Below are 55,248 nucleotides of genomic sequence, written 5' to 3' on the forward strand. Positions count from 1 at the left end.
GATGGATCCGCGAGCCTCGTCGAAATGGCAGGGTTTAGCATCCCCGCAAGGGGCAGCGCGCCTCGGTTCTGCCGACCGTGCGGAAAGGATAGCGCCGCCCCGCTGCCCAGGCAAGCGCCTAGCGCAGGCTGGCCAGCAGACCCTCGGCGCAGTCCTCGATCAGGGCCAGGGTGCCGTCGAAGTCGCGGGTGTAATAGGGATCGGGCACCTCGCAGGTCCCGGCGAAGGCGCTGCCCGCCGGCAGGTAATCGGTGAACAGCTTCACCGGCGTCACGCTGCCCCGGGGCCGCTGTGCCTCGATATCCGCCAGGTTCTGCGGATCCATGGCAAGGATCAGGTCGAAGTCGTTGAAATCCTGACTGCGGATCTGGCGCGCGCGCAGCGCTGACATGTCGTAGCCCCGCCCCCGCGCGGCCTGCTGCATGGGGCCGTAGGGCGGCTCTCCCACGTGCCAGTCGCCGGTGCCTGCGCTGTCCAGCACGAGGCCCGGCGCCCGGTCCCGCATCACCGCCTCCGCCGAGGGAGAGCGGCAGATGTTGCCGAGGCAGACGAAAAGGATCGAGGTGGTCATGGGCGCGCTCCTGCGGCAAGGTCCGCAGGCAGGCTATGGGGCCGGGCCGGAAAGTGGAAGGCCAGACGGAAAGGCCGGACCGAAGGGCCAGAAGGAAGGGCAGATGGAGAAGATCGTCATACTGACCGGCGCCGGGATCTCGGCCGAGAGCGGGCTTGGCACCTTCCGTGATTCGGGCGGGCTCTGGGAACGGCACCGGATCGAGGACGTTGCCTCTCCCCAGGGATTCGCCCGCGACCCTGGACTGGTGCAACGATTCTACAACGCCCGCCGCGCCGCGAGCGCCGAGGCCGTGCCGAATCCCGCCCATCTCGCCCTGGCCAGGCTGCAGCGGGATTTTCCCGGCGAGGTGGTGCTGGTGACGCAGAACGTCGACGCGTTGCACGAGGCAGGCGGCGCGACCGGGGTGCTGCACATGCACGGCGAACTGGCCAGCGCGCTCTGTGCTGCCTGCGGCCACCGCTGGACAGCCCCCGCCGAGATGCGCGTCGCTGAGCCCTGCCCCGCCTGCTCTGCCCCCGCCGGCCGTCCCGACATCGTCTGGTTCGGCGAGATGCCCTACCACATGGACGAGATCCTGGCCCATCTCGAGACCTGCACCTGCTTCGCCGCCATCGGCACCTCGGGCAATGTCTACCCCGCCGCCGGATTCGTGCAGATCGCCGACGCCGCAGGCGCCCATTGCGTCGAGCTGAACCTAGAGGCTTCCTCGGTGCGCAGCGACTTCGCAGAGGCGCGCGAAGGCAGGGCCTCGGAGATCGTGCCGCTCTGGGTCGACGAGATGCTGGCGGAGGGCTGAGCGCCCTGCCCCGGCGTCGCTCGGGCTGAGCCGGGGGCCTCCGGCGGCAGTATTTTCAGCCATCGGATAGGGGAAAGAGCCCCTTGTTCCCATCCGATGGCCAGAAATACTGCGGGGGAATCTCCGGCACGGAGATGGGGGCAGAGCCCCCTCTTCCACCGCCCCCCAAAAGCAAACAGCCCCGCCGGATGGCAGGGCTGTCAAAATTTCAAGGGATCGAAAGGATCAGGCCGAGGCCTGGACCTTGGCGATCTCTTTCTTGACCTTCAGGGCGGTGTCGGACAGCTCTGCGTCCTTCGCCTTCTCCAGGAACTTGTCGAGGCCACCGCGGTGGTCGACCGAGCGCAGGGCCGAAGCCGAGATGCGCAGCTTGATGTTACGGCCCAGGGCTTCCGAACGCAGCGAAACGTCGTTCAGGTTGGGCAGGAAACGGCGGCGGGTCTTGTTGTTGGCGTGGCTGACGTTGTTGCCAGTCATCGGGCCTTTACCGGTCAGTTCGCAGCGGCGCGACATAGGTCTATCCTCGTCTGGTCAGAAGGGCAGTTCGCGCCCCGTACAATACAAACGGGCACCGCAATGGGCGGCGCCCTGAATCTCGTTGCGCGTCATTACGCGCTGCCGGGAGGGAGGTCAAGTGTTTCGCAACGATGACAGTCCCACCGCGACAGAGGGGCATCTGCGGCCGCGCCATTCTGCTGCAGAACCGCGTGGCCCTCATGGCCTTCGCTTCACGCGCGCGGATCCGTGATCATTGTCTTCGCTTGACGCGAAGGGTCGGATCCGCTTCGCGCGGATCCTCGGGCCAGGGGTGCTTCGGGTAGCGGCCGCGCATGTCCTTGCGCACATCGGGGTAGGAATTCGTCCAGAATCCCGGGATGTCGCGGGTTACCTGCACCGGACGCCCTGCCGGAGAGAGCAGCGTCACCACCAGCGGACGGCCCGCCACGGTGGGATGGCGGGTCTGGCCGAACATCTCCTGCAGCCGCAGCGCAATGCCAGGAGCCTCGCCGGCGTAGTCGATGGCGATCTTGCGACCGAGCGGCGTGGTGAACTGCGCCGGGACCTCCCGGTCCAGCCTCTGCCCCTGATCCCAGTCAAGGCGCGCGCGCAGTGCGGGCAGCAGATCGAATCGCTTCCACTCCTCGACGCTGCGCACACCGGTCAGATGCGGCAGCAGCCAGTCCCCGAGGCTGTCCATCAGGGCGGCCTCGGAAAAGTCCGGGAAGTCGCCGCCCATCATCCGCGCCCGGGCAAGGAACAGCTCTGCCGCTTTCGAGGGGAACAGCCCCAGCTCGCGCACCCCGTCCAGCATGGCTTCGGCCTGCATCTGCGGATCGACATCCTTCCAGGCGCGGTCACTGAGCGCGATGGCCCCCAGCCGCTCCTGCTCGCGCGCCAACACGCGGCGGTCGCGGCGGGACCATTCGCACAGATGCACCGTCTCGATCCGCTCGGGGAAGAGCGTACGCAGCGCGGCCTCGTCGATCTGCACCGCCTGCCGGATCTTGGCCTCGCGCGGATCCCCATCCAGGTCGGTGGCCACGATCAGCCGCGCGCCTGCCAGCGGATCCTCAGGGGGCAGCACCGCCCCCTTGCCGCCCGACAGAAGGTAGCGCGGCGCCTCGCCCGGCCGACGCAGGCCGATGCGGTCGGGATAGGCCAGCGCGGCCATTTCGGCGGGCGCGAGATGCGCCTCCGGTCCGGCCTGACGGGCCAGGCGTTTGGCCTCGGTGCGGATGCGGGAGAGCGCTCCGGGATCAGCGCGGCTGTCACGCTCCCCGGCCAGGGCCTTCAGGCGCAGGGTCAGGTCCACCGGCGCGCCACGGTTCATCGGATCGCGGTCGGCCAGCAGCGCGGCCAGCGGCGCGGCAGAAGGTCCGGCCAGCGCCAGCATATGCGCCAGGCGCGGGTGCAGCGGCAGCCCGGCCAGTGTGCGACCATGTTCGGTAATGCCATGGGCATCCAGCGCACCGAGAAGACGCAGCAGCGCCTGCGCCTCGCCATAGGCGCCTTCGGGTGGCTGCGTCAGGAAGGCCAGCTGGTCCGGCGCCGCGCCCCAGAGCGCCAGCTCCAGCACGAGGCCCGCAAGGTCCGCCGCCTCGATCTCGGCCGGGGGATAGGCGGGCAGCGCGCCCTCCTCGCCCTTTGTCCAGGCGCGGTAGCAGCGGCCCGGCGCGACACGTCCGGCGCGACCGGCGCGCTGATCGGCTTCGGCACGAGAGACCTTCTCGGTCACCAGCCGCGACATGCCTGCACCGGGATCGAAGCGGGCGCGGCGCGACAGCCCGGCGTCGACCACCGCCCGCACGTCCGGAATGGTCAGGGAGGTCTCGGCGATCGAGGTCGCCAGCACGATATTCCGCCCCTCGGCAGCAGGCTCCAGCGCAGCGCGCTGCTCGGCGAATTTCATTGCGCCGTAGAGCGGACGGATCTGGCAGGTCTTCGGAACGCGGCCCTCCAGCAGCCCGGCAAGGCGGTTGATCTCTCCGGCACCGGGCAGGAAGACCAGCACCCCGGCCTCGGTTTCCTCGACCGCGTGCAGGACGAGGGCGGCGAGGTCGGGCCAGAGGTCGCGCCCCTTGCGCAGGGGCTTGCCGGCATGGACCAGCTCGACCGGGAAGGCCCGGCCCTCGGAGGTGACGACAGGCGCGCCGCCCATCAACTCGGCGACCGGCGCGGCATCCAGCGTGGCGGACATGGCGACGAGAATCAGGTCGTCGCGCAGCGCGCCCGCGATCTCGAGGCAGAGCGCCAGCCCGAGGTCGGCATTCAGCGAGCGTTCGTGGAATTCATCGAAGATCACCGCGCCCACACCGGAAAGCTCGGGGTCGGACTGGATCATCCGGGTCAGGATGCCCTCGGTGACGACTTCGATACGGGTCGCCTTGCCGACCTTCGCCTCGCCCCGTACCCGGTAGCCGACCGTTTCACCGGCGCGTTCGCCGAGGCTCTGGGCCATCCGCTCGGCGGCGGCACGGGCCGCGAGGCGGCGGGGCTCCAGCATCAGGATACGGCCGCCGGTCAGAGCGGCGTCGAGCATCGCCAGCGGCACCCGCGTCGTCTTGCCCGCGCCGGGTGGCGCCTGCAGCACGGCGCGCCCCTTGGCGCGCAGCGCCGCGACCAGCTCTGGCAGGACATCGTCGATGGGCAGGCGGAAATCGGAAGAGCTCATGACGCCATATGCGCTGGTGGTGCGGGCAAGGTCCACCTCCTGCCTGTCTCCGTGTGCCAAATTGAGACGCGGAGGGACCACCGCCCACTTCATGCCCCCGCAGGTCCGCAAAGGCACGCCGCCGCCACTGGACGCGACGCCCCCGCAGCCGCTAGACCCGATGCAAACGGAGGGCCGCATGGACATCACCCAGCTTGCAGAGCAGATCCGCCAAGGCGACCGCCGCGCGCTGGCGCGGGGCATCACGCTGGTCGAGAGCGGACGCGCCGATCACCGGGCGCAGGCGGCCCAGCTGCTGCAGGCCCTCTCGGCCTCTGGCAGGCAGGCGCTGCGCATCGGGCTGTCGGGCACGCCCGGCGTCGGCAAGTCGACCTTCATCGAGAGCTTCGGGATGATGTTGACGGAACGGGGCCTGAAGGTCGCCGTTCTGGCCGTCGATCCCTCGTCGGCCCGCACCGGAGGATCGATCCTGGGCGACAAGACCCGGATGCCGCGCCTGGCCCGCGCACCGGGCGCATATATCCGCCCCTCGCCCAGCCAGACCCACCTCGGCGGCATCGCGCGGCGCTCGCGCGAGGCGGTGGCGTTGTGTGAGGCGGCGGGCTTTGACGTGGTGCTGATCGAGACGGTGGGCGTGGGGCAGTCGGAAACCGTGGTGGCCGAGATCAGCGATCTCTTCCTGCTGCTGCTGGCGCCGGCGGGCGGGGACGAGCTGCAGGGCGTGAAGCGCGGCATCATGGAGATGGCCGACATCATCCTGGTCAACAAGGCGGACGGCGACCTGAAGGCCACCGCCACCCGCACCTGCGCCGACTACGCCGGTGCCCTGCGCCTGCTGCGCAAACGGCCGCAGGACCCCGAGGGCTTCCCCAAGGCGATGATGGTCTCGGCACTGGAGGAGCAGGGGCTGGAACGCGCCTGGGAAGAGATGTGCTCGCTTGCCGACTGGCGCCGCACCGAGGGTCATCTCGCCCGCGCCCGCGCGGCACAAGCCCGCTACTGGTTCGCCGAAGAGGTCCGCCAGGCCCTGCTGGCGGAACTGGACCGCGGCACGGCGAAAGAGCAGATGGCGGAACTGGCCGGGAAGGTGGCGGCGGGCGCGCTGACGCCTTCGCTGGCGGCGGCGCGGATGCTGGAAACCCTGCGCGCGCGGTAAGCGGGCAAGGGGGCGCTGCCCCCTCTTGAGCCCTTACGGTCTCAATTCACCCCCGGAGTACTTTCAGCCTGGTGATGATGCGGGACAGGGCCCGGAAAGGCGGCCTCCTTCTGCCATTTTGAGGGTCCGAGCCCTTCATTGAGAAGGGCGGGCGCCAGTTCGGGTGCGACCTGTTCCATTCTGAGGCCGGAAATGCTCCCGCCGGAGGCGGTGCAACCGCGCCACGCGCGGCGCGCCGCAATCCAGGACGCAGCATTTCCGCTGGGAAAGCCCCGCCGCCTGGGCTAAGCATCGCCCCATGATCGCACGTATCGCAGATATTCTTCGACGCCGAAGCCTCTGAGACCCGCCTCCCGCAGGGAGCGCGGCTGCTGCTGATCCTGCGCCTGCTTCAACAAGGCGCGCCTTTCCCACCCTCGAAAACTTGACTTGGCCCGAGAGCACGTGCTCATTCAGGGCCTCCCGTACCTGAAGGACTTCAGATGATCCCTCCTGTTCTGCCGACCTACAATCGTGCGCCGCTTCATTTCGTGAAGGGCGAAGGCTCGTGGCTGATCGAGGAGGACGGGCGCCGATTCCTCGACATGGGGGCGGGCATTGCCGTCAATGCGCTCGGCCATGGCGACCCCGACCTGGTGGCGGCGCTGACCGAGCAGGGCCAGAAGCTCTGGCACCTCAGCAACCTCTACGAGATCCCGCAGCAGGAAGAGCTGGCCCGGCGGCTGGTCGAGGCGACCTTCGCCGATACGGTCTTCTTCACCAACTCGGGCACCGAGGCCATGGAGCTGGCGGTGAAGATGGCGCGGAAATACTGGTACGAGAGCGGCAAGCCCGAAAAGGTCGAGATCATCGCCTTCGACGGGGCTTTCCATGGCCGCTCTTCCGCCGCCATCGCCGCGGTGAACACCGAGAAGATGGTCAAGGGCTTCGGACCGCTGCTGCCCGGCTTCAAGCAGGCCAAATGGGGTGACTGGGAGGCGCTGGCCGCCCTGATCACCGACGAGACCGCCGCCGTGATCATCGAGCCGGTGCAGGGCGAGGGCGGCATCCGGCCGCTGGATCCCGCCGACCTGAAGGCCCTGCGGGCGCTCTGCGACGAAAAGGGCTGCCTGCTGATCCTCGACGAGGTGCAATGTGGCGTCGGCCGGACCGGAAAGCTGTTTGCCTACCAGTGGTCCTCGATCACCCCCGATATCATGATGGTCGCCAAGGGCATCGGCGGCGGCTTCCCGCTGGGCGCCGTGCTGGCGACCGAGGAGGCCGCCAAGGGCATGGTGGCGGGCACCCACGGCTCGACCTACGGCGGCAACCCGCTGGGTTGCGCCATCGGCAACGCGGTGATCCGCAAGGTGGCCGATGCGGCTTTCCTCGAAGAGGTCTCCCGCAAGGGCGCGCTGCTGCGGCAGAAGCTTGAGGGCCTCGTGGCCGAGAACCCCGAGGTCTTCGAGGCGGTGCGCGGCCAGGGCCTGATGATCGGGCTGAAGTGCAAGCTGCCCTGCGGCGAGGTCGTGCAGGCCGGTTACGGGGTCGAGCTGATCACCGTGCCCGCCGCCGACAACGTGGTGCGCCTGCTGCCGCCGCTGACCATCAGCGACGACGAGATCGGCGAGGCCGTCTCGCGGCTGGACCGGGCCGCCAAGGCCGCCCTTGAAACGACGAAAGCCGGCTGAGCCTGCGCCAATCAGAGGGCGGGTCGCCGGGTGCGGCCCGCGAGAGACGAGATGAAACACTTCCTGGATATCCACACAACCGACCCGGACGACCTGCGCTCGATGCTGGATCAGGCGCGGGCGATGAAGGTCGCGCGCGAGGGCCAGCCCAAGGGCATGCCCGACGAAATCCAGCCGCTGGCCGGTCGCATGGTGGCCCTGATCTTCGAGAAGCCCTCGACCCGGACCCGTGTCAGCTTCGACGTCGGCGTCCGCCAGATGGGCGGCCAGACCATGGTGCTGTCGGGCGGCGAGATGCAGCTGGGTCACGGCGAAAGCATCGCCGATACCGCCCGCGTGCTCAGCCGCTACGTGGACATGATCATGATCCGGACCAACGAGGAATCGATCCTGCACGAGCTGGCCGAACATGCCTCGGTGCCGGTGATCAACGGGCTGACCAACGAAAGCCACCCCTGCCAGATCATGGCCGACGTGATGACCTATGAAGAGCATCGCGGCCCGATCAGGGGCAAGAAGGTGGTCTGGGTCGGCGATGGCAACAACGTCTGCGCCTCGATGCTGCACGCGGCGGGCCAGCTGGGGTTCGACGTGACATTCTCGGGGCCCATGCAGCTGGATCCCGATCCCAAGGCCATCGGCTTTGCCCGCGACCAGGGCAGCAACGTGGTGATCGAGCGCGATCCGTTCCGCGCCGTCGAGGGGGCCGACATCATCGTCGCCGATACCTGGGTGTCGATGCATGACGCGCAAAGCACCCGCGAGCGGCGCCACAACATGCTGCGCCCCTACCAGGTCAACACGCCCCTGATGCAGGCCGCCGGCGACCAGGCCGTCTTCATGCACTGCCTGCCCGCGCATCGCGGCGAGGAAGTGACCTCCGAGGTGATGGACGGGCCGCAGTCGGTGATCTTCGACGAGGCCGAGAACCGCCTGCACGCCCAGAAGGCCGTGATGCGCTGGTGCCTCGGGCTTTAGGTCCCGGCACGTCATGCGCCGAGGCGGGGTCTGCAGGGCAATGATACCTTGTAACTCCGCGCCCCGTGACTAGTATAGGGGACTGAATTCAGGGCGGGGCCCCTGCCGAAAGGCGGGCGGCCCCGCCCCCCGTGACCGCGGGCCGCGGCCGGAACAAGGATTGGAGAGCGGAATGTCCTGGACCGACGAACGCGTCGAGCTCTTGAAGAAGATGTGGTCGGAAGGCCAGTCGGCGAGCCAGATCGCCAAGGAACTGGGCGGGGTGACCCGCAATGCGGTGATCGGCAAGGTGCATCGCCTCGGCCTGTCCAACCGCTCGGGCGGAGGCGCGCCGCAACCGGCGGCCGCCGCGCCCAAGGCGGAAGCCAAGGCCAAGCCCGCGCCCAAGCGCGAGGCCTCGCCGGCGCCCGAGCCGAAGCCCGAACCCGCGCCCCAGGCCGCGGCCCCGGCCCCGAGCCCGGCGCGCAAGGCGATCATCCCCGCCGGCCAGCCGCTGCCGCCGCAGCCCTCGGCCAACGAGATCAGCCCCGAGGCCCTCGCCAAGGTCAACGAGATCGAGAAGAAGTCCAAGAAGCTGACGCTGATGGAACTGACCGAGCGGACCTGCAAATGGCCCGTCGGCGATCCGGCCACCGACGACTTCTGGTTCTGCGGCCTGCCTACCCAGCAGGGCAAACCCTATTGCGATGCCCATGTCGGCGTCGCCTTCCAGCCGATGTCCTCGCGCCGCGACCGCAAACGCTGAGCTGATCGGTTATCGAGATGAGAAGAGCCCCCGCCGGGGCTCTTTTTCGTTAGTGGGCTGCGGGGCTCTGCCCCGTCCGCCCGAGGCGGACTCCCCCGGAGTGTTTCCAGCCTATTTCCGGCCGTCGGATAGATGGAAGGGGCCCCTGCATCCGTTCGATGGCTGGAAATACTCCGCCGGAGGCGTCCTGCATCTGACCTTGGCGCAGGTGCCGAATCGAGGGCGACGGGGCATGAGACCTCGGAGGGTCTGCCTGGCCGCCGGCGACACTTGCCCGGATCGCTTCCCGGACATCTGGGCTCCGCCCGTTCGCGACTGAAACGGTCCCCCGGACCGTTTCCGGGACGTCGCTCACTTGAAAAGATTTTGCAGTTCGTTCTTCAGCTTGTCCTCAAGGCCGCGGCGGATCGCGTCCTCGCCGCTTTCGCCCTCTTCCCGCGAGACACCGAGCCGCTCCTGCAGTTCCGACTGCACACGATCCTTGGCGCGCTGCTCGACTTCTTCGCGGTCGATGTCGGCGTTGAGCTGGAGAGCGCGTTCGAGGTCCGGCAGGATCTGCGGGCTGGCCCAGGGGCCGCGGATGCGCACCGGGATCGCCAGGCCGCGCCCCTGGTCATCCTTCAGCGCCACCGGGGTGAAGAGATAGTTCAGGCTCTGCGCGCCGAGGTTCACCTGCCCTTCGCCGGTCGCGGTGATCGAGGCCAGCTGCATGCGCAGGTCGTCGTTGCGCAGCACCCCGTCGGAGATCGTGAAACTGGCCGTGGTGGCGTCGAAGATCGTCGTGCCGCCCGAAACATCGCCGGAGCGGAACAGCCGGTCGAGGTCGATGCCGGTGATCGTGCCGCGCCCGGTCTCGAGGCTGCCCGAGCCGGAAAGCGAGCTCATCCAGGCGGCAACGGACTGGCCGGAGGCGAGGAAGTTCAGCCGCGCGCCGGCGCTGCCGGTGAACCGGTCGATCCCGGCCAGCTCCCCCAGAAGGCGATTGAGGTCGACCCCATCGGCCGTGAGATCGCCCCCGATCGACAGCCCGGCGCGGTTGTTCGCCACCAGCTGCCCGGTAACCGAGCCCCCGAAGACCGACAGCCGCCGGATCTGCGCCACGGCACGGGCACGCTCGATGCTGATGGTTGTCTGCAGGTCCTGCAATTGCGTCACGCCAAGCGCGACCGAGCCCGCGCTCAGGGCGATATCGCCCTCGATCAACCCGAGGGCCGAGGCGTCGATGGGCGCCCGGGACCAGCCCGTTGCGGCGCTGCCACCGCCGCCCGATCCGCCGCCGGTGAAGGGCGCCAGGTCAAGGCTTTGCGCCGTGATGCGGGCGGTGACCTGGGTCACCGCGCCGGGCAGAAGGTCGGCTTCGATGGCCGCCTGGTTGCCCGCGCCGCGCAGGGCGCCCTCGCGCAGGGCGACGCGGCCATCGGGCGTCAGTGTCACCTGCCCGTCGAAGCCGAGGTCGCGCGACAAGGCGCCGGGCAAGTCCGCCGCCTCGCCCAGCACCGCCAGCAGCTTGCCCGCATCGCTGACCGAGAGCGACAGACGCCCCGTGGCCTCGGGCGCGATCCCCGCGCGCCCCTCGAAAGAGGCGGTGCCGCCCGGCGCCTCGAAGCGCACCGACAGCGGTGAGACCTCGCCATCGAGGAAGCGGGCCGCCTGGGCCACCTGCCCCTCGCCGGTGATCGTGCCACCGGGCAGCGCCAGCTTCAGCGTCATGTCGGCGGGGCCGGTGGCCTCGGGCAGCGACAGGGTAAGCTCAAGTCCCGAAAGGCGCTGATCACTGCCGGCGCGGGCATCGACATAGCGGATCTGGGCGTTGCGCACGAAGAGGGTTTCCAGCACCAGCGCATTGGTCTGGGCCCCCGTTTCAACCGAGGTCTGGGGGGCGGTCCCGCCGGAGGGCGTGGCGAACTGCCAGTTGACCTCGCCTTGCGCATTGCGTTCCAGCAGGATCTGCGGCGCCTCGGCGTCAAGCTCGGTGATGCGGATGTCACCGCCGAGCAGCGCCATCAGGTCGACGCCGATGGTCAGCGCCTCGGCCCGGAACATCGGCCCCTTGTCGGACCAGGGGGCGTTGGACAGGCTGACCGGGCCGGTCTGCACCCCAAGCGTGGGGTAGTAGCTGATACGGGTCTCGCCCGAGATTTCCAGCTGCCGGCCGGTACGGGCGGTCAGCTGGTCGGCGGCAAGCCGGGCAATCTTTTCGCCCGGCAGGGCGAACAGCGCCGCGACCAGCAGCAGGACGGCGACGACCAGCGCCCCGATTATCCTCATGATCCAACGCATTGCCTGCCTCCCTCTGTCTTCTGCGGCAAGGATAGCAGCCCCGCCCGGCGCGGCAAGCGCAGGCTGCGCGACAGGCACCTGCTGCGCGGGGGCTTCCCCTGCCCCGGGGCCTGCATTATATGCCGCCCATGCAGAATCCGCCCGATCTTCGCCCCGATCTAGCCCCTGCCGCCCGCCTGGGCGACGGTCCCGCACGCCCCGGCCAGCCCTCGCTGGGCATGGTCTCTCTCGGCTGCCCGAAGGCGCTGGTGGACAGCGAGCGGATCCTGACCCGGCTGCGCGCCGAGGGCTATGCGATCAGCCCGGACTACACCGGCGCCGATGCGGTGATCGTCAACACCTGCGGGTTTCTCGACAGCGCCAAGGCGGAAAGCCTCGAGGCCATCGGCGAGGCGCTGAAGGAAAACGGCCGGGTGATCGTCACCGGCTGCCTCGGCGCGGAGCCCGAGTACATCACAGGCGTGCACCCCAAGGTGCTGGCCGTCACCGGCCCGCATCAGTACGAGCAGGTGCTGGATGCCGTCCATGCCGCCGTGCCGCCCGATCCCGATCCCTTCGTCGATCTGCTGCCCGCTTCGGGGGTCAGCCTGACGCCGCGCCACTACAGCTACCTGAAGATCTCGGAGGGCTGTAACCACAAGTGCAAGTTCTGCATCATCCCGGACATGCGCGGCAAGCTGGTCTCCCGGCCCGCCCATGCGGTGCTGCGCGAGGCCGAGAAGCTGGTCGAGGCAGGGGTGAAGGAGCTGCTGGTGATCAGCCAGGACACCTCGGCCTATGGGGTGGACCGCAAGCATGACCTGCACCCCTGGAAGGGCGAGGAGGTCAAGAGCCACATCCTGGATCTGAGCCGCGAGATGGCCCAGCTTGGCGCCTGGGTGCGGCTGCATTACGTCTACCCCTATCCCCATGTGCGCAACCTGATCCCGCTGATGGCGGATCCCGCGAACGGTCTGCTGCCCTACCTGGACATCCCCTTCCAGCACGGCCACCCGGACGTGCTGAAGCGCATGGCCCGCCCTGCCGCCAGCGCCAGGACCCTGGACGAGATCGCCGCCTGGCGCGCCGATTGCCCCGACATCACCCTGCGCTCGACCTTCATCGTCGGCTATCCGGGTGAGACCGAGGCCGAGTTCCAGTACCTGCTGGACTGGCTGGACGAGGCGCAGCTGGATCGCGTCGGCTGCTTCCAGTACGAGAATGTCGCCGGGGCGCGCTCGGCCGATCTGCCCGACCATGTGCCGGACGAGGTGAAGCAGGACCGCTGGAACCGCTTCATGGAGAAGGCCCAGGCGATCTCCGAGGCGAAGCTTGAGGCCAAGGTGGGCAAGCGGTTGCAGGTCATCGTGGATGAGCTGGACGGCGACGGCGCCACCTGCCGCACCTGGGCCGATGCGCCCGAGATCGACGGCAATCTCTTCATCGACGAGGATTTCGAGGATCTGAAGCCCGGCGACATCCTTGAGGTCGAGGTGGACGAGGCCAGCGAATACGACCTCTGGGGCAAGCGCCTGCGCAACTGAGCGCGGGTGCAGAACGGACGCGGCAGCGCGGACGGGCCGGGCTCGATGCCCGGGCCGGGCGCACGCCGGTCGATCCGGGCAAGGGGGGCGCTGCCCCCCGTCTCCGTACCGGAGACTCCCCCCGCAGTATTTTCAGCCATCGGATAGGGGCAAGGGGTGCCCCTGGCCGCCGTCATGCGTTTCGTCAGACCGGATCGCCGGCGGAGAGGCGGGTGAGGAAGCGTTCGGCCTCGGACAGGATCGTGGCGCGTCTGTCTTCGGCCATGCGGTCCCAGGTGCTGTAGATCCGGCCCATCCGGTGATTCTGCTCGAACCTCTCGCGGTGACGGGTCAGGAAGTGCCAGTAGAGCAGGTTGAAGGGACAGGCGCCCTCGCCGGTCTTCCGGGTCGCCGAATAGGCGCAACCCTGGCAGTAGTCGGACATCTTCGCGATGTAGTTGGCGCTGGAGACATAGGGTTTGGAGGCGATGACGCCGCCGTCTGCGAACTGGCTCATGCCTACCGTGTTCGGGGCCTCGACCCATTCGAAGGCGTCGACATAGACCGAGAGATACCATTCGTGCACCTCGGCCGGGTTGATCCCCGCCAGCAGGGCGAAGTTGCCCGTCACCATCAGGCGCTGGATGTGATGCGCATAGCCCAGGCGTTGCGTCTGGCCGATGGCCGCCGACAGGCAGGCCATCTGGGTCGGCGCGCCCCAGTAGAGTGGCGGCAAAGCGCGCTGGTGGTTCAGCGCGTTGCGGCGCGGATAGTCCGGTCCTTCGAGGAAGTAGATCCCGCGCACGTATTCGCGCCAGCCTATGACCTGGCGAATGAAGCCCTCGGCCGAATTCAGCGGCACTTCACCGGCTTCCCAGGCGGCCTGCACCGCGTCACAGACCTCTCGCGCATCGAGAAGGCCGAGGTTGAGGGCGGGCGAGATCAGCGCGTGGTTCAGATAGGCATCGTCGCTGAGCATGGCGTCCTGGTAGCGGCCGAACCCGGCCAGCCGGGTCGAGACGAAATGGCTCAGCGCGCGGCGTGCCTGGGTCCGTGTGACCGGCAGATCGAAGGGATGCAGGTCGCCGAAGTTTTCGCCGAAGCGGTCGCCGACGAGGTCCAGCACCTCTTCGGTGATCGCATCGGGCGTGAAGGACATGGGGCCTGCGCGGAACAGGTCCGCGCCGCCCTTCGGGGGGCCCGCGCGGTTGTCGTGATCGAAGTTCCACTGATCCCCGGCGGGGCTGTCGCCCTGCATCAGATAGCCCGTCTCGCGGCGCATCTCGCGGTAGAAATACTCCATCCGCAGCGACTTGCGGCCCTCGGCCCAGCTCTCGAAACGGGCGTGGGAAGCGAGGAAACGGTCGTCTTCCTGCATATCAATGTCCAGCGGCAGGTCGCGAAGGGCCTCGATCAGGCGCCATTCGCCGGGCTCTGTGGCCAGCACCCGGGTGGTGCCTGCCTCTTCGGCGCGGCGCAGCAGTTCGGCGGGGATCGAGCCGGCGTTGTCCGGATCATCGAGGCGGGTATAGGCGACCTCCCAACCGGCCGTGCGCAGCTCTTCGGCAAAGTGGCGCATGGCCGAGAGCACCAGGGCGATCTTCTTCGGGTGATGCGGCACATAGCCGGTCTCGGAGGCGACCTCGGCCATCACCACCCTGTCGCGGGCGGGATCGGCGGCGCGCAGGGCCGCGAGGTCGGGCGAGAGCTGATCGCCGAGGACCAGGACGAGGCAGGCGGGTGTGCGGGCGGTCATGTGGGCACTACGTGGCGGCGGGCCGGGCGGTTCACTCTGGCGCGCACATCGTCGGGCCCCAAGGCCAGTCGCGGGCCTGCCAGGGCCTGCCGGGGGCGGAAACGAGAGCACCGGCACGGGATCTCTCCCGCGCCGGTGCCTGCGCCATCCGGGCCGGTCGCCATGACCCTGTCCGACCGCGCCCTCCTGCGGTGCGGACAGTCGACCTTGCCCCACTGGCGGATCCCGGCGCCCCTTCCCCAAGAGGCGGTCCGGAAGTCTGTCCCTGGACTTTTATCCTCGCCGACCCCGCCGGTCGCCGAGCTGTCCGTCGTGCCCGTCCCGGTGCCTCCCGCAAGGCGACCCGGACGGGGTCTTTGGCTACTTGCCGTGCGGCGCGCGGGCGAACCAGCCTGCGTTGCGGCAATAGCCCGGTGTCACATGCGCCTTGGCATGGGCGGCCTGCCACTGGCCGCAGGCGCCGGCTTCGCGGCAGGAGGCGCAGCGCAGCACCGCCGTGCGGTAGGCCGAAACCGAGGCCTCGTCATGGGCCATCCGGTCCAGATCCACCCCGATGCGTTCGGCCATGCCGGTCATCAGGTCCATGTGCTTGTCGAGCTTGCTGAACAGTCCCATCACGGCCTCTCCCCGCTTGCTGCCGGCCCGTCCTCAGAGCCCGGCAAAGATCATTGCATTCCGGCAGCCGGGCATTGCCCGGTCGCGCGGCAGTTCTTCCAGTTCGCCAGACCGCAGCCAGCGGCAGCAGGCGTCCGTCTTGTCGCAGCCTCGGCAGCGCTCGACCATGGTGGCCCAGCCCTCTGCATCCAGCCGGCCCAGGGCCATGGCCCCGGCCGGATCGCAGCCGAGGCTCTTCGCCATCCGCTGCACCAGCCAGTAGTGCGTCACCTGATCGCCTTTCGGTGTCATAGAGCCGCCCTCCGAACCCACCGGATCCTCTCCGGTCTGAAAGGGAGATTAGCGCCGCAGCACCGGCGTCGCCTTGATCTGGGTCAAGTTCCCCGTTCTTGGGCAGAACCCATGGCGCCCGCCCGGCTCAGAGCGGCCAGAACACCAGGATGAGGGGGATGGAGACCGCGACCACCAGCAGTTCCAGCGGCAGGCCCATGCGCCAGTAGTCGCCGAACCGGTAGCCCCCCGGGCCCAGCACGAGGGTGTTGTTCTTGTGCCCGATGGGGGTGAGGAAGGCCGCCGAGGCGGCGACCGCCACCGCCATCAGGAAGGGGTCGGGCGAAACATCGAAGCTGCGCGCCATCGAGATCCCGATGGGGGCGGCGACAATCGCCGTGGCGGTGTTGTTCAACACGTCCGAGAGGGTCATCGTCACCACCATCAGCGCGGTCAGCACGGCCCAGGCCGGCCAGCCTCCGGTCAGCGCGACGAGGCCATTGGCGATCAGCTCGGTGCCGCCCGAGGTTTCCAGCGCCGCCCCCAGCGGGATCATCGAGCCGAGCAGCACCACCACCGGCCATTCTATGTGGTCGTAAAGCTCATCCAGAGGGACGACGCGCATCAGCAGGTAGGCGATGACCACGAAGCCGAGCGCGACCGGCAGGTGAACCACCCCGAGACTGGCGGCCAGCACCGCGCCGCCGAACAACGCGATGGCGGCCCAGGTCTTGGTGTTCTCGGTCACCGCAAGGCCACGGTCGGCCAGGGTCAGGCAGCCCAGCCAGTCGGCCACCTGGGCGCCCGTGTCCTTGGGCACCAGCAGCAGCAGCTGGTCCCCCGGCTGGATCTGCGTGCGGCGCACCTGCTTGGTGATCCGCCGGCCCTGCCGCGAGATCCCCAGCAGCACCGCCCGGTGCCGCCACGAGACGCCGACCGCCTGCGCCGTCTTGCCGGCGATCCGCGCATCTCTCGGCACCACGACCTCCAGCACGTCCAGCCCCTCGCCCGCCGCCTTCAGCTTGTCCTCGCGGCTGTTGTCCGAGAAGGCCAGGTTCAGCGCGGTGCGGAATTCGTCCAGCGCCTCGGGCACCGCCTCGAGCACCAGCGCGTCGCCGGCGCGCAGCTCGCTGTTGCGGGCCTGGCCGTAGAGGCGTTCGCCGTCGCGGATCAGGCCCAGCACGGCGACGTCGCATTTCTCGGCCTCCTCGTAGGTCTCGTAGAGACGGCGACCGACCCACTTGCTGTCTTCGGGCACCGTCAGTTCTGCCACGTATTGCGCCAGCGCCCCTTCCGAGAGCGCCTCGCCCTCCTGGCGCGGGATCAGCCGCCAGCCGATCAGCGCGACGAAGGCCAGCCCGGCGATGGCCGTCAGCCCGCCGACCGGGGCGAAGTCGAACATGCTGAAGCCCTCGCCCAGACTCTCCGCCCGGATCGACGAGATCAGGATGTTGGGCGGCGTGCCGATCAGGGTCGCCATGCCGCCGAGGATGGTGGCGAAGGAAAGCGGCATCAGCGACAGCCCCGGCGCCCGCCCGGCCTTGCGCGCGGTCTGGATATCGACCGGCATCAGCAGCGCCAGCGCCGCCACGTTGTTCATGAAGGCCGACAGGACCCCGCCGATCCCGCCCATCAGCGCGATATGCCCGCCAAGGGGGCGGGCCGCGTTCACCAGCGTCCGGGTGATCAGGTAGACCGCCCCCGAGCGCACCAGCCCCGCCGAGACCACCAGCACCAGCGCCACGATCAGCGTCGCCTCGTGACCGAAGCCCGAGAAGATCTCCTCGTAGGGCACGACGCCCGTGACCCCGGCCACCATCAGGGCGCTGAAGGCCACCACGTCATAGCGGAAGCGACCCCAGAGCAGCAGGGCGAAGACGGCAATGAAAAGAGAGAAGAGGATGATCTGATCGCTGGTCATGAAGCGACAATAGCGCGGGGCCGGACAAGGTCACGGGAAATGGCAGCGCTTCCGCGATTTCCCGCGAAAGGCCCCGGCGAGGCCCCGCGCGCGCACCACCCGCGAGACCCTCTGCACGACCCGGCCCCCTTCCCCCGCGCAGGGCCCTTCCGGGCGCCGCGTTCTGTCGCCTGCTGCGTCGCTGGCATGCGTTGCCCCCGGCCCGGCCCCTCCGGCCAGGACCTCGCGCCTCGTTCTTCCGCCTTCCCCCACCAGCCACCTTGCGGCCATGGGTGCCTGTGCCTTATAGAGGCGCGACCGAATTCATACGAGACTGGAGGCACCGATGGCCGGCCACTCTAAATGGGCGAACATCCAGCACCGCAAGGGTCGGCAGGACGCCGCCCGTTCGAAGCTTTTCTCGAAGCTTTCGAAGGAAATCACCGTGGCCGCCAAGATGGGCGACCCGGACCCCGAAAAGAACCCCCGCCTGCGCATGGCGGTGAAGGAAGCCAAGTCCAGCTCCGTCCCCAAGGACGTGATCGACCGCGCGATCAAGAAGTCGCAGGCCGGCGAGGGCGATGACTACGAAGAGATCCGCTACGAGGGCTACGGCCCCAATGGCGTTGCGGTGATCGTCGAGGCGATGACCGACAACCGCAACCGGACCGCCTCGAACGTGCGCTCGACCTTCTCCAAGAACGGCGGCAACCTGGGCGAGACCGGCTCGGTCGGCTTCATGTTCGAGCGCAAGGGCGAGGTGGTCTACCCCGCTTCCGTGGGCGATGCCGATGACGTCATGATGGCGGCCATCGAAGCTGGTGCGGAAGACGTGGAAAGCTCGGAAGAGGGCCATGTGGTCTACTGCCTCGACACCGACCTCAACGAGGTGGCAACGGCGCTCGAGGCCCAGCTGGGCGAAAGCGCGTCGACCAAGCTGATCTGGAAGCCCACCACCACCACCGAGCTGGACCTGGAGGGCATGCAGAAGCTGATGAAGCTGATCGACGCCCTGGAAGACGACGATGACGTGCAGCGCGTCACCGCCAACTTCGAAGCCTCCGACGAGGTGATGGAACAGCTCTGAGCCGTTCCCGACCGCAAGATGTGAAACGCCCCGGCGCCAGAAGGTGCCGGGGCGTTTTCCTCGTTGCGGCAGGCGGGCCCGCCGGTGTTGCCCGGGCGATGCCTATACAGGTCGCCGCCAGTCTCAGCCGGTGCAGGTCAGCACGAGGGCATGGCTGTTCGGGTTGATGTCCTTCTGGATGAAGCCTTCGACCTTGCCGTCGACGCTGAAGTCATGGGGCCGGTCGTAGGTGTACCAGGTCTCTTCACCGTCCTCGGTGAACGTCTCGCTTTCGCCGTAGTAGTAGAAGTAGTCCAGGCGGGTCCTCGGCAGGTAGGCCACCTCGCCGCGCTTCAGCCGATACCACGAGGCCATCTGCCAGCGACCGTCCAGGTCCTGGTAGCGCAGGGCGACGAAGATGTCGTAGTTGCATTCGGTGGCCATGCGGATCTGGTAGCGGTCGTCATCGCCGTAGGTGGTCTCGCAGCTGACCGAATGGGAATAGGTCGAGTCGCCACGGCTGAACGTCACCTGGTGCGACTCGAAGTTGTAGTCGGAAGAGACCGAGGGCATGCGGTGGTCGCAGCGCCAGACCCGGCCCTTGTCGAAGGCGTAGAACTCGAATTCGCCCTCATTGGTGGTGAAGAGGTAATATTCCTCGCCGGGCTCGAACACGTAGTACCCCTCGGTCTGTTCGTTGCCCGAGGTGTCTATGTAATTCACCGCAACGCGCACGGTGTCAGAGCATTCGTTCTCGAAATAGACATCCGTCGCATGGGCCTGCCCCGGGCGCAAGGTGGCCAGAAGCATCAGGGCGGCGGCGGCCAGCATGGATTTCGGCATATCAATCCCTTAACTGAAAAGGTTCCCGGGGCCGCCGTGGCCCCGGGTGCCGTCCCAGAAAAGGCCGGCGGGCCGGTCCTGTCAAATGACAGGCGCCGTCATGGCTGCCGGTTCCTGAATGCCCTTGCAAAAATGTCGTCGCCACGGGCGCCCTGTCCGGCGCTGGGGGCCAGGGGACGGCGGGCGGGGCGAGGCTCCGGCACGGAGCGAGCGCCGTGCCCGTCCCAGGTACGTCACTGACTGGCCGCGCCCTCTTCCAGCACGCCGCCGACCCAGGTCCCCGAGAGGACTTCGCCGCTGGCATAGGTCAGCGTGCCCTGGCCCTCGCGACGACCCTCGACGAAATCACCCTCGTAGACATCGCCGTTCTTGTAGGTCGCGACGCCCTTCCCGGTCATCTCGCCCGCCGCCCAGTCGCCCTCGTAGGTGAAGCCGTCGGGCATGGTGATCTTGCCGGCCCCGTCCCTGAGACCGGCCTTGAATCCGCCCTCGTAGACCATGCCGTCGGGATAGGTGGCCTTGCCCTCACCATCGCGCTGGCCCTCGGCCCAGTTGCCTTCGTAGACATAGCCCTCGCCGTCGCGCATCACGCCGTAGCCGTGGTTCTGCGCTGCCTTGAAGCTGCCCTCGTAGGTCAGCCCAGAGGGGAAGGTCGCGACGCCCTCGCCCTCGATCACGCCGGCCTTCCAGTCGCCCTCGTAGGTCGCGCCGTCGGGATAGGTGATCTTGCCGCGCCCGTCCGCCAGGTCGCCGGCGAACTGCCCCGCGTAGACCGAGCCGTCGGGATAGGTCACCTGCCCGTCCCCCGAGATCTTGCCGGCCCGCCACTGGCCTTCGTAGCGATAGCCGTCGGCGCCGGTGAAGGTCCCCTGCCCCTCGCGCTGATCGGCGACGAAGCTGCCCTGGTAGACATCGCCATTGGCATAGGTCACCCGGCCCTCGCCCTCGCGCTGACCGGCCACCAGGGTGCCTTCGTAGATGTCGCCATTGGCCTGGGTCAGCTTGCCCTGGCCCTCGATCTGGCCTTCGACCCAGTCGCCCTCGTAGGTCAGCCCATCGGCCATGACCAGGGTGCCCGTGCCGTCGCGCTGGCCGCCGCTGATGCCGCCCTCGTAAATGGAGCCGTCGGGATAGGTGATCTTGCCCTGCCCCTCCTTCACGCCATTGACCCAGTCGCCATCGTAGACATAGCCGTCGGGGTTCTCCATCCGGCCGCGCCCATGGTGCATGGCGTTGCGGAAGGCGCCCTCGTAGCGCACCCCGTTGGCATAGTCCGCGATGCCCTGGCCGGTGATCTTGCCGTCGACCCAGGCGCCCTCGTAGGTGCCCCCGTCCGAGAAGGTGATCTTGCCGAATCCTTCGGGCTTTCCCTTGGCAAATTCGCCTTCGTAAACCGAGCCATTGGGGAAGGCGGCACGGCCCTGGCCGCGGATCTCTCCCGCCACCCAGTCGCCGGTGTACTCGTAGCCATTGGGCAGCCGGTAGGTTCCGAAACCGTCCTGGAGACCGTCCTTGAAGGTGCCCTCGTAGACCCCGCCATCCTCGTACTGCTTGGTCTGTACCGAGCCGTCCTGCGCCAGCGCGATACCTGCCACGGATGCCAGACCGACCGTCCCGGCAAACAGAAAGCTTCTCAGAACCTGAACCATGGTTTCTCCCTGAACCCGCCTTCGCTGGGCGCCGACACTGCGATCGGGCGGCCTTGCTGGTTTGGGCGAAACCTATGCGAGGGATATCGCAGGGGCAACGCCTTTCACCAAATCGCCTTTTCCTCGGCAGGTCTGGCGGCTAAGCAGGCGCAAAGGCCCTGCGGGGCCGTCAGGCAGCGCGGCCAGCAAGGAGGCAGCCATGGCAGACAGGTTCCGGATCACCCTGGCGCAGCTCGACGCCACAGTGGGCGACATCGACGGCAATGCCGAGAAGGCCTTCGCCGCATGGCAGAAGGGTCGCGAGGCCGGTGCCGACCTCGTCTGCCTGCCCGAGATGTTCATCACCGGCTACCAGACCCAGGACCTGATCCTGAAGCCGGTGTTCCACCAGGCCGCAATGGCCGCGATCGAGGCCCTGGCCGCGCAATGCGCCGAGGGCCCGGCCCTGGCCATCGGCGGCCCCTGGATCGAGGGCACCGGCCTCTACAACGCCTACCACCTCTGCCAGGGCGGCCGCGTCACCGGACGGGCGCTGAAGCACGACCGGCCCAACGACACCGTCTTCGACGAGGTGCGTCTCTACGAAAGCGGTCCCCTGGGCGGGCCGCTTTCGGTCGGCGACATCCGCATCGGCTTCCCGGTCTGCGAGGACGCCTGGCATCCCGATGTCGCCGACACCCTGGCCGAGACCGGGGCCGAGGTCCTGATCGTGCCCAATGGCTCGCCCTATGCGCGCCACAAGATGGAAACCCGGCAGAACCACATGGTCGCCCGGGTGGTCGAGACCGGCCTGCCGCTGGTCTACCTCAACCTCGTCGGCGGCCAGGACGACCAAGTCTTCGACGGCGGCAGCTTCGGGCTGAACCCCGGCGGCGCCCTTGCCTTCCAGATGCCGGTGTTCGACGAGGCAATCTCTCATGTCGACCTCGAGCGCGGTGCCGAAGGCTGGCGCATCGCCGGGGCCGAGAAGGCTCATGTGCCCGACGAATGGGAACAAGATTACCGTTGCATGGTCGAGGCCCTGTGCGGCTACTGCCGCAAGACCGGCTTCAGCAAGGTCCTGCTGGGCATGTCCGGCGGCATCGATTCGGCGCTGGTTGCCACCATCGCCGCCGATGCCCTCGGGCCCGAAAACGTGCGCTGCGTGATGCTGCCCTCGGAATATACCTCTGATCATTCGCTCGAGGATGCCGAGGCCTGCGCCAAGGCGCTCGGCTGCCATTACGACTATGTCCCGATCTCCGGCCCCCGCGCTGCCGTGACCGAGGCGCTGGCGCCGCTGTTTGACGGCCTCGCCGCCGATCTGACCGAGGAAAACATCCAGTCCCGCCTGCGCGGCGTGCTGCTGATGGCGCTGTCGAACAAGTTCGGGGAAATGCTGCTGACCACCGGCAACAAGTCCGAGGTCGCGGTCGGCTACGCGACGATCTACGGCGACATGGCGGGCGGCTACAACCCGATCAAGGATCTGTACAAGACCCGCGTCTTCGAGACCTGCCGCTGGCGCAACCGCCATCACCGCGACTGGATGCTGGCGCCGCGCGGAGAGGTCGTGCCGCCGCGCATCATCTCTAAACCGCCCTCGGCCGAGCTGCGCCCGGATCAGAAGGACAGCGATTCGCTGCCCGACTACCCGGTGCTGGATGCCATCCTCGACCTGCTGGTCGACCAGGATGCCTCGGTCGCCGATTGCGTCGAGGCAGGCTTTGCCCATGACGACGTGAAGAAGGTCGAGCGGCTGATCTACCTGTCGGAATACAAGCGCTTCCAGTCCGCACCCGGCGCCCGGCTGACCGACCGCGCCTTCTGGCTGGACCGCCGCTATCCCATCGCCAACCGCTGGCGCGACAAGGGATGATCGCTGACGCGGAAGGGGCTGATCGCTGGCGCGCCCTGGGGCTGGCCCACGGGGACTGATCGCGCTTGCCCGCAGCCAAAAACGACCTGCGCCGCGTCGCAATCGGCGCAGCGCTGCACCGGCTTCCGCCCTAGGAGAGCCTTCTTTCGAGGACTTCTCCATGATTGCCTTCCACCAGATCGACGCCGCCTTCTCCCCCGCCGAATGTGCCCAGCTTGTCGAGATCTCTCGGGCCGCGCCCTCGCAGGACGCCGGGCTGGTGCGCGCCGGGCGTGACCACAACCTGCGCCGCGCCGATCTGACCTGGGTCGACGACCTGCCCGAGACGGCCTGGGTCATGGACCGGCTGATCGACCTGGTGCGCCAGGCCAATCGCACGGTCTTCGACTTCGACCTGCAGGACTTCTCCGAATCGCCGCAGATCGCCCGCTACGGGGCCGAGCGCGAGGGCCACTTCGGCTGGCATTCCGACATCGGCGACAGCCCGCTGGCGGCACGGCGCAAGCTGACCCTGGTCACCCAGCTGTCCGAGGATGGCGCCTACGACGGCGGCACGCTCGAAGTCTGGATGAACGCCAATGTTGCCACCGCCCCGCTGAAACAGGGCACCGCGGTGCTTTTCCCCTCCTTCGCGCTGCACCGGGTCCTGCCGGTGACCGAGGGAGAGCGGTTCTCTCTGACCGTCTGGGCGCACGGACCGGCCTTCCGCTAGGAATACTCCGGCCGGTACGTGCGCTGAAGCACAGGCACTCTGCTATTCCAAGACTTTTCGTGCGCGAGAACGGGGGCTACCTGAGGCTCAAACGCCAAACCAGGAGTCTTCCAAATGAGCGCCCCCAAGATCGCAATCGTCTACTACTCCACCTACGGCACCAACCATGCCGTCGCCGAGGAAGCTGCCCGCGCCGCCCGTGAGGCCGGCGCCGAAGTGCGCGTGCTGCGCATCCCCGAGACCGCCCCCCAGTCCGTCGTCGAGACCCAGGACGCCTGGAAGGCACACCTGGAAGCCACCAGCGACGTGCCGAATGCCACGCCGGACGACATGTCCTGGGCCGATGGTTACTTCTTCGCCTTCCCGACCCGCTTCGGCTCGGCTCCCTCGCAGGTCCGCGCCTTCATCGACACCCTGGGCGGTGTCTGGTCGCAGGGCGGCCTGGCCAACAAGACCGTCACCGCCTCGACCTCGGCCGGCAACACCCACGGCGGCCAGGAAGGCACGCTGCTGACCTTCTACCCGACCGTCATGCACTGGGGTGCGATCATCGTCGCCCCGGGCTTCACCGATGAGTCGATCGGTGCCGCCGGCGGCAACCCCTACGGCTACTCGGCCACCCCCGGCGCCTTCGACGAGAAAGGCAAGGCCGCCGTGGCCCACCAGGCCAAGCGCCTGGTCGAAGTCACCGCCAAGCTGAACGGCTGAACCACAGCGGCGATCCGGGGCCCCTCGGCCCCGTGTTCGCCGCGACACGGGCCACCGCGCAGGGCCTTGGTACGGGGCCGCCGCGCAACTCCACCGTGCAGGGCCGTCATAGTGGCCCACCATACTCGCCCGCCCCGGCTTCTCTCCGGGTCGGGCCTCCGGATCCGGGCCGACGTGCTCCCTCGTCGCGGCCCGGTCCTTCTTCCGCAAAAGGTGGAAGCGCAGGGCGCGGAACGGTCTCCGGACCTTCCGCGCTTGTCGCGTCTCTTGGACACGCACGCACCCCCGCAGCTGGATCTCCCTTCCCGAGGGGGAGGCGGGACCGGAGGAAACTGACGCCGGGATCCTGCCCCGAAGCGGTGGCCCGACACCTCTCGCCTCAGATCGCCATCCTTTGACCGATCCTCTGCTGCAACAGCCCGGCCAGGCGCGCCAGTTCCGAGCGTAGCGGGGGCCCCTTTCCGCGCAGCGCCTCAAGCGCTTCGGCGGCATCGACAAGCTCGTCGTCGCCGGCGCAATGGGCCACACCGCGCAGGAACTGGCCGAGATAGGCCAGCATGTCGGCATCCGACGCCTCCTGCAGCAGTTCCGCCGCATGGGCCATGTCGTCCTTGTAGGCCACCGGATCGGGCTCGATCGGATCCGACGGCAGCGCTCTTGGCCCCGACAGCCGGTATTCCTGCGGCATGTGCGACAGGATCTCGGCCTGGAAGGCGGCAAGGCTGGTCAGCGGCTTGGCAAAGAAGCACTGTGCCCCGGCCTCGCGCGCCGTTTCCTCGGCGCCGGAATCGCCCGACATCGCCGCCACCACGCCCAGCTTAGCCCCGCCGCGCGTCAGCTCGACGATCAGCTCGGCCCCCGAGCCGTCCGGCAGCCCCAGATCCACCACCGCCACCGAGGGCCGGTAGACCTGCAGGTGCCGTCGCGCCGACTTCAGGCAATCCGCCCGCCGGATCCGCGCGCCAGACCGCAGGCAAAGCAGGCGCAGCGCCTCCGAGGCGTAAAGACTGTCCTCGACCACCAGGACGGTCAGGCCCAGCATGGGCCGGCTGGCGGTCGGAGAGGCGAATGTGTCGAGCGGTTCCATGATGTTCCTGACATTTCCGCGCCGTTCGGGCGCTGTCTCAGGCTAGGCGCGACAGGATGAACGCCACGTTAATTCCACCGCCCCGCACAGCTGCGACCGCAGGGCGCCTTGCGCGCCGGCGCTCTCCCGGGTGATAACCGCGGCAGGAAAGCGCCCTGCCGCCGGAACGCTCCGGCCGGGGCCGGGAGGAGACCACCATGATCGGACGCCTGAACCACGTCGCCATCGCCGTGCCCGACCTCGAGGCCGCGGCGGCGCAGTACCGCACGACCCTCGGGGCCGAGGTCGGCGCGCCGCAGGACGAGCCGGACCACGGCGTCACCGTGGTCTTCATCACCCTGCCCAACACAAAGATCGAGCTGCTCTACCCGCTGGGAGAGGGCTCTCCGATCACGGGCTTCCTGGAAAAGAACCCCTCTGGCGGGATCCACCACATCTGCTACGAGGTCGAGGATATCCTCGCTGCCCGCGATCACCTGCTGGCCGAGGGCGCGCGGGTGCTGGGCGGCGGAGAGCCGAAGATCGGCGCACATGGCAAACCGGTGCTGTTCCTGCATCCCAAGGACTTCAACGGCACCCTTATCGAACTGGAGCAGGTCTGATGGGCATCACCTCGGGATTCGTCCTTTACGCGGTCATCTGGTGGATGACACTGCTATGCATCGCACCGCTGCGCCTGAAGACCCAGGCCGACGTCGGCAAGGTGGTGGCGGGCACGCAGTCCGGCTCGCTGGAGGTGCACAACCTGCGCCCCAAGCTCTGGATCGCCACCGGCATTGCAACGGTCCTTTTCGCCATCGCGGCGACGATCATCCTGTCGGGCTGGATCACCATCGAGGACATGGACTGGTGGGGCCGCCTGGAGTCGACCGTCCCGCGCTGAGCGCACAGACAGGCACCGAACGAGCCCCCGCGATTTCGGATGCCGGGGCTATCCCCGGAGCCAGTCCGGAAATCCTGTCCTGCACCAACGAGAGACCCCGCCGCAGCCGGCAGGCTGGGCGGGGGCTTTTCGGTCCTCCCGACGGGCTCAGGCGCGTTTCGCGGCGAGCCCATGGAAGATGTGGGTGAAGGTCGCAGCCCCCAGGATCGGCACCACCAGGTTCAGGATCGGCACGGTCAGCGGAATCGCCATCAGGATGCCCCCGGCCCAGATCGTCAGCATGTGCCGCTTGCGCAGCTGGTTGGCGCCCTCGCGGCCCAGTCGGCGCATGGCGGCCAGGGTGAAGTATTCCCGCCCCAGCAGGTAGCCGTTCAGCCCCCAGAAGATGAAGGGCGCGAAGGGGGCGAGGAAGATGTAGAAGACCAGCGCCACCATGTTGGCAAGCAGGATCACCCCGAGGAAGCTGACGGTATCGGTCAGCCCCTCGATGAAGCCCACGCCCTCGACATGGGGCAGGCCCGGATAGTGACGGTCCTCGACCGCCTCGGCCACCTGGTCGAGGTACATCGAGGTGATCGCCGAGGCCACCGGCACCATCAGGAAGACCGAGGCCAGCATCATCGCCAGCAGACCGCCCGCCGCTGCCAGGTCGTTCAGCCAGGAGACCTCTCCGATCCAGGGCAGGCTGGCGTCGTCCCCGATGACCCAGCCGATCCCGGCCCAGGTGATCCAGCAGGCGCCGATCAGCAGCGCCAGGGTCAGGCCGACCCCGATGAACAGCACCCGTCGAAACCGCGGATCCCCGGTCTGGCCGAGGGCACGGAAGAAGCCGGAAAGGATCAGGCCGAAATCCACGTGGTGATCTCCTTGAGGTCGGGGCGGGGGCGTTCCGGCGGGGCGACCTGCTCGGTGCCCAGGTAGATCAGCCCGGCGAGGCTTTCATGGGCGGCAAGGCCCAGGCCCTCCTGCAGGAACTCCCGGTCGAAGCAGTGCCAGCCGGTCAGCCAGTTGGCGCCCCAACCCGAGGCCAGGCCCGCGTTGACCAGCGCCAGGCAGACGGCTCCGGCGGAATAGGTCTGTTCGATGGCCGGAATCTTGTCCGAGGCCTTGGGGCTTTCGACGACCGCGATGCAGGTCACGCCGTCCTCGAACTGCTTCACCGCCTTGGCGATGTCCTGATCGCTCTTGCCCAGTGCCGCGCCACGGGTGCCGACCAGCTTGCCCAGGCGGTCGAAGGCGGCGCCCTCGATCACGATGAAGCGCCAGGGCTCCAGCTTGCCATGATCGGGCGTGCGGGCGCCGGCGGTCAGGATCACCTCCAGCTCATCGCGCGAGGGGCCGGGGGCGGCCAGGGTCTTGGCGGGACGCGAGCGGCGGCTCAGCAGGAAGTCCAGGGCGGCCTGGTTGCGGTCGGGCATGTCGATCTCCTGTCTAGGTCGCAGGACATGTCGGCCCTCGGCGCCGGGGTTTCAAGCTGAAATCCCCTTCAGGAGAAGCCTTTGTCGTTTCTACAAAAGCCGCGCCGCCATATCGCCGACCAGCCCCGAGAAGAAGGCCCGCGCAGCCTGCCCCGGCTGGCGGATGGCCACCGTCTGCGCCATCGGATCCGGTACCACCCGGTCCGAGCCCGAGAGCACCTCGAGCACCCGGTGGCCGCAGAAGGGCACATAGACCTCGGAGTAGCCGCCCTCGTGAACCAGCAGCAGCCGCCCCTCGCAAAGCCGGTCCGCCGCCTGCAGCAGCTGCGCGGTCATGGCACCGAAGGTCTCGGCGGTGCAGAGCATCCGGGCGATCGGATCGAAGATGCCGGCGTCGAAGCCGCAGGCGACGATGATCACGTCGGGCCTGTAGCCGTCGAGGGCGGGCAGGACGATGCGCTCCATCACCTCGAGGTAGGTGTCGTGACCGGCGCCCGGCGGCAGGGGGATGTTCATGTTGAACCCCTCGCCCGCGCCGCGCCCCCGATCGGCGATATCGCCGGTGTCCAGCGGGTAGTTCTTTTCCTGGTGGATCGAGATGGTCAGCACGTCGTCGCGTTCGTAGAAGATATGTTCGGTGCCGTTGCCATGGTGGACATCCCAGTCGATGACCGCGACCCGGCCCGCCTCGCCGCGCGCCTTGGCCGCCTCGATGGCGATGGCGATATTGGCCAGCAGGCAGAAGCCGTTCGGCCAGTCGGGCAGACAGTGGTGCCCCGGCGGACGCGACAGCGCATAGGCATTCCGCACCCGCCCTGCCATGATGTCGGCCAGCGCCGCGCTGGCCAGCCCAGCCGACAGCGCCGCGATTTCATAGCCGCCCTGACCGAAGGGGGTACGCAGGCCCAGCTCTCCGCCGCCGGCGTCCGACATGGCCTTGAAGGCATCGAGGTAGCTTTCTGGATGCACCCGCAACAGGTCTTCGCGGCTGGCCTCGGGCGCCGAGAACAGCGCGAGGTCGGCGGTGATCCCCGAGACATCCATCAGGTTCTTCAGCCGCCGCTTGGTCTCGGGGCTTTCGGGCAGGCCACCGGCGGCCATGGGCTGCACGAAGCCGCCGACCGGCAGGGTCAGCGCGTAGTTCCCGCCCGAATGCCAGAAGCAGCGTTCATCCCAGTAGAAGCCGGTCTTGGGGGTGCCCTCGGTTGACATGGTCGTGCCTCCTGGTGTCTGTCCCGGCTCAGACTGGTCCGGCACCCGCCCGGACGCAAGCCCCTGCCACCCTGATCCCGCCGGAGCCCCATGGCACGCGACATTCCCGATCTCAGCCCGCTGGCCCGGACCGGGACCGAGATCGCGGTCAGGGTCACCCCCAGGGCCTCGCGCGACCGGATCACCCGCGAGGCCGACGGGACGATCCGCGTCTACGTCACCACACCGCCCGAGGACGGCAAGGCCAACGAGGCGGTGCGCAGGCTGCTGGCAAAGGCCCTGGGGCTGGCGAAGTCACGGCTCAGCCTGGTGCGGGGCCAGACGGCGCGGGACAAGCTGTTCCGGGTCGAGGGCTGACGTCAGCCGCCCGTGCGAACGGTCTGGTAGGTACCCTCGGGCAGGTTCAGCGCCGCCGCCAGGTCCCGCAGCTGCGCCATCGACAGGGTGATCTTCTGCATCTGGTCGGTGCGGGCGTCGTACTGCTCGACGGTGATGCACTCCTCGAAGGCGTTGATCACAACGTCTTCCTGCAAGGGAACGGAACCGTCATCCACGAGGGTGACGATGGTGCAGTCGAATTCGTGTTCGATGGTAAACATGATCGTTTCAGGGTACCCGCTGGCAAGACGGCGTCAATCACCCGTTACGGCTTCTGCCCGCCGCCCCCTGCAATCGGCGTTCTCTTGCGCTATATGCAGAACTGACCCTTTCGAATCCGGCCCTGCCCTGAATGTTCCGAGTTTCCCCAGCCCGCTTCCTGCGCCCGCTCGCAGTCCTTGCCACTGCCCTCATTCTCGCTGGCTGCGACCTGCCGCAGGCGGTGGTGACGCCCGCCCCCTCCGACCCTGCCGACACCCCAGCCCGCCTCGGCCCCGAGGCGGCGGCACGTCAGTTCGCCCAGGTGGTCGAGACCGTCGAACCCGAGATCGAGCGCTATTGCCGCGCCCGCCGGGCCGATCAGCGGTGCGCCTTCAAGATCGCCATCGACCATCGCCGGCGCAGCGCGCCCAATGCCTTCCAGACCCTCGGCGCGGACGGGCAGCCGGTGATCATCTTCACCCTGGCGCTGATCGCCGACATGCGGAACCCCGACGAGCTGGCCTTCGTCATGGCCCATGAGGCCAGCCACCACATCCTGGACCATCTCGGCCAGCAGCGCCGCTACGCCGAGCAGGGCGCACGCGAATATGCCGAGGTGGCCGCGCGCTCGGGCGCCTCGCAGGCAGCGGTCCGCCGCGCCTCCGAGATGGGGGCGGCCTTCACGGCGCGCAGCTACTCGCGCCAGTTCGAGCTTCAGGCAGATGCGCTCGGCACCCGGATCGCCACGACGGCGGGCTACGATCCGCTGCGCGGGGCCCAGTATTTCAACCGCATTCCAGACCCCGGCCAGGAGTTTCTCGGCACCCATCCCCCCAACAAGGAGCGCATGGACACCGTCCGGCGCGTCCTGGCCCAGATGTCGGCCGGGGTCTGACGCAAACAGGATCTGAACTGAAAAGGGGCCGCACTGACTGTGCGGCCCCTTTGTCGTTGCACGGTCTCCCCGGTCGGGTCAGAGCGACCAGAACAACGGGATCACCGCGCTGACCACCAGCCCCATGGTCAGGTTCAGCGGTATCCCGATCTTCATGAAATCGGTGAAGCGGTAGCCTCCCGGGCCGTATACCAGCATGTTGGTCTGGTAGCCGATCGGCGTGGCGAAACTGGCCGAGGCAGCGATCATCACCGCCACCACCAGCGGCCGCGCGTCGATCCCCATGGCCTGCGCCAGACCGACGGCAATCGGCGTCATCACCACGGCCACGGCATTGTTCGAGACCAGCTCGGTCAGGATCGAGGTCAGCAGGTAGATGGCCCAGATGATCAGGAACCCCGGCAGCTCGGACATGAGCGGGGCAATGACCCTGACGATCATCTCGACGGCGCCTGTGTGTTCCAGCGCCGCACCGATGGCCAGCATCGAGAAGATCATCGCCAGCAAACGCCCGTCGACGAAGGCGAAGGCCTCGTCCGCATCGACGCAGCGGGTCACCAGCACCAGCGCCACCGCCAGGACCGACAGCAGCAGGATCGGCGCCACGCCGAAGCCCGCCAGCACCACGATGCCGAGGATCGCGGCAATGGCGATCGGCGCCTGGGCGCGGCGGTAGGCCTGTTCGGTGGGCTGGGCCACGTCGACCATGTCCATCTCGCGCGCCAGGCGCTTGATGTCCTCGGGCGCGCCTTCCAGCAGCAGCGTATCCCCGACACGCACCACCAGCTCGTCCAGCAGGCGGCCGATGTTCTGGTTCCGCCGGTGCGCGGCAATCGGGTAGACGCCATAGCGCCGCCGCAGCCGCATCGAGCCGAGCGAACGTCCGACCATCTTGCACCCCGGGGTGATCAGCACCTCGACCGTCGTGGTCTCGACCGCGCTGACCTGGTCCATGCGCTTCAGGCTGCGGTCGCGCTGCAGGCTGAGAAGCTCGGAGATCTGGCTGCGCAGCACGACGCGGTCGCCGACCTCGAGCACGACGCCCTTCAGGTTGCGCCTGAGCGAGACATCGCCCCGGATCACGTCGATCAGCCGCACGCCCTCGCGCTTGAACAGCTGCACGCCGGTCACCTCGCGGCCCACCAGGTTGCTGTCGGGGGGAATGACGGCCTCGGTGAAGAACTTCATCCGCGAGCGGTCCGACAGCATCGAGGCGAGGGATTCGCGCTTCGGCAGCAGGAAGCGGCCGGCGACCGCCAGGTAGAGGCAGCCCCAGGCGACGACGATCAGCCCGATGGGGGTGACCTCGAAGATGCCGAAGGGCTCAAGCCCCTGGGCCCGGGCGACGCCGTCGACCAGCAGGTTGGTCGAGGTGCCGATCAGGGTCAGCGTGCCGCCCATGATCGCAGCATAGGACAGCGGGATCAGCAGCTTGGACGGCAGGATGTCCAGCGTCTTGGCCATCTGCACGAAGACCGGGATCATCACCACCACGACGGGCGTATTCGACACGATCGCCGAAGAGCCCAGCACGAAGGCAAAGAGCGCCGCCAGCGCCAGCAGCGGCCGTTTGCCCGCCTGGGCGGTGGCGATCCGGGTAAAGCCCTCCAGCGCGCCGGTCCGCACCAGCGCCCCCATCACAAGGAACATCGCGGCGATGGTCCAGGGCGCCGGGTTCGACAGCACCCCGAGCGCCAGGTCATAGGGCAGCAGCCCGGTCAGCAGCATCACCGAGACACCCGAGATCGCCACCACCTCGGTCGGATAGGTTTCCCGGACGAAGAGGATGAACATCACCAGGACCACCGCAAGGGCCAGCAGCCCCGCTGTCGATCCGGTCAAGTATTGCGCCAGCATCAGGACCTGTCTCCTCGGGCAAAATCTTCTGCGCTTTGCGTGATTTAGGCGGCCCCGCAGGCACCACGCAAGTCCCGGATGCGCCCCGCAGCCCCGTCACGGTCCGTCACGCTGCGGCGATGGCCTCCCTGGCTGCGGATCAGGCACGACCTGAGCCATGCCCGCAGGCAGGCCCCGGGCCGCAGCGGATCACGCCAGATCAAGCCGGGTTCAGATCACGCGGGCCAAATCACACGGGGCCAGGACCGGAGGGCGCCAGCCGCCCCCCCTGTCGTACCATCTCGACGCGGGTCGCGCGACCCGTCCGGTCGTCGGTCTCGACATAGAGCCCCGAGACGGTGGCCTCGCCCTCGGCCGGGGTGAACCGGCCCTTGGCCATGCCGGTGACGAAGCGGCGCAGCGGCTCCGCCTTGTCCATGCCGATGACCGAGTCGTAGTCGCCGGTCATGCCCGCATCGGACTGGAAGGCGGTGCCGCGCGGCAGGATCTGCGCATCGCCCGTCGGCACATGGGTATGCGTCCCGACCACGACCGAGGCCCGCCCGTCACAGAAATGCCCCATGGCCATCTTCTCGGAGGTCGCCTCGCAGTGCACGTCGACCAGCGCCGCCTGCACCAGCCCGCCCATGGGGTACTTGCGCAGCACCGCATCGACATGGCTGAAGGGGTCCTCGAAGGGGCGCTTCATGAAGACCTGGCCCAGCACCTGCATCACCAGCACCTTGCGCCCGCCAGGGGCCTCGAAGACCCGCGCCCCGACGCCGGGGCATTCCTTGGCGTAGTTCAGGGGCCGCAGGATGCGCTTCTCGCTCTCGATGGCCTGCAGCATGTCCTTCTGGTCGAAGGCATGGTCGCCCAGCGTCACCACGTCCGCGCCCGCGTCCAGGATCAGCTTCGCATGGGCACCGGTCAGCCCGGCCCCATGGCTGGCATTCTCGCCATTGACCACGACGAAATCCAGCCGCCAAGCCGCACGCAGCTTCGGCAGCCACTCCTCGATGGCGGCCCGCCCGGCGCGCCCCATCACATCTCCGAGAAACATCATCCGCATGGCGCCAAGCCCTATGCCCCCGCCGCGCCGGAGGCAAGTGTTTCGCACCCCCGGGCGGCCGCCCCCGCTGCCCGCCCGACGCAGCAGCGCACCCTGCCCCTCCGGATTTGCCCGGCCGGATTGCCTCTGGCGGGAGGCGTTCCAGCCCTCGGATGGCTGCAAGAGACCCTTGTCCCATCACCAGGCTAAAAGTACTCTGGGGGGAGGCCCGCAGGGCCGGGGGGCAAAGCCCCCTCTGCCCCGTCAGGGGCAAGGCCCCGGTCACCCTCGGCCCGCAGCAAAGCGCGCGGCGATGTCCCGGGCAGCGATGCGATCGGCCGCGCTTTCACCGCCACGCGCCCAGGGGCGGAAGCGCAGGCGGAAGGCCTGCAGGGCCAGGGCCATGTCATCACTCGGATAGCCGATCCTTGCCAGGTCCTCTGCCAGGTCGCCCTCGGCGGCCGCCTGCGCATCGGGCCATACCGACAGCCCCTGCCGGGCCAGCCGGCGCCAGTCGAACTTCGGCCCGGGATCGGTCTTGCGTCCGGGGGCCATGTCGGAATGGGCGATCACCCCCTCGGGCGGGATCCGCCAGCGCGCCAGGATGCCACGCAGCAGCGCCTCCAGCCGGGCCATCTGCGGCTCGGCGTAGGGGTTGGGGGCCGGATTGGCCAGCTCGATGCCGATCGAGCGGGAGTTGACATCGCCGCGCCCACCCCAGCTTCCGGCGCCGGCGTGCCAGGCCCGGGCCCGCTCATCGACAAGCTGCCAGAGACGGCCATCCTCGGCGATCAGGTAATGGGCCGAGACCGGTGCCTCGAAAGTGGCGTCGCAGAGCCGCTCCAGCGCAGCCTCGGCGCTCTGCATGGCCGTGTGATGCAGGACGACCAGCCCGGGCCGCAGCCCGTCGCGCCGGTCGCCATGGTTCGGCGAGGGATGCCAGAGCGCCCCGGGCGCACCGATGCGCCCCGGAGCCCCGGCCGCCCCGCTCATCCGATCAGTTCCCGGCCCGGGCCGCCTTGCGGAAGGGTGCCGGATCCCAGGTGCAGGCGAAGCCGTCGCCATCGGGGTCGATCCCCAGCCGATCGCGCTGCGGTCCGCCCTTGGCGAGGAAATCGGCCTGCGCCATGTCGGGCGAGGGATAGCTGCCGCAGTTGCGGGTATAGCGCGCCTCGGCGTTCAGCAGGCCCATGCGGCTGTAGAGCGGCGTGCCGACGGCATGGCTGGTCTGCAGCGCATAGGCGGCCAGGTTGGGCCGGGTCTCGGTCCGTTCGGGCAGCGCCTCGGGCTGCACCTGCTCGTAGCGCTGGCGGTTCTCCTGGATGAACTCGCGGTCCTCGGCGATCGAGCGCTGCGCGTCCACCGCGGCAAAGTCGTTCTCGGCCGAGATGCCCAGCGAATTCACCGCCTCGGGCGGCGGGTTCGAGGGCGAGGCCTCGAGAGGGGCCTGGCCGGTGCCAAGGGCGCCCATCAGCGCGGCCTGGGTATCCGCGGCCAGCGCCTCGGCGCTGTCGGGGTCGCCCGCGCGGGCGCTGGTGGTCGCGGCCCCCGGCGGCAGGGCGTCGATGGCAGAGAGCGGGGCGCCGGCAGCGCCCGGCAGCGCCTGGGACGAAACCTGCGCCGGCGGCGCGATGGTCTGCGCCTGAAGCTGGGCTTCACGCTGCTGCTGATAGGATTGGTAATCTCCGAAACCCACGCCCGCCGCGCTGTCGGGCACGGCAGGGGCACAGGAGGCAAGGCCCAGAAGGGCCATGGCCAGGGTCAGTTCGCGCATGTCACTCTCTCGCTCTGCGGCAGGTCCATACTGGCGCGCATGGCGCGCCCCCTCAAGCGGGGATGCGCCGTTGCCCGGACCACGGCAGGCGGATTACCACCATTTCGCCGGCTTGGAAACAAACCCTGCCGCACGTTCCAGCACATAGGCGGTGTTCAGCAGATCGCCCTCTTCCCAGGGGCGGCCGATCAGCTGCAGTCCGAGGGGCAGGCCCCGCTTGTCGACACCGGCAGGAACCGAGATCCCGGGCAGGCCTGCCAGGTTCACCGTCACGGTGAAGACGTCGTTGAGATACATCTGCACCGGATCGGCCTCGGCCATCTCGCCCAGGCCGAAGGCCGCCGAGGGCGTGGCCGGGGTCAGGATCGCATCGACCCCCGCCGCGAAGGCATCATCGAAGTCCTTCTTGATCAGGGCACGAACCTTGCGGGCGCGGTTGTAATAGGCGTCGTAGAAGCCTGCGGACAGCACGTAGGTGCCGACCATGACGCGGCGCTGTACCTCGTGGCCGAAGCCCTCGGCGCGGGTCTTCTCGTACATCTCGGTGATGCCGTCGCCAGCCGCCAGCTTGGCGCGGTGGCCGTAGCGGACACCGTCGTAGCGGGCCAGGTTCGACGAGGCCTCAGCCGGCGCGATCACGTAGTAGGCCGGCAGGGCGTACTTGGTGTGGGGCAGCGAGATATCGACGACCTTGGCGCCTGCATCCGCCAGCATCTCCTTGCCGCGGGTCCAGAGCTGGTCGATTTCCTCGGGCATGCCGTCGAGGCGGTATTCCTTGGGGATACCGATCGTCTTGCCCCGGATATCGCCGGTCAGCGCCGCTTCGAAATCGGGCACCGGGAAGTCGACCGAGGTCGAATCCTTGGGATCATGAGAGCACATGGCCTGCAGCATGATCGCCGAATCGCGCACGTCCTTGGTCATCGGGCCTGCCTGGTCCAGCGAGCTGGCAAAGGCGATGATCCCCCAGCGGGAGCAGCGGCCATAGGTCGGCTTGATGCCGGTGATGCCGGTGAAGGCCGCAGGCTGGCGGATCGAGCCGCCGGTATCGGTGCCGGTAGCACCCAGGCAGAGGTCTGCCGAGACCGCCGAGGCCGAACCGCCGGAGGAACCGCCCGGCGTCAGCGCGGTGTCGTCATTGCCGCGGCGCCAAGGGTTCACGGCATTGCCGTAGCAGGAGGTCTCGTTCGAGCTGCCCATGGCGAATTCATCCATGTTCAGCTTGCCCAGCATCACGGCGCCGGCGTCGAAGAGGTTCTGGCTGACGGTCGATTCATACTCGGGCTTGAAGCCTTCGAGGATGTTCGAGGCGGCCTGCGAGGGCACGCCCTTGGTGCAGAAGAGATCCTTGATGCCCAGCGGGATGCCGCAGAGCGCGGGCGCATCACCGGCGGCGATGCGGGCATCGGCGGCCTTGGCCTGCTCCAGCGCCAGCTCGGGCGTCTTGTGCACGAAGGCGTTCAGCGCGTCGGCGGCGTCGATGGCGGCCAGGCAGCTTTCGGTCAGCGCGGTCGAGGTCGTCTCGCCGGCCTTCAGCGCGTCGCGGGCCTGGGCGATGGTCAGTTTGTTCAGCTCGGTCATGTCGTCTCGCCTCTCTTGAACGGGCGTTGTGGCCTGGTCTTACTCGACCACCTTGGGGACGGCGAAGAAGCCTTCGCGGGCATCGGGGGCATTGGCCAGGATCTTGTCCTGCTGACCGCCTTCGGTCACCACGTCCTCGCGCCGTTTCAGCCGCATGGGCGTGACCGAGGTCATCGGCTCGACGCCCTCGACATCGACCTCGTTCAGCTGCTCGATGAAGCCGAGGATGGTGTTGAACTCTTCCGCCAGCGCGGGCAGCGCGTCCTCTTCCACCTTGATGCGGGCGAGTTTCGCCACTTTCGCGGCGGTTGCCTTGTCGATCGACATCGGATGCTCCTGGTTCTGGATCGGGTCGGGTTTAGCGCCCGCGCGCCTTGCCCGCAAGCACATGCAGCGCCTGATGGCGGCGCCAGGTCTCGATCATCCAGGCCAGCATCACCGCATTCAGCACATGCCACAGGAAATGCGTCCCGATGCCAGCCGTCGAGCCGCAGGTCAGCTCATCCGCCGAGCGGAAGGTGAGCGAGAGCGTCAGCAGCCCCGCCCCGATGAACAGCCCCCGCGCGGTCTGCGGCTTCCAGTGGCGCAGCACCCCGCCGTAGAGGGCGATCAGCAGCGGCACCGGCAGGTAGGGGGCGCTGACACCATAGAGCGGCAATTTCGCGAAAAGCGGCGTGGTCAGCGCGGCGAAGGGCAGGAAGGCGGCGGCGATCAGCCCCGCCAGCCAGACCGGCCGTTCAAGGAAGTCACGGGTGGCGGCGAAGATGTAGATCAGGATGAAGGCGAGGATAGGCAGGGTATCGGCCAGGCTGGACCAGCTGTTTGCCAGGGTGTGGAACAGGCCCGAGCCGATGCCGATCACGAAGAGCACTGCCGCCAGCAGCTGCCCCGTGCCCTGCCCCTTCACCCGGGGCCAGACCCAGATCGCGGCCAGCAGGAAGGCGAGGTTGGTCAGCGCGTTCAGCGGCTCGGCCCAGAGACCGGGGCCGAGGCGTTCGCAGTAGGCATCTATCGGGCGGGTCCAGTCCAAGGGGCTTTCCTTCGTCTCTCTGGGCGCTAGGCTCTGGGCCGATATGGCCGGGCATGGACAGGCTCGGCGCAATGACCTGGAGGTTCAAGATGAAACTGATCTGGCTCGGACATGGCTCTTTCCGGCTCGAGATCGCGGACAAGGTTCTGCTGCTCGATCCCTTCCTGGGCGGAAACCCGATGCTGCCCGACGAGAAGCGCGCCGAGGCCATCGCCGGCGCGACGCATATCTTTTGCACCCATGGCCATGGCGATCACCTGTCGGATGTCGGTCCCGTGGCGAAGGAGCTGGGCATCCCGGTCTTCGGCATGGTCGAGCTGATGAAATACGTCGCCGACAAGTTCGGCGTCGAGACCACCGGCTTCAACAAGGGCGGCACGGTGGATATCGGCGGGGTGAAGGTGACCATGGTCAATGCCACGCATTCGTCCTCGACCGAGGGGCCGGACGGGCCGGTCTACCTGGGCACCGAATCGGGCTTCATCATCGAGGGCGAGGGCCGGGCGATCTACTTCTCGGGCGATACCGACGTGATGGCGGACATGAAGATCTTCCACGATCTGCACGAGCCCGACATCGGCATTCTCTGCGCGGGGGGCCATTACACGATGGACATGAAGCGGGCGGCCTATGCGGCGAAGACCTTCTTCGACTTCAAGACGGTCATCCCCATGCACTACCGCACCTTCCCGCTGCTGGAGCAGAACGCGGATGTGCTGAAGGCCGGGCTGCCCGGGGTCGAGGTGATCGAGCCCCAGGTGCTGGAGGCCATCGAGCTTTGAGAGGTCGCGGGGGGCTCTGCCCCGCTCCGCTACGCGGAGTCCCCCGGAGTACTTCCAGCCTGGTGATGATCAAGGGGGCCCGGTGGCGGGCGCCGGGCCGTCAGGCGCGACGCAGGCGCGGTTCCAGACCTCCCAGTTTCAGACTTCCCAGTCGTCAGCGGCCCGCAGGGCGCCGATGGCCATCCAGCGGGCCCGGGCGCGGGCGATGCGGCTGTCTCCCCAGGTCTTGAAGACCGCGTCGAATCCCTCGCAGGTCACGTTCTCGGCCTGGATGTCGCCGCGCAGGTTGGTGCCGTTGTCCATGTCCCACATGGACAGCGTGCAATGAACCGTTGGCGGGCTGAGGTAGGGCTCGGAAAAGGCCACATGGCGGCGGCGTTCACGCGGGCCCGTGCCGGTCCACATGTCCCCCTCGTCCTGGAAATCGGAAAACAGGACGACCTCTCCGTCGTCCACACCGATGCAATGGGAAGTCAGTTTCTTCATCTCGTCCGATCTTCTGGCTCTGGGCGCCAACATGACCGTTCCCGGCACCTTTGCGAAGCCCTCGGCGGCAAAAAAGTTCGCACCCGTAGGGTCTTGCCGGGAGGCCATGGCCGGATCAAAGCGGGGAGGTGTTGAGAAGTGGTTTCCACGCCCCGCATTGCGCGGGGCTGAACGCAAAAGGCCCCGGCGCGATGCCGGGGCCTTCTGAAACCGGATGGTCCGGGATCACTCGATGTGGTTCGCGTGGTCCGGGTCCAGGCCGATATGGGTGCCCATGGCAACCATGTCGGCCAGCAGCTTGCCGGCACGGGCGACCGCGTTGTCGTCGGTCGCGTCCTTCCAGGCGTTGTGCGCTTCCTTGACCCAATCGTTCAGCACGTCCTGAGTCATCTCTTTCTGGTGCAGGGCACGTTCGGCGAGGACGGTGACGCCCTCGGCCGAAATCTCGGCGAAACCGCCGGAGACGACGTAATCGTCCTCTCCGTCCGGGCCCTTGAGGTGCAGCACACCGGGGCGCAGGGTGGTGATCATCGGCGCATGCCCGGGCATGGCCGTCAGATCCCCTTCCTCTCCCGGAATCTGCGCCTCGCTCACCGGGCCGGAGACGAGGCTCCGTTCCGGCGAGACAAGGGAGAAGTCCATGGTGTTTGCCATCAGATTGCTACCTTACGCCGCTTCCGCGGCCATCTTCTCGGCCTTGGCGATCACTTCCTCGATGCCGCCAACCATGTAGAAGGCGCCTTCGGGCAGGTGATCGTATTCGCCGGCGACGACAGCCTTGAACGACTTCACGGTGTCTTCCAGGGGAACCTGGACGCCGTCGGAGCCGGTGAAGACCTTTGCCACGTCGAAGGGCTGGGAGAGGAAACGCTGGATCTTCCGCGCACGGGCCACGGTCAGCTTGTCCTCTTCGCTCAGTTCGTCCATGCCGAGGATGGCGATGATGTCCTGCAGCGACTTGTAGCGCTGAAGGATACCCTGGACGTCACGGGCGACCTTGTAGTGCTCTTCACCGATGACCAGCGGATCCATCAGGCGCGAGGTCGAGTCGAGCGGGTCCACGGCCGGGTAGATACCCAGTTCCGAGATCGCACGGTTCAGAACGGTCGTCGCGTCGAGGTGGGCGAAGGTCGTTGCCGGTGCCGGGTCGGTAAGGTCGTCCGCGGGAACGTAGACGGCCTGGATCGAGGTGATCGAGCCGTTCTTGGTCGAGGTGATCCGTTCCTGCATCGCGCCCATGTCGGTGGCCAGCGTCGGCTGGTAGCCCACGGCCGAGGGGATACGGCCCAGCAGTGCGGACATTTCCGAACCGGCCTGGGTGAAGCGGAAGATGTTGTCGACGAAGAACAGAACGTCGGTCCCGGTCGCGTCGCGGAACTGCTCGGCCAGGGTCAGGCCGGTCAGCGCGATACGGGCACGGGCACCCGGCGGTTCGTTCATCTGGCCGAAGCAAAGAGCGATCTTCGACTCGGGCAGGTTGTCGGGGTTCAGAACGCCGGATTCGATCATCTCGTGGTAGAGGTCGTTCCCTTCACGGGTCCGCTCGCCCACGCCGGCGAACACGGACAGACCCGAGTGCACCTTCGCGATGTTGTTGATCAGTTCCTGGATCAGAACGGTCTTGCCCACACCGGCACCGCCGAACAGGCCGATCTTGCCGCCCTTGGCGTAGGGCGCCAGCAGGTCGATGACCTTGATGCCGGTCACGAGGATCTCGGCTTCGGTCGCCTGGTCGGCGAAGTCGGGTGCCGGGGCGTGGATCGGACGGTATTCATCCGCCTCGACCGGGCCCTTCTCGTCGACGGGTTCGCCGACGACGTTCAGGATGCGGCCCAGGGTTGCAGTGCCGACGGGAACCGAGATCGGAGCGCCGGTGTCCAGGACTTCCTGACCACGGACAAGACCCTCGGTGGCGTCCATTGCGATCGCACGGACGGTGTTCTCGCCCAGGTGCTGCGCAACTTCCATAACCAGCTTGTTGCCGTTGTTGTCGGTGTTCAGCGCGTTGAGGATGGCCGGCAGGCCGTCTTCGAACTGCACGTCCACGACGGCGCCGATGACCTGGGTCACTTTGCCTTTCATTGCCATGTCGTTGTCTCCGGTTCCTTAGAGCGCCTCGGCGCCCGAAATGATTTCGATCAGCTCGTTGGTGATGACCGCCTGACGCGAGCGGTTGTACTCGATGGTCAGCTTGTCGATCATCTCGCCAGCGTTGCGGGTCGCGTTGTCCATGGCGGACATCCGGGCACCCTGCTCCGAGGCAGCGTTTTCCAGCAGGGCCGCGAAGATCTGGGTCGCCACGCCACGGGGGAGCAGCTCTTCCAGGATCTCGGCCTCGCCGGGCTCGTAGTCGTAGTCGGTGGCCGGGCCGTCCGTCGCATCGAACTGGGCCGGGATCACCTGCAGGGCACGGGGCTTCTGCGTGACGACGTTCTCGAACTCGGCGTAGAACAGCGTGGCCACGTCGAAGGCGCCGTCCTCGAAGGAGGACAGCAGCTTCGCCGCGATGGCCTGCGCATTGGCATAGCCCACGTTCTTCACGTCGCTCAGGTCGACGTGATCGACGAAGAGATCGCCATAGGTGCGCTTCAGCTGCTCACGGCCCTTCTTGCCGACGGTGAGGATCTTCACCGTCTTGCCTTCGGCCTTGAGCTTCGCGGCATGGGTCCGCGCCAGCTTCACGATATTGGCGTTGAAACCGCCGCAGAGGCCGCGTTCCGCGGTCAGAACGACCAGCAGATGCACGTCATCCTTGCCGGTCCCCTTCAGCAGGAGCGGTGCGGTATCCGACCCGCCCACCGAGGATGCAAGCTGGCCGAGAACCGCGCTGAAACGTTCCGCGTAGGGGCGGGACGCTTCGGCGGCCTCCTGCGCGCGGCGAAGTTTCGCCGCGGCAACCATCTGCATGGCCTTGGTGATCTTGCGGGTCGACTTGACCGACTCGATCCTGTTCTTGAGGTCCTTCAGAGAAGGCATGTGTTACCTCCCTAGGCTCAGGCGAAGTCTGCTGCGAACTCGTCCAGCACGGCCTTCAGCTTGTCAGCGGGTTCACCCTTGATCTTGGGATCCTCGTTGGTGATCCAGGCCAGGACGTCCGCCTTCTTGTTGCGCAGGAAGGACAGAAGTTCCGCCTCGTAGCGGCCGACTTCGGAAACCGGGACCTTGTCCAGGTAGCCGTTGGTGCCGGCAAAGATCACGCAGACGATCTCGGCGTTGGTCAGGGGCTGATACTGGGGCTGCTTCATCAGCTCGGTCAGACGGGCGCCACGGGCCAGCAGACGCTGGGTCGAGGCATCCAGGTCGGAACCGAACTGGGCGAAGGCGGCCATCTCGCGGTACTGGGCGAGCGACAGTTTCACCGGGCCGGCAACCGAGGACATCGCCTTGGTCTGGGCGGACGAACCGACGCGCGACACCGACAGACCGGTGTTCACGGCGGGGCGGATGCCCTGGTAGAACAGCTCGGTTTCCAGGAAGATCTGGCCGTCGGTGATCGAGATCACGTTGGTCGGGATGAAGGCAGACACGTCGCCGCCCTGGGTTTCGATGATCGGCAGAGCCGTCAGCGAGCCGGCGCCGAAGTCTTCGTTCAGCTTGGCCGAACGTTCCAGCAGACGGGAGTGGAGGTAGAACACGTCGCCCGGGTAGGCTTCACGGCCCGGCGGACGGCGCAGCAGCAGGGACATCTGGCGGTAGGCCACGGCCTGCTTGGAGAGGTCATCGTAGATGATCAGGGCGTGCTTGCCGTTGTCGCGGAAGTACTCGGCCATCGCGGTCGCGGTGTAGGGGGCCAGGTACTGCATCGGCGCCGGGTCAGAGGCGGTTGCGGCGATGACGACCGAATATTCGATCGCGCCGGTCTCTTCCAGCTTCTTCACCAGCTGCGCCACGGTGGAACGCTTCTGGCCGACAGCCACGTAGACGCAGTAGAGCTTCTTGCTCTCGTCGTCGCCGGCGGCGTCGTTGTAGGACTTCTGGTTCAGGATCGCGTCGAGCGCCACGGCGGTCTTGCCGGTCTGACGGTCGCCGATGATCAGTTCCCGCTGGCCACGGCCGATCGGGATCATGGCGTCGACGGACTTCAGGCCGGTGGCCATCGGTTCGTGAACGGATTTACGGGGAATGATGCCCGGCGCCTTCACGTCGGCGATGCGACGCTCGATGCCTTCGATCGGGCCCTTGCCGTCCAGCGGGTTGCCCAGACCGTCGACGACGCGACCCAGCAGGGCGGGGCCTGCGGGAACGTCCACGATCGAGTTGGTGCGCTTGACGGTATCGCCTTCCTTGATGTCACGGTCGGAGCCGAAGATCACGACGCCGACGTTGTCGGCTTCGAGGTTCAGCGCCATGCCCATGATACCACCGGGGAACTCGACCATCTCGCCCGCCTGGACGCTGTCGAGGCCGTGGACACGGGCAATACCGTCACCGACGGACAGCACCCGGCCGACTTCGGCCACTTCGGCCTCCTGGCCAAAGTTCTTGATCTGCTCCTTGAGGATAGCAGAAATTTCGGCTGCTTGGACTCCCATTTATCCGACCTCTTTCATGACATTCTGGAGGGAGTTGAGCTTGGAGCGGATCGACGTGTCGATCATCCGGGACCCAACCTTGACGACGAGACCACCGATGAGCGTTTCATCGACGGCAGTATTCAGGGCCACCTGCTTGCCGACGGATGCGGCGAGGGCGGCAGAGAGCTGTGCCTGCTCTTCATCGGAGAGCGGCTTGGCAGAGATCACCTCTGCGGTCACTTCGCCCTTCTCTTCTGCCAGCAGCTCCTTCAGGCGCAGGCAGTACTGCGGCAGCACGAAGAGGCGGCGCTTCTGGGCCATCAGGCCCAGGGCATTGCGGGAGACAGGCTTGAGCCCGAGGGCTTCGGCCAGGGCGAGGATCGCCTTCTCCTGGTCTTCGCGCGAATAGATCGGCGAAGAGATCATCTCGTTCAGGTCTTCGCTGGAAGCCAGGGCTTCGGCCAGATCCGTGACGTTGGTTTCAAGTTCTTTCAGCTTGCCGTTTTCGCGCGCGATGTCGAAGACGGCCTGAGCATAGCGCGAGGCGATGCCGTAGGAGATCGAAGCTGGTTCGGACACGTCCACCCTTCCGATTTTCGGCCCCGTCCGGGCGAGTGGCCGGCGCAGGGGGTTTGCAGCCCTGACATATCAGAGCATCAAAATCGGTGGGGGTGTAGCAGAGGCCACACCACCCATCAACCCGCTTGAAGACCCTAGTGACCCGGCCAAGCGCCTTGTTTTTCAGTGCCTTCCGCGAAGATTGACGCTTTTTCGAGCCGATTTGCCGCGGTGCCCTGCACCAAAGCACAAGTATTTGTTCACCTTTTTGGGATTCGCCTTGCATGGGGTCTCATGCTTAGTCAAAGATTCGCCGCCTCAAAGGCCCTCGCAAGGTTTTCACCTTGCCCCGGGGACAGGGCCTGGAACGGCTCTTCGGCTGCGGATGGAACGGCCGGACAGGGGTCATCCTGTTGCCGCAGAGCACCAGAACCCCGGGCTTTGTGGCGAAAATGCGGCAGAACAATCTGTTTCCACGCTCAAGCCATTGTCGCAACGCCGGAATCCGCGATCCTCGCCACAGGCATATTCGCCCGGAAACGCGAGAGACACTTTCATGGAATTGCTTGCCCTGATGCTTCTGCCGCTGCTGGCCGGCCTGGCCATCTGGGATGGCGACGACTCGGAAGATACTCCCGAGGACAGCGGCGACGACACCCTTGAACCGCCTTCGGGCGAAGGCGATCTGCTGGACACGCCCGCGCAGGACCTTCTGATGCAGGCGCTGCTGCCCGGCGCCTCCGGCTTCGTCGACCTGGACGAGGACGAGGTGCATCTGGGCACGGCCGGCGATGACGCGGATGTCTTCACCGGCGAGGGCACGGCGCAGGGCCTGGCCGGCAAGGATACCTATGTCGGCCTCGACCAGGCATCGGTCTATGGCGGCAGCGGCGATGACGACGTCATGGCCCTGGAAGAGGCCCGGGCCTATGGCGGGGCCGGCAACGACTTCGGGCTGGCGACGGGCGAGGCCGGGGTGCGCGGCGGTGACGGCGATGACAGCATCGGCGCCTACGACCATGCCACCGGACATGGTGATGCGGGCAATGACACGCTCTTTGCCGGGGAAGGCAGCGGTGACGGCTACATTCCCGGCGGTGTCGCCTCGATCTACGGCGGCGCGGGCAATGACGTCCTTGCCGCGAATGACCGCACCAGCGCCTATGGCGGACTGAACGAGGACCTGATGGTGGGCAGCGAGTCGGCCTCTCTCTATGGCGGCTACGGCGAGGATTCCCTGGACCTCTACGACGATGCAAGGGGATGGGGCGGCGCCGGAGCGGACCGCATCTATGCCGAGGACACCACCCTTGGCCGGGGCGGCAGCGGTGACGACACGCTGCATGGCGCGGGCCAGGCCAGGCTCTACGGTGAAGACGGCGACGACCTGCTGGGGGTCTCGGCCGAACTGGGCGGCGGCATGGCCTCGCTCTATGGCGGGGCCGGCGCGGACTACCTCTACGGTGACGACAGCGTGTCGGGCTATGGCGGGCTGAACGAGGACATCCTGTTCGGCAACGACCAGGCCACGATGTCGGGCGGCTACGGCGAAGACACCCTCAGCCTGGCCGACGGCGCGACCGGTTACGGCGGCGCGGGCGATGACCTGCTGGTGGCGGACGATCAGGCCGAGGCGCATGGCGGCTCCGGCGACGACAACCTCGTGGGGCGCGGCCAGACCGTGCTCTATGGTGGCGAGGGCGCGGACCAGCTGCTGGTCTACGGCGAGGCGCGGGCCCATGGCGGCGCGAGCGCGGACACCTTCCTGGTGCCGCAGAGCTCGTTGCAGTCAGAGGCGGACTATGACGCGCTTGGCAGTGGCGCCGACTACATCCGCGACATGGGGGTGATCGAGGATTTCGAGGGCGGCGAAGACGTGCTTCAGGTCGAACTGCCGGACGGCCTCACGCTGTCTGCCGCCAGCGTGCAGATCCTGGATGGCGCCGCAGAGGGCTACGTGGATATCGAGATCACGCTCTCGGAAGGGTCTGGCGAGGATATCGTCCAGGTGATCACCGTCTCGGAGGCCGGGGGGATCACCCTGGACGACGTGATCCTGCTGCAATCCGACGGGACAAGCGCGGCCGCCTCGACGCTCTAGCAAAAGCCGTCAAGCCGCGCCCCTCGGCCCGAGCCGGCGGCCAGCCGGCCATCGGGCCCGAGCGGCTTGGGAAAAGCCGGGTTCGGGGTTCGGCAGAGGTGGATTGCATCCACCCTACGCTGCGGCCCGGTCTGCTCTTGCGCGCGGAGCGCGGCCCAGGCGTAGGGTGGATGCAATCCACCTGCCGCCCGGGGCCGCCTGCTGCGTGCCGGGACCTCAGGTTTCGCCCCTTTGCCGGGCCCGCGCCGTTTCCGGCTTCGGCGCGGTCAGCCCCTCCAGCACCCGCAGGCCGGACTTGGCGCGCACCTTCTCGCCCGGGCCGGTCGGCGCCTGGACCCTCTTGCTGGCCTCGACCATCAGCACGCCGCCCGAGAGCACCGCCGAGACATGGCCCCCGAAGCTTTCCCAGAACCGCGCGGTCTTGCGCCAGAAGCGTCGCGCCGAGGGCGGCTGGTAGAGCGTGTGCTGATGCCGTTCTGGCAGGAAGCTGTGCCGCTTCAGCTGCGCTTCCAGCTGGCCCTGGCTGTAGGGCCGCCCGTAGCCGAAGGGCGTGCGGTCCGAGCGCGACCAGAGCCCGGAGCGGTGCGGCACGATGAACAGCGCCTTGCCGCCGGGGCCCAGCACGCGGAAGCATTCCTCCAGCAGGTCCGAGGGCCGCTCGCTGGTTTCCAGCCCGTGCATGACGACCAGCTTGTCGACCATGCCGGTGTCCACCGGCCAGCAGGTCTCTTCGCAGAGAACCGAGACATTGGGCATCGCCGCCGGCCAGGGCATCACCCCCTGCGGCGCCGGCATCAGCGCGATGACGCGTCTTGCATCGGGCAGATAGGGACGCAACAGCGGGACTGCAAATCCGTAGCCCAGCACGGTCTGGCCCTGGGCCTCGGGCCAGAACTCCTGCACCCGCCCACGAATATTGGCCTGGGCCGCGCGACCGAGGGTCGAGCGGTAGTAGAAATTGCGCAGATCCTGAACATCCAGGTGCATTGCAAGCCGCCCTGCGATCGGTTTCACTCCCCGACAATACCAAGTGCTAAGGAAATGACCATGGCCCTCGCCCTCGTCACCATCCCCTGTCTGTCCGACAACTACGCCTACCTGCTGCATGACGGGACCTCCGGCGAGACCGCCCTGGTCGACGTGCCCGAAGCCGCGCCGATCCTGGCCGCCCTCGCCGAGCGCGGCTGGCGGCTGAGCCATGTCTGGCTGACCCATCACCACGACGACCACGTGCAGGGCCTGCCCGAGATCCTGGCGGCCTTCCCCGAGGCCCGTGTCACCGGCGCCCGCGCCGACCAGCACCGGCTGCCGAAACTGGACCTCGCCGTCGAGGAGGGTGACCGGCTGTGCCTGGGCGGTGAACAGGGCCGCGTGCTGGACGTCTCGGGCCACACCCTCGGCCACCTGGCCTTCCACTTCCCCGACAGCGACATCGCCTTCACCGCCGACAGCCTGATGGCCTTCGGCTGCGGCCGCGTCTTCGAGGGCACCTTCCCGCAGATGTACCAGAGCCTGCGCAAGCTGGCCGCCCTGCCCCCCCGCACCCGAATCTGTTCGGGGCATGAATACACCCTGTCCAATGCGAAATTCGCCAGGACGATTGAACCGGAGAATTCCGCGCTTATATCGCGTCTTGACGCCGTCGAGGCCGCAAGGGCCGCCGGACGGCCGACCGTTCCGTCACTGCTTTCCGAAGAACTGGCCACCAACCCCTTCCTGCGCGCCGATCAGCCCGGTGTCGCGGCGAACATGGGCCTTCCCAGCGCCGATCCGGCCGAGGTCTTCGCCGAGATCCGCCGCCGCAAGGACGCCTTCTGAATCACCGTTAGGGGACGATTCGGCAGGGCCTGGCCGGGAAATGTGATCGCGCGGTCGCAGAAAACCCTTGAAGAGCGGTCAGGATCGACCAAACTTTAAGACTATGAGGCCATGGTTGGATCTGGGGCCCACTCCCCGCTCCGCCACAGATCGAAAAGGAGCACCGCAGTGCCTTCATTCTCGACCACCCTGGAACAGGCGATCCACGCGGCCCTGGCGCTGGCCAACGCCCGGCACCATGAATTCGCCACGCTGGAACACCTCCTCCTGGCCCTGATTGACGAGCCGGACGCCGCCCGGGTGATGAAAGCCTGTTCGGTGGACACCGAGGAACTTCGTCAGACCCTGGTCGAATTCGTCGACGAGGAGCTGGCGAATCTCGTCACCGACATCGACGGATCCGAGGCGGTTCCGACGGCCGCCTTCCAGCGCGTCATCCAGCGCGCCGCCATCCACGTGCAAAGCTCGGGTCGCACCGAGGTGACCGGCGCCAACGTGCTGGTCGCCATCTTCGCCGAACGCGAATCGAATGCCGCCTATTTCCTGCAGGAACAGGACATGACGCGCTATGACGCGGTGAACTTCATCGCCCATGGCGTCGCCAAGGATCCCGCCTACGGCGAGAACCGCCCGGTTTCCGGCGCCGACGAAGAGCAGAAGCGTGCTTCCGGCCCCGCCTCGGCCCAGCCCGAGGGCGACGGCAAGGAATCGGCGCTCGACAAGTATTGCGTCAACCTCAACGCCAAGGCCCGCGAGGGCGAGGTCGATCCCCTGATCGGTCGCGGCCACGAGGTAGAACGCTGCATCCAGGTGCTCTGCCGCCGGCGCAAGAACAACCCGCTGCTGGTCGGCGACCCCGGTGTCGGCAAGACCGCCATCGCCGAGGGGCTGGCCCGCAAGATCATCCAGGGCGAAACCCCCGAGATCCTGGCGAACACGGTCATCTTCTCTCTCGACATGGGCGCGCTGCTCGCCGGCACCCGCTACCGCGGCGACTTCGAGGAACGGCTGAAGGCCGTCGTGACCGAGCTTGAGGCGCATCCCGATGCCGTCCTCTTCATCGACGAGATCCACACCGTGATCGGCGCCGGGGCCACCTCGGGCGGGGCGATGGATGCCTCGAACCTGCTGAAACCGGCCCTGGCCGGCGGCAAGCTGCGCTGCATGGGCTCGACCACCTACAAGGAATTCCGCCAGCACTTCGAGAAGGACCGCGCCCTCAGCCGCCGGTTCCAGAAGATCGACGTGAACGAACCCTCGGTCGAGGATGCGGTGAAGATCCTGCGCGGCCTGAAGCCCTACTTCGAGGAACATCACGGGATCAAGTACACCAACGAGGCGGTGAAATCCGCGGTCGAGCTGTCGGCGCGCTACATCAATGACCGCAAGCTGCCCGACAAGGCCATCGACGTCATCGACGAGGCCGGTGCGGCCCAGCACCTGCTGTCGGAAAGCAAGCGCCGCAAGACCATCGGCGTGAAGGAGATCGAGGCCGTCGTCGCCAAGATCGCCCGCATCCCGCCGAAGAACGTCACCAAGGACGATGCAGAGGTGCTGAAGGACCTCGAAGGCTCGCTCAAGCGCGTGGTCTTCGGCCAGGACGATGCCATCGTGGCGCTGTCCTCGGCGATCAAGCTGGCCCGCGCGGGCCTGCGCGAACCCGAGAAGCCGATCGGCAACTACCTCTTCGCCGGCCCCACGGGCGTCGGCAAGACCGAGGTGGCCAAGCAGCTGGCGGATACGCTGGGGGTGGAACTGCTGCGTTTCGACATGTCCGAATACATGGAGAAACACGCTGTCAGCCGCCTGATCGGCGCGCCTCCGGGCTATGTCGGCTTCGACCAGGGCGGCCTGCTGACCGATGGCGTCGACCAGCATCCGCACTGCGTGCTGCTGCTCGACGAGATCGAGAAGGCGCATCCGGATGTCTACAACATCCTGCTGCAAGTGATGGACCACGGCCAGCTCACCGACCACAACGGGCGCACGGTGAACTTCCGCAACGTGATCCTGATCATGACCTCCAACGCGGGGGCGCAGGAACAGGCCAAGTCGGCCATCGGTTTCGGTCGCGACCGGCGCGAGGGCGAGGATACCGCCGCCATCGAGCGTACCTTCACGCCCGAGTTCCGCAACCGCCTGGACGCCGTGATCAGCTTCCAGCCGCTGCCCAAGGATACGATCCTGCAGGTGGTCGAGAAGTTCGTCCTGCAGCTCGAGGCCCAGCTTCTCGATCGTGGCGTCTCGATCGAGCTGACCCGACCTGCCGCCGAATGGCTGGCCGACAAGGGCTACGACGAGAAGATGGGCGCCCGCCCCCTTGGCCGTGTCATCCAGGAGTACATCAAGAAGCCCCTCGCCGAGGAACTTCTGTTCGGCAAGCTCGCCAAGGGCGGCGTGGTCCGGGTTGCGGTGAAGAACGGCGCGCTGGATCTGCAGATCGCCGGACCGGACAAGCTTCGCATTTCCTCGGGCAACAAGCCTCCCCTGCTGACGGCCGACTGAGGCCCGCAGCCGGCACGACATCGTAGGGGCGGGGTACTCCCCGCCCCTCCTTCTACGTCTCAGGGCCACCTGCCGATGCAGGCAGCACCTTCGTCCTGCGGCCCCGGGCAGGTCAATGGGCGGGGTGCCGCGCCAGTCTCGCGCAGCCGGTGGCCCCGGCTGAGCAGGGCAGGCTTGCGTCGTCACCTGCCGCGCCCGGGCCCCCGGGGTCACCTGCCGCGCCCGGGCCCCCGCGTCATGCCCCAAGACCCGGACCGCCCGAGATGCCCCTGCCTGCCTTTCACCCACCCGCCGCTTGCCTTCAGACTGTGGCCTCATCAGCCGTGTCGCTGCCCACCGTGCCCCAGCCCAGCGGGCTCCGGATCCGACGGCAACGGCCCGTGGCCCCCCTGCCCGCCCGTCTGCTGCGTCTCTCCCTCCTCTCCCTGCTGCCATTCTCCCTGCTGCCCGGAGCGGCCGAAGCTGAGGCCCCGCGCCTCGCACTCCCACTCGACTGCCAGCCGGGTCGGGACTGTTTCCTGCAGAACTACGTCGATCACGCCCCCGGCCCCGACGCGCAGGACTTCACCTGCGGCCCGCTCTCTTACGACGACCACCGGGGGACGGATTTCGCCCTGCCCTCCCTCGCCGCGATGGAGGCCGGGGTGCAGGTGCGCGCCGCCGCGCCGGGCATCGTGACGGGGCGGCGCGACGGCATGATCGACCGCCTCTACGCGCCCGACGAGGATGCCCGCATCGACGGGCGGGACTGCGGCAACGGCGTGGTCATCGACCATGGTGCGGGTTGGGTCACGCAGTATTGCCATATGCGGCAGGGCTCCGTCGTGGTCCGCGAGGGGCAGGAGGTCACGGCCGGCACGCCCCTCGGCCTCGTCGGCCTCTCGGGCCGCAGCCAGTTTCCCCACCTGCATCTCTCGGTGCGCAAGGATGGCGCCGATGTCGATCCCTTCGCGCCCGATGGCGCGGAAACCTGCGGGCCGCGCGGCGCCCCGCTCTGGTCCGAACCGCTGGATTACGTGCCCGGCGGCCTGATTTCCCTCGGCTTTCTCGATGCCTTGCCCGACTTCGCGCAGGTCCGTGCCGGCAGTGCGACCCGGGCCAGCCTGCCCTCCGACGCCCCGGCGCTGGTGCTCTGGGCCTTTGCCTTCGGGGTGAGACAGGGCGATGTGCTGCGCCTCGACATCCGCGCGCCGGACGGGCCCTGGCAATCCCAGGATTTCACGCTCGACCGGACCCAGGCCCAGCTTTTCCGCGCCACCGGCAAGCGGTTGCGCCAGCCGCTGCCGCCGGGCCTCTATACCGGGCGCGCGGCGCTGATCCGTGACGGAGAGATCCTTTCGCAACGCACCGGCGCGGTCCAGATCCGCGCTGACTAGCGTTCGGTCAGCTTCAGTTCGATGCGGCGGTTGGCGGCCAGCGCGGCGGGGCTGTCGCCCTCCTCGATGGGCTGGTACTCGCCAAAGCCATTGGCCGAGAGGTTGCGCGGGCTGATGCCCAGCTCGATCATGTAGCGCACGACCGAGAGGGCGCGGGCCTGCGACAGCTCCCAGTTGTCGGCGAATTCGCCGCCGCCGGTCAGCGGCACCTTGTCGGTATGCCCGTCCACGCGGATGATCCAGTCGATGCCGTCGGGGATCTCGGAGGCCACCTGCCGCAGGATCCCGGCGATCTGGGCGATCTGGTCCCGGCCCTCGGGCGAGAGCTGCGCACGGGCCGGGGCGAAAAGCACCTCGGAGGAAAAGACGAAGCGGTCGCCGACAATGCGCACCCCGTCCTGCCCGGCAAGGATCTGGCGCATCCGGCCGAAGAAGTCCGAACGGTACTGCGACAGCTCCTGCTTCTCGGCCTCGAGCCGCCGCGCCTCGGCGGCAAGGCGGCGGGCCTCCTCCTCGGCGCGCTGGCGCTCCTTGCGTTCCAGCGCCGCGGCACGGGCGAGGGCCGCGTTCAGATCCTGCCCCAGGCTGTCGATCTGCACCTGGCTGGCCGCCTCGCGGTCCTTGTAGTCATCCAGCAGCGACTGCAGCGAGGCCAGCTGCGTGCGCAGCGCCGCCACCTGCTGGTTCAGCAGGGCCGAGCGCCGCGCGGCCTCGGCGCTCTGCGCCTCTTCCTGCTCCAGCGCGCGATTGGCCTGAGACAGCAGGATCTGCCGCTGCTCGGCCTCCGAGAGCTGCGCCGCCGCATCTTCCTCGGCCCGGATCTTGGCCGCCAGCGCCGCGGCCAGTTGCCGCCGCAGGTCCTCGCGGTCGGTCGAGGCGCTTTCGGCGGCCTCCTTCGCGGCCAGCGCCTCGGCCAGGCGACGCTGGATCGAGGCCAGCTCTTCGCCGTGCCGGGTTTCATCCTCGGCAAGCTGGGTCTGGGTGCGGGTCAGCGTGGCTTCCAGCGCACGCAGCTTCTGTTGCAACTCGCCGATGGTGGCCTGACGTGCCTCGGCCATGTCCTGCAGGCGGGCCATGTCGGCCTCGAGTGCCTGGTTGTCGGCCATCAGCGCCTCGGCCTGGTCGCCGCCTTCCAGGGCCGCGCTCAGCCGGTCCGACAAGCCGGTCTTCTCGGCCTCGGCCCGGGCCAATGCAGCCTCAAGCGCGACGATCCGCAGACGCACCTGTTCCAGCGCATCGACCTGGCCGTCGTTCCGTGCGGCCGCCGCGTCCAGCTCTGCGACCAGCTCGGCTTCGCGGGCCGCGGCCTCGGCGCGCAGGCGGTCGATCTCGGCCTGCATCTCGTCGCGGGTGGCCTCGGTGGCGGTCTCGGCCTGCTCGGCACGGGCGCGGGCGGCGGCGGTCTGATCCTGCGCGCTCGCAAGCTCCTCGCGCAGCGAGGCCACCTGGCCGCGCGCCGCGTCACGGTCGCCCTCGGCGCCTGTCAGCGCGCGCTCCAGCACGCCAAGCCGCGCCTCCATCTCGGCCAGCTTCGACTCGCGGTCCTCGACATCTGCCAGCGCATCCGCCAGCGCCGCTTCCAGACGCGAAAGCTGGCCGAAGCTGGCCTGGCGGCCTTCTTCCGCCTCGGCCAGGCGCTGCTGCGTGCGCGCCAGCTCGTCCGAGGTCTGCCCGGCCAGCGCCGTCGCCTCGTCACGCGCCAGCAGGGCGGCCATCAGGCGTTCGTCGAGGTCATCGGCGGCCGCCTCGGCGGCGGCAAGCTGGGTCAGGGTCTCTTCGGCCTGGCGGCGCTGCTCTTCCAGCGCAAGGGTCATCGCGGTCAGCTCGTCCTGCGAGTCCTTCAGCCGCGCGCGCAGCGCCTCGGCGGCGGCAGCTTCGGCAATGCGGGCGGCCTCTTCCTCGGAGAGCTGGCTTTGCAGGTCATCGACCTGCGCGGTCAGACCGGCGCCAAGGCTGCGGGCATCGTCGCGTTCGCTCCGCAGGCTTTCCACCAGCGCTTCCAGCGCCTCGCGGCGGGCGGCGGCCAGGCGGGCCTGCTCTTCCTGCTCGCTGATCTCGCTGCGCGCCTGCGACAGCGCCAGTTGCAGGGCCTCCTGTTCGCCGATCAGGCGCTGCTGTTCGCCCTGCAGATCGGCGACCTGGGCGCGGGCATCGTCACGCTGCGCCAGCAGGCCAGAGACCTGGGCCTCGAAGTCGGTGATCCGCGCATTGGCATCGGCAAGGCCCGCCTGCGCCGCGTCCCGCTGCTGGGTCAGCGAGGCAATCAGCGCCGTCTGCTGGTCCAGCCGCTGCTGGCGGTCGTCCAGGGTGGCGTTCAGGGTGCCGACTTCCTCGGTCAGCCGGGCCGAGCGGTCGCGTTCCAGCCCGAGGGCCTGGGACAGGGCGGCAAGGTCGGCGGTCAGGTCGTCCAGCTCGTTTTCCTGCCCGGTGATGGTCTCCTGAAGGGTGAACTGCACCACCATGAAGATGGTCAGCACGAACATCAGCACCATAAGCAGCCCGGTCATCGCATCGACGAAGCCGGGCCAGATATTGGCCTGCAGCCGGGCGCCGGATCTGCGCGTCAGGGCCATGGATCAGCCGTCCCGTTCCGGGTGGGCGCGCGCATGGGTCAGCAGCCGCGACAGGGCCGCGATATCGGTGCGCAGCTCGGCCATGGTCTCGTGGCGGCCGGCACTGATCTCCTCGAGGATGCGCAGCAGCTGCACGTCCATCGAGCGCAGGCGCATGCGGCTTTCGGCATCCAGCCCCTCGGCCAGCCCCTGTTCCATCAGCTTTTCCAGCAGGGCTTCCTGCTGGTCGGCCAGCCGCATCATCGCATCGGCGGTCTGGCCCGAGGACGTGTTCTGCGCCGCCATGCGGTCGGTCAGCCGTTCGATCGTGTCGGCCAGGGTCGACAGCTTGCTGTCGACCTCGGCGCGCGCCGCGTCAGAGCGGATGAACATCTCCTGCAGGCGGGCCATCTGCTCGCCCATGTTGTCGAGCACTGTCACCAGCATCGAATCGCTGGTGCCGTCCTCGCTGTCCGACAGGCCCAGCCGGGTGATGGTCGACATCCACTCTTCCAGCTCACGGTAAAAGCGGTTCTGACCGTGGCCGGCAAACAGCTCCAGCAGGCCAACGACGAGCGACCCGGCAAGACCGATCAGCGACGAGGCGAAGGCCACGCCCATGCCGCCAAGCTGCGCCTCGAGGCCGGTCATCAGCCGGCTGAAGACCGACGTTCCCGCCTCGCCGTCCTGCGGCGCAAGCGAGCGGATGGTGTCGACCACCGCGGGCACGGTGGTGGCGAGACCGTAGAAGGTGCCGAGCAGCCCGAGGAAGATCAGCAGCGAGGTCAGGTAGCGCGTGATCTCGCGCGCCTCGTCGATCCGGGTGGCGACGGAATCGAGGATCGAGGTTGCGGAGGTCGACGAGATCTGCATCCGCCGGTCGCTGCGCCCCAGCAGGGTGGCCAGCGGGGTCAGCAGGCGGGGCGCATTGCCCGCCGCCTCGCCGTCGCGGGTCTGGGC

General features: G+C 68.0%; 50 protein-coding genes (1 of these 50 only partly in view). 19 read left to right on the forward strand and 31 right to left on the reverse strand.

Annotated elements, in window-relative coordinates; genetic code table 11:
- Positions 1 to 118: 118 nt before the first annotated feature.
- Complete coding sequence (locus OS124_RS0106200) at positions 119 to 571, reverse strand: low molecular weight protein-tyrosine-phosphatase (protein WP_010138540.1); 453 nt, start codon at positions 569 to 571, stop codon at positions 119 to 121.
- Positions 572 to 674: 103 nt separating this feature from the next.
- On the opposite strand from OS124_RS0106200, the gene OS124_RS0106205 reads away from it, so the two are divergent.
- Positions 675 to 1,370, forward strand: coding sequence for an NAD-dependent deacylase (locus OS124_RS0106205; protein WP_010138542.1), 696 nt, complete (start codon positions 675 to 677; stop codon positions 1,368 to 1,370).
- A 225-nt stretch (positions 1,371 to 1,595) separates the two neighbouring features.
- Here the strand turns inward: OS124_RS0106205 and rpmB are convergent, their stop codons facing one another.
- Positions 1,596 to 1,883 (reverse strand): 50S ribosomal protein L28, encoded by a 288-nt coding sequence (gene rpmB, locus OS124_RS0106210; protein WP_010138543.1) that lies wholly within the window; start codon positions 1,881 to 1,883, stop codon positions 1,596 to 1,598.
- Positions 1,884 to 2,118: 235 nt separating this feature from the next.
- The gene (gene hrpB / locus OS124_RS0106215; RefSeq protein ID WP_029375220.1) at positions 2,119 to 4,542 is read right to left on the reverse strand and encodes an ATP-dependent helicase HrpB; all 2,424 of its coding nucleotides are present in this window, start codon (positions 4,540 to 4,542) and stop codon (positions 2,119 to 2,121) included.
- 178 nt (positions 4,543 to 4,720) lie between these two features.
- Here hrpB and meaB point away from each other — a divergent pair, with 178 nt between their 5' ends.
- The 4 genes from meaB to OS124_RS0106235 all read left to right on the forward strand — a co-directional run bounded on the left by meaB (position 4,721) and on the right by OS124_RS0106235 (position 9,091).
- Positions 4,721 to 5,698: a methylmalonyl Co-A mutase-associated GTPase MeaB gene (gene meaB / locus OS124_RS0106220; protein ID WP_010138545.1), complete on the forward strand. Its 978-nt coding sequence runs from the start codon at positions 4,721 to 4,723 to the stop codon at positions 5,696 to 5,698.
- A gap of 482 nt (positions 5,699 to 6,180) precedes the next feature.
- Entirely contained in the window at positions 6,181 to 7,368 is a 1,188-nt protein-coding gene (locus tag OS124_RS0106225; protein WP_010138546.1) for an aspartate aminotransferase family protein, read from the forward strand.
- 51 nt (positions 7,369 to 7,419) lie between these two features.
- Positions 7,420 to 8,346, forward strand: a complete 927-nt coding sequence (argF, locus tag OS124_RS0106230) for an ornithine carbamoyltransferase (protein ID WP_010138547.1) — start codon at positions 7,420 to 7,422, stop codon at positions 8,344 to 8,346.
- Positions 8,347 to 8,518: 172 nt separating this feature from the next.
- Complete coding sequence (locus tag OS124_RS0106235; protein ID WP_010138548.1) at positions 8,519 to 9,091, forward strand: GcrA family cell cycle regulator; 573 nt, start codon at positions 8,519 to 8,521, stop codon at positions 9,089 to 9,091.
- A 351-nt stretch (positions 9,092 to 9,442) separates the two neighbouring features.
- Here OS124_RS0106235 and OS124_RS0106240 read toward each other — a convergent pair whose 3' ends face one another.
- Positions 9,443 to 11,371 (reverse strand): AsmA family protein, encoded by a 1,929-nt coding sequence (locus tag OS124_RS0106240; RefSeq protein WP_010138549.1) that lies wholly within the window; start codon positions 11,369 to 11,371, stop codon positions 9,443 to 9,445.
- A gap of 119 nt (positions 11,372 to 11,490) precedes the next feature.
- Here OS124_RS0106240 and rimO point away from each other — a divergent pair, with 119 nt between their 5' ends.
- Positions 11,491 to 12,894, forward strand: coding sequence for a 30S ribosomal protein S12 methylthiotransferase RimO (rimO, locus tag OS124_RS0106245; RefSeq protein WP_010138550.1), 1,404 nt, complete (start codon positions 11,491 to 11,493; stop codon positions 12,892 to 12,894).
- A gap of 184 nt (positions 12,895 to 13,078) precedes the next feature.
- Here rimO and OS124_RS0106250 read toward each other — a convergent pair whose 3' ends face one another.
- The 4 genes from OS124_RS0106250 to OS124_RS0106265 form a co-directional block, all read right to left on the reverse strand.
- Positions 13,079 to 14,629, reverse strand: coding sequence for a cryptochrome/photolyase family protein (locus tag OS124_RS0106250; RefSeq protein ID WP_010138551.1), 1,551 nt, complete (start codon positions 14,627 to 14,629; stop codon positions 13,079 to 13,081).
- 360 nt (positions 14,630 to 14,989) lie between these two features.
- Entirely contained in the window at positions 14,990 to 15,244 is a 255-nt protein-coding gene (locus OS124_RS23880) for a DUF6455 family protein (RefSeq protein WP_010138552.1), read from the reverse strand.
- A gap of 33 nt (positions 15,245 to 15,277) precedes the next feature.
- Positions 15,278 to 15,535: a DUF6455 family protein gene (locus OS124_RS0106260; protein ID WP_010138553.1), complete on the reverse strand. Its 258-nt coding sequence runs from the start codon at positions 15,533 to 15,535 to the stop codon at positions 15,278 to 15,280.
- Positions 15,536 to 15,662: 127 nt separating this feature from the next.
- Positions 15,663 to 17,435, reverse strand: coding sequence for an SLC13 family permease (locus OS124_RS0106265; RefSeq protein WP_010138554.1), 1,773 nt, complete (start codon positions 17,433 to 17,435; stop codon positions 15,663 to 15,665).
- A 325-nt stretch (positions 17,436 to 17,760) separates the two neighbouring features.
- Between OS124_RS0106265 and OS124_RS0106270 the strand changes: the two genes are divergently transcribed.
- Positions 17,761 to 18,501, forward strand: a complete 741-nt coding sequence (locus OS124_RS0106270) for a YebC/PmpR family DNA-binding transcriptional regulator (protein ID WP_010138555.1) — start codon at positions 17,761 to 17,763, stop codon at positions 18,499 to 18,501.
- Between the two features lie 123 nt (positions 18,502 to 18,624).
- Here OS124_RS0106270 and OS124_RS0106275 read toward each other — a convergent pair whose 3' ends face one another.
- Together OS124_RS0106275 and OS124_RS0106280 are read right to left on the reverse strand one after the other, a co-directional pair.
- Complete coding sequence (locus OS124_RS0106275; RefSeq protein ID WP_010138556.1) at positions 18,625 to 19,323, reverse strand: hypothetical protein; 699 nt, start codon at positions 19,321 to 19,323, stop codon at positions 18,625 to 18,627.
- Between the two features lie 233 nt (positions 19,324 to 19,556).
- The gene (locus OS124_RS0106280) at positions 19,557 to 20,972 is read right to left on the reverse strand and encodes an MORN repeat-containing protein (protein ID WP_010138557.1); all 1,416 of its coding nucleotides are present in this window, start codon (positions 20,970 to 20,972) and stop codon (positions 19,557 to 19,559) included.
- A gap of 199 nt (positions 20,973 to 21,171) precedes the next feature.
- On the opposite strand from OS124_RS0106280, the gene OS124_RS0106285 reads away from it, so the two are divergent.
- The 3 genes from OS124_RS0106285 (at position 21,172) to OS124_RS0106295 (ending at position 24,250) form a co-directional block, all read left to right on the forward strand.
- On the forward strand, positions 21,172 to 22,830 hold the full coding sequence (locus tag OS124_RS0106285; RefSeq protein WP_010138559.1) for an NAD+ synthase: 1,659 nt from the start codon (positions 21,172 to 21,174) through the stop codon (positions 22,828 to 22,830).
- A gap of 160 nt (positions 22,831 to 22,990) precedes the next feature.
- A complete protein-coding gene (locus OS124_RS0106290) occupies positions 22,991 to 23,542 on the forward strand; it encodes a 2OG-Fe(II) oxygenase (protein ID WP_010138560.1) in 552 nt (183 codons plus the stop codon).
- A 114-nt stretch (positions 23,543 to 23,656) separates the two neighbouring features.
- Positions 23,657 to 24,250, forward strand: a complete 594-nt coding sequence (locus OS124_RS0106295; protein ID WP_010138561.1) for an NAD(P)H-dependent oxidoreductase — start codon at positions 23,657 to 23,659, stop codon at positions 24,248 to 24,250.
- 379 nt (positions 24,251 to 24,629) lie between these two features.
- Here OS124_RS0106295 and OS124_RS0106300 read toward each other — a convergent pair whose 3' ends face one another.
- On the reverse strand, positions 24,630 to 25,337 hold the full coding sequence (locus OS124_RS0106300) for a response regulator (protein ID WP_010138562.1): 708 nt from the start codon (positions 25,335 to 25,337) through the stop codon (positions 24,630 to 24,632).
- A gap of 197 nt (positions 25,338 to 25,534) precedes the next feature.
- Here OS124_RS0106300 and mce point away from each other — a divergent pair, with 197 nt between their 5' ends.
- On the forward strand, positions 25,535 to 25,939 hold the full coding sequence (gene mce, locus OS124_RS0106305; protein ID WP_010138563.1) for a methylmalonyl-CoA epimerase: 405 nt from the start codon (positions 25,535 to 25,537) through the stop codon (positions 25,937 to 25,939).
- Positions 25,939 to 26,220 (forward strand): DUF1467 family protein, encoded by a 282-nt coding sequence (locus tag OS124_RS0106310; protein ID WP_010138564.1) that lies wholly within the window; start codon positions 25,939 to 25,941, stop codon positions 26,218 to 26,220. Before mce ends, OS124_RS0106310 begins: the two co-directional genes overlap by 1 nt.
- A 147-nt stretch (positions 26,221 to 26,367) precedes the next feature.
- On the opposite strand, the gene OS124_RS0106315 is transcribed toward OS124_RS0106310, so the two are convergent.
- The 3 genes from OS124_RS0106315 to OS124_RS0106325 form a co-directional block, all read right to left on the reverse strand.
- Positions 26,368 to 27,075, reverse strand: coding sequence for an EI24 domain-containing protein (locus OS124_RS0106315; protein ID WP_010138565.1), 708 nt, complete (start codon positions 27,073 to 27,075; stop codon positions 26,368 to 26,370).
- Positions 27,060 to 27,638: a nitroreductase family protein gene (locus tag OS124_RS0106320; RefSeq protein WP_010138566.1), complete on the reverse strand. Its 579-nt coding sequence runs from the start codon at positions 27,636 to 27,638 to the stop codon at positions 27,060 to 27,062. Before OS124_RS0106320 ends, OS124_RS0106315 begins: the two co-directional genes overlap by 16 nt.
- Before the next feature lie 90 nt (positions 27,639 to 27,728).
- Positions 27,729 to 28,850, reverse strand: a complete 1,122-nt coding sequence (locus OS124_RS0106325) for a class II histone deacetylase (RefSeq protein WP_010138567.1) — start codon at positions 28,848 to 28,850, stop codon at positions 27,729 to 27,731.
- A gap of 90 nt (positions 28,851 to 28,940) precedes the next feature.
- On the opposite strand from OS124_RS0106325, the gene OS124_RS0106330 reads away from it, so the two are divergent.
- Positions 28,941 to 29,207, forward strand: a complete 267-nt coding sequence (locus OS124_RS0106330) for a DUF167 domain-containing protein (protein ID WP_010138568.1) — start codon at positions 28,941 to 28,943, stop codon at positions 29,205 to 29,207.
- A gap of 2 nt (positions 29,208 to 29,209) precedes the next feature.
- On the opposite strand, the gene OS124_RS0106335 is transcribed toward OS124_RS0106330, so the two are convergent.
- Entirely contained in the window at positions 29,210 to 29,449 is a 240-nt protein-coding gene (locus tag OS124_RS0106335; RefSeq protein ID WP_010138570.1) for a hypothetical protein, read from the reverse strand.
- 131 nt (positions 29,450 to 29,580) lie between these two features.
- Between OS124_RS0106335 and OS124_RS0106340 the strand changes: the two genes are divergently transcribed.
- Complete coding sequence (locus tag OS124_RS0106340; RefSeq protein WP_085994630.1) at positions 29,581 to 30,324, forward strand: M48 family metallopeptidase; 744 nt, start codon at positions 29,581 to 29,583, stop codon at positions 30,322 to 30,324.
- Positions 30,325 to 30,402: 78 nt separating this feature from the next.
- Here OS124_RS0106340 and OS124_RS0106345 read toward each other — a convergent pair whose 3' ends face one another.
- The 7 genes from OS124_RS0106345 to OS124_RS0106375 form a co-directional block, all read right to left on the reverse strand.
- Positions 30,403 to 32,181 (reverse strand): SLC13 family permease, encoded by a 1,779-nt coding sequence (locus OS124_RS0106345; protein ID WP_010138572.1) that lies wholly within the window; start codon positions 32,179 to 32,181, stop codon positions 30,403 to 30,405.
- Between the two features lie 229 nt (positions 32,182 to 32,410).
- On the reverse strand, positions 32,411 to 33,232 hold the full coding sequence (locus OS124_RS0106350) for a TIGR00282 family metallophosphoesterase (RefSeq protein WP_010138573.1): 822 nt from the start codon (positions 33,230 to 33,232) through the stop codon (positions 32,411 to 32,413).
- Between the two features lie 261 nt (positions 33,233 to 33,493).
- Positions 33,494 to 34,204, reverse strand: a complete 711-nt coding sequence (locus OS124_RS0106355; protein WP_010138574.1) for an N-acetylmuramoyl-L-alanine amidase — start codon at positions 34,202 to 34,204, stop codon at positions 33,494 to 33,496.
- 4 nt (positions 34,205 to 34,208) lie between these two features.
- Positions 34,209 to 34,985: a hypothetical protein gene (locus tag OS124_RS0106360; protein ID WP_010138575.1), complete on the reverse strand. Its 777-nt coding sequence runs from the start codon at positions 34,983 to 34,985 to the stop codon at positions 34,209 to 34,211.
- A 93-nt stretch (positions 34,986 to 35,078) separates the two neighbouring features.
- Entirely contained in the window at positions 35,079 to 36,566 is a 1,488-nt protein-coding gene (gatA, locus tag OS124_RS0106365; RefSeq protein WP_010138576.1) for an Asp-tRNA(Asn)/Glu-tRNA(Gln) amidotransferase subunit GatA, read from the reverse strand.
- A gap of 39 nt (positions 36,567 to 36,605) precedes the next feature.
- Entirely contained in the window at positions 36,606 to 36,893 is a 288-nt protein-coding gene (gene gatC / locus OS124_RS0106370; RefSeq protein WP_010138577.1) for an Asp-tRNA(Asn)/Glu-tRNA(Gln) amidotransferase subunit GatC, read from the reverse strand.
- Between the two features lie 31 nt (positions 36,894 to 36,924).
- Positions 36,925 to 37,596: a ceramidase domain-containing protein gene (locus OS124_RS0106375; RefSeq protein ID WP_010138578.1), complete on the reverse strand. Its 672-nt coding sequence runs from the start codon at positions 37,594 to 37,596 to the stop codon at positions 36,925 to 36,927.
- A gap of 89 nt (positions 37,597 to 37,685) precedes the next feature.
- Here OS124_RS0106375 and OS124_RS0106380 point away from each other — a divergent pair, with 89 nt between their 5' ends.
- Complete coding sequence (locus OS124_RS0106380) at positions 37,686 to 38,378, forward strand: metal-dependent hydrolase (protein ID WP_010138579.1); 693 nt, start codon at positions 37,686 to 37,688, stop codon at positions 38,376 to 38,378.
- 138 nt (positions 38,379 to 38,516) lie between these two features.
- Here the strand turns inward: OS124_RS0106380 and OS124_RS0106385 are convergent, their stop codons facing one another.
- From OS124_RS0106385 to OS124_RS0106410, 6 genes are all read right to left on the reverse strand, one after another.
- Complete coding sequence (locus OS124_RS0106385; RefSeq protein ID WP_010138580.1) at positions 38,517 to 38,864, reverse strand: H-type lectin domain-containing protein; 348 nt, start codon at positions 38,862 to 38,864, stop codon at positions 38,517 to 38,519.
- A gap of 225 nt (positions 38,865 to 39,089) precedes the next feature.
- A complete protein-coding gene (locus tag OS124_RS0106390; RefSeq protein ID WP_010138581.1) occupies positions 39,090 to 39,518 on the reverse strand; it encodes a F0F1 ATP synthase subunit epsilon in 429 nt (142 codons plus the stop codon).
- Between the two features lie 12 nt (positions 39,519 to 39,530).
- A complete protein-coding gene (atpD, locus tag OS124_RS0106395) occupies positions 39,531 to 40,952 on the reverse strand; it encodes a F0F1 ATP synthase subunit beta (protein WP_029375224.1) in 1,422 nt (473 codons plus the stop codon).
- An 18-nt stretch (positions 40,953 to 40,970) separates the two neighbouring features.
- Complete coding sequence (locus tag OS124_RS0106400; protein WP_010138584.1) at positions 40,971 to 41,840, reverse strand: F0F1 ATP synthase subunit gamma; 870 nt, start codon at positions 41,838 to 41,840, stop codon at positions 40,971 to 40,973.
- Between the two features lie 17 nt (positions 41,841 to 41,857).
- A complete protein-coding gene (atpA, locus tag OS124_RS0106405) occupies positions 41,858 to 43,396 on the reverse strand; it encodes a F0F1 ATP synthase subunit alpha (RefSeq protein ID WP_010138585.1) in 1,539 nt (512 codons plus the stop codon).
- The gene (locus OS124_RS0106410; RefSeq protein WP_010138586.1) at positions 43,397 to 43,963 is read right to left on the reverse strand and encodes a F0F1 ATP synthase subunit delta; all 567 of its coding nucleotides are present in this window, start codon (positions 43,961 to 43,963) and stop codon (positions 43,397 to 43,399) included. It abuts the gene before it with no gap.
- A 529-nt stretch (positions 43,964 to 44,492) separates the two neighbouring features.
- Between OS124_RS0106410 and OS124_RS0106415 the strand changes: the two genes are divergently transcribed.
- Positions 44,493 to 46,037, forward strand: coding sequence for a hemolysin-type calcium-binding protein (locus OS124_RS0106415; protein ID WP_010138587.1), 1,545 nt, complete (start codon positions 44,493 to 44,495; stop codon positions 46,035 to 46,037).
- Between the two features lie 216 nt (positions 46,038 to 46,253).
- On the opposite strand, the gene OS124_RS0106420 is transcribed toward OS124_RS0106415, so the two are convergent.
- The gene (locus OS124_RS0106420) at positions 46,254 to 47,024 is read right to left on the reverse strand and encodes a methyltransferase domain-containing protein (RefSeq protein WP_010138588.1); all 771 of its coding nucleotides are present in this window, start codon (positions 47,022 to 47,024) and stop codon (positions 46,254 to 46,256) included.
- 60 nt (positions 47,025 to 47,084) lie between these two features.
- Between OS124_RS0106420 and gloB the strand changes: the two genes are divergently transcribed.
- From gloB to OS124_RS0106435, 3 genes are all read left to right on the forward strand, one after another.
- Entirely contained in the window at positions 47,085 to 47,855 is a 771-nt protein-coding gene (gloB, locus tag OS124_RS0106425) for a hydroxyacylglutathione hydrolase (RefSeq protein ID WP_010138589.1), read from the forward strand.
- Positions 47,856 to 48,023: 168 nt separating this feature from the next.
- Complete coding sequence (gene clpA / locus OS124_RS0106430) at positions 48,024 to 50,360, forward strand: ATP-dependent Clp protease ATP-binding subunit ClpA (protein ID WP_010138590.1); 2,337 nt, start codon at positions 48,024 to 48,026, stop codon at positions 50,358 to 50,360.
- A 380-nt stretch (positions 50,361 to 50,740) separates the two neighbouring features.
- On the forward strand, positions 50,741 to 51,736 hold the full coding sequence (locus tag OS124_RS0106435) for a peptidoglycan DD-metalloendopeptidase family protein (protein ID WP_010138591.1): 996 nt from the start codon (positions 50,741 to 50,743) through the stop codon (positions 51,734 to 51,736).
- Here the strand turns inward: OS124_RS0106435 and OS124_RS0106440 are convergent.
- On the reverse strand, positions 51,733 to 54,309 hold the full coding sequence (locus OS124_RS0106440) for a peptidoglycan -binding protein (protein WP_010138593.1): 2,577 nt from the start codon (positions 54,307 to 54,309) through the stop codon (positions 51,733 to 51,735). The genes OS124_RS0106435 and OS124_RS0106440 overlap by 4 nt on opposite strands.
- A 3-nt stretch (positions 54,310 to 54,312) precedes the next feature.
- Positions 54,313 to 55,248: the 3' portion of a hypothetical protein gene (locus tag OS124_RS0106445; protein ID WP_010138594.1), read on the reverse strand. Its footprint extends 246 nt past the window's final position; 936 of the gene's 1,182 nt are visible here — the last part of the coding sequence; its start codon lies beyond the right edge, outside the window; its stop codon occupies positions 54,313 to 54,315.

It is taken from the genome of Oceanicola sp. S124 (assembly GCF_000220565.1).
Lineage (GTDB): Bacteria > Pseudomonadota > Alphaproteobacteria > Rhodobacterales > Rhodobacteraceae > Pseudooceanicola.

What these genes read in the sequence shown, in the direction of transcription:
- OS124_RS0106360 (WP_010138575.1), bottom strand. Translation starts at nt 34,985, where the DNA reads ATGCGCGAACTGACCCTGGCCATGGCCCTTCTGGGCCTTGCCTCCTGT.
- OS124_RS0106415 (WP_010138587.1), top strand. Translation starts at nt 44,493, where the DNA reads ATGGAATTGCTTGCCCTGATGCTTCTGCCGCTGCTGGCCGGCCTGGCC.
- OS124_RS0106310 (WP_010138564.1), top strand. Translation starts at nt 25,939, where the DNA reads ATGGGCATCACCTCGGGATTCGTCCTTTACGCGGTCATCTGGTGGATG.
- OS124_RS0106280 (WP_010138557.1), bottom strand. Translation starts at nt 20,972, where the DNA reads ATGGTTCAGGTTCTGAGAAGCTTTCTGTTTGCCGGGACGGTCGGTCTG.
- OS124_RS0106350 (WP_010138573.1), bottom strand. Translation starts at nt 33,232, where the DNA reads ATGCGGATGATGTTTCTCGGAGATGTGATGGGGCGCGCCGGGCGGGCC.
- atpD (WP_029375224.1), bottom strand. Translation starts at nt 40,952, where the DNA reads ATGGCAATGAAAGGCAAAGTGACCCAGGTCATCGGCGCCGTCGTGGAC.
- OS124_RS0106265 (WP_010138554.1), bottom strand. Translation starts at nt 17,435, where the DNA reads ATGACCAGCGATCAGATCATCCTCTTCTCTCTTTTCATTGCCGTCTTC.
- OS124_RS0106275 (WP_010138556.1), bottom strand. Translation starts at nt 19,323, where the DNA reads ATGCCGAAATCCATGCTGGCCGCCGCCGCCCTGATGCTTCTGGCCACC.
- atpA (WP_010138585.1), bottom strand. Translation starts at nt 43,396, where the DNA reads ATGGGAGTCCAAGCAGCCGAAATTTCTGCTATCCTCAAGGAGCAGATC.
- OS124_RS0106295 (WP_010138561.1), top strand. Translation starts at nt 23,657, where the DNA reads ATGAGCGCCCCCAAGATCGCAATCGTCTACTACTCCACCTACGGCACC.
- meaB (WP_010138545.1), top strand. Translation starts at nt 4,721, where the DNA reads ATGGACATCACCCAGCTTGCAGAGCAGATCCGCCAAGGCGACCGCCGC.
- OS124_RS0106440 (WP_010138593.1), bottom strand. Translation starts at nt 54,309, where the DNA reads ATGGCCCTGACGCGCAGATCCGGCGCCCGGCTGCAGGCCAATATCTGG.
- OS124_RS0106300 (WP_010138562.1), bottom strand. Translation starts at nt 25,337, where the DNA reads ATGGAACCGCTCGACACATTCGCCTCTCCGACCGCCAGCCGGCCCATG.
- OS124_RS0106420 (WP_010138588.1), bottom strand. Translation starts at nt 47,024, where the DNA reads ATGCACCTGGATGTTCAGGATCTGCGCAATTTCTACTACCGCTCGACC.
- OS124_RS0106235 (WP_010138548.1), top strand. Translation starts at nt 8,519, where the DNA reads ATGTCCTGGACCGACGAACGCGTCGAGCTCTTGAAGAAGATGTGGTCG.
- gatA (WP_010138576.1), bottom strand. Translation starts at nt 36,566, where the DNA reads ATGACCGAGCTGAACAAACTGACCATCGCCCAGGCCCGCGACGCGCTG.
- OS124_RS0106385 (WP_010138580.1), bottom strand. Translation starts at nt 38,864, where the DNA reads ATGAAGAAACTGACTTCCCATTGCATCGGTGTGGACGACGGAGAGGTC.
- OS124_RS0106345 (WP_010138572.1), bottom strand. Translation starts at nt 32,181, where the DNA reads ATGCTGGCGCAATACTTGACCGGATCGACAGCGGGGCTGCTGGCCCTT.
- OS124_RS0106335 (WP_010138570.1), bottom strand. Translation starts at nt 29,449, where the DNA reads ATGTTTACCATCGAACACGAATTCGACTGCACCATCGTCACCCTCGTG.
- rpmB (WP_010138543.1), bottom strand. Translation starts at nt 1,883, where the DNA reads ATGTCGCGCCGCTGCGAACTGACCGGTAAAGGCCCGATGACTGGCAAC.
- OS124_RS0106325 (WP_010138567.1), bottom strand. Translation starts at nt 28,850, where the DNA reads ATGTCAACCGAGGGCACCCCCAAGACCGGCTTCTACTGGGATGAACGC.
- OS124_RS0106260 (WP_010138553.1), bottom strand. Translation starts at nt 15,535, where the DNA reads ATGACACCGAAAGGCGATCAGGTGACGCACTACTGGCTGGTGCAGCGG.
- OS124_RS0106200 (WP_010138540.1), bottom strand. Translation starts at nt 571, where the DNA reads ATGACCACCTCGATCCTTTTCGTCTGCCTCGGCAACATCTGCCGCTCT.
- OS124_RS0106285 (WP_010138559.1), top strand. Translation starts at nt 21,172, where the DNA reads ATGGCAGACAGGTTCCGGATCACCCTGGCGCAGCTCGACGCCACAGTG.
- gatC (WP_010138577.1), bottom strand. Translation starts at nt 36,893, where the DNA reads ATGTCGATCGACAAGGCAACCGCCGCGAAAGTGGCGAAACTCGCCCGC.
- rimO (WP_010138550.1), top strand. Translation starts at nt 11,491, where the DNA reads ATGCCGCCCATGCAGAATCCGCCCGATCTTCGCCCCGATCTAGCCCCT.
- OS124_RS0106355 (WP_010138574.1), bottom strand. Translation starts at nt 34,204, where the DNA reads ATGAGCGGGGCGGCCGGGGCTCCGGGGCGCATCGGTGCGCCCGGGGCG.
- OS124_RS0106290 (WP_010138560.1), top strand. Translation starts at nt 22,991, where the DNA reads ATGATTGCCTTCCACCAGATCGACGCCGCCTTCTCCCCCGCCGAATGT.
- OS124_RS0106270 (WP_010138555.1), top strand. Translation starts at nt 17,761, where the DNA reads ATGGCCGGCCACTCTAAATGGGCGAACATCCAGCACCGCAAGGGTCGG.
- OS124_RS0106390 (WP_010138581.1), bottom strand. Translation starts at nt 39,518, where the DNA reads ATGGCAAACACCATGGACTTCTCCCTTGTCTCGCCGGAACGGAGCCTC.
- OS124_RS0106250 (WP_010138551.1), bottom strand. Translation starts at nt 14,629, where the DNA reads ATGACCGCCCGCACACCCGCCTGCCTCGTCCTGGTCCTCGGCGATCAG.
- OS124_RS0106400 (WP_010138584.1), bottom strand. Translation starts at nt 41,840, where the DNA reads ATGCCTTCTCTGAAGGACCTCAAGAACAGGATCGAGTCGGTCAAGTCG.
- OS124_RS0106340 (WP_085994630.1), top strand. Translation starts at nt 29,581, where the DNA reads ATGTTCCGAGTTTCCCCAGCCCGCTTCCTGCGCCCGCTCGCAGTCCTT.
- mce (WP_010138563.1), top strand. Translation starts at nt 25,535, where the DNA reads ATGATCGGACGCCTGAACCACGTCGCCATCGCCGTGCCCGACCTCGAG.
- OS124_RS0106225 (WP_010138546.1), top strand. Translation starts at nt 6,181, where the DNA reads ATGATCCCTCCTGTTCTGCCGACCTACAATCGTGCGCCGCTTCATTTC.
- gloB (WP_010138589.1), top strand. Translation starts at nt 47,085, where the DNA reads ATGGCCCTCGCCCTCGTCACCATCCCCTGTCTGTCCGACAACTACGCC.
- hrpB (WP_029375220.1), bottom strand. Translation starts at nt 4,542, where the DNA reads ATGAGCTCTTCCGATTTCCGCCTGCCCATCGACGATGTCCTGCCAGAG.
- OS124_RS23880 (WP_010138552.1), bottom strand. Translation starts at nt 15,244, where the DNA reads ATGGGACTGTTCAGCAAGCTCGACAAGCACATGGACCTGATGACCGGC.
- OS124_RS0106320 (WP_010138566.1), bottom strand. Translation starts at nt 27,638, where the DNA reads ATGCCCGACCGCAACCAGGCCGCCCTGGACTTCCTGCTGAGCCGCCGC.
- OS124_RS0106240 (WP_010138549.1), bottom strand. Translation starts at nt 11,371, where the DNA reads ATGCGTTGGATCATGAGGATAATCGGGGCGCTGGTCGTCGCCGTCCTG.
- OS124_RS0106330 (WP_010138568.1), top strand. Translation starts at nt 28,941, where the DNA reads ATGGCACGCGACATTCCCGATCTCAGCCCGCTGGCCCGGACCGGGACC.
- OS124_RS0106205 (WP_010138542.1), top strand. Translation starts at nt 675, where the DNA reads ATGGAGAAGATCGTCATACTGACCGGCGCCGGGATCTCGGCCGAGAGC.
- OS124_RS0106380 (WP_010138579.1), top strand. Translation starts at nt 37,686, where the DNA reads ATGAAACTGATCTGGCTCGGACATGGCTCTTTCCGGCTCGAGATCGCG.
- argF (WP_010138547.1), top strand. Translation starts at nt 7,420, where the DNA reads ATGAAACACTTCCTGGATATCCACACAACCGACCCGGACGACCTGCGC.